Below are 56,461 nucleotides of genomic sequence, written 5' to 3' on the forward strand. Positions count from 1 at the left end.
TAAAACGCGCACAACGCCACGTGGTTAACTCCATCGCCACCCTGCGATGGGAGCTAAATCAGGCGATCATGATAGCGTTGGGTAGTCGATCACGATGTTTATGACACAGTAGTATTAGGAAGCAGCTAAAAAAGAAGTAGCCAAATAGGAAGGAGCAGGAGCGCTTTAGCTATAGTTGACTTTTTGCAATATAAAACTGCGTAACGAAGATGACAAGTATCAGCTATAGAGAGGAGGTAATTGAGCCAGAGGGAGCGTTATCCATGCCTGAAAAGGCGTACAGAGGTCTATTGACAGATATCTAGATTGCTCCTATAAACACCTATACTCACCACCTCAGGTTCTCATGTTCCTTCTCATCACGATTGCCACGCTTTCCATCGCACTGTCTTTTTTGTGTTCTATTCTTGAAGCGGCTTTACTCTCTATTACGCCCAGCTATATTGCCAGGCTAAAAGAAGAGAAACCCAAGCTGCATGCCTCGCTTAATCAGCTTAAGACCAGCATTGACCGGCCCTTGGCGGCGATACTGACGCTTAATACAATTGCGCATACCGTTGGTGCAACGGCAGTGGGCGCGCAAGCGGCAGTGGTATTCGGCGAAGCCTCCATTGCCATTGTGTCTGCTGTCATGACAATGCTGATTCTGGTGCTGTCTGAAATTATTCCCAAGACGATTGGCGCCACTTATTGGCGCGGGCTGGCACCACTTTTGCCGCGTTTACTAAAGCCGATGATAGTGGGGTTACTGCCCTTTATCTGGATGTCGGAGCAGATTACGCGTCGGCTGGGCACGTCAGAGCATGATGTTGATCTACGTGATGAGATCAAAGTGCTGGCGCGCGTAGGGCTTGAGGAAAAGGTGTTGGATGCCGACGAGTCGCGCACCATCATCAATATGCTTAACTTGCATGATATTGCCGTAAGCCAGGCCATGACGCCAAGAACGGTATGCGTGACAGTGCCCCCTAACATGGACGTCAAAACATTTGATCAGCAGTACGGTAAGACATCCTTTACGCGCTTTCCCGTTATGGATAACGGTGAAATGGCCTTTGGCTATGTGCATAAATCCGATACATATCACGCCGATGACGCCAAAACCATGCGCGAGCTTATGCACCCCATTGGGAGTGTCGATATTGCGCACAATGTAGAGCAGGTTTTTGCTTCAATGCTCAAGGACCATCTGCATATGCGCGTTGTGTATGACGAGCATGGCACCTTTGTAGGCCTTATTACGCTTGAAGATATTATTGAAACCATCCTGGGTCAGGACATCATTGATGAGACTGACAGCGTGGCTAATTTAAGGCATCACGCCAAGCAGCGCTGGCTGACACGTGTAAAGCATAAAGACCCCAATGCTAGCGCTTAGGCTAGTCGTGCGAAGGGGGCTTCAAAAGTGACGGGAGCTGTCCTTTGAACGTCAGCCAATAGCACGGGCGAATATTCGCTTTCTTAGCACTAAATGTTCTATAGTGGATTGCTTAAAGGTGGTTTAAGGTATTAAAAGCAGTAATCACCCGCGAAGGAGGCACAATGTCATTACGTATTAATGCGGTCGTTCCCGATTTTGAAGCACAAACTAGCCAAGGGCCTATCCAGTTCCACGAGTGGATTGGTGATAGCTGGGCTATTTTATTTTCACACCCCAAGGACTTTACGCCGGTTTGCACCACGGAGTTTGGTGCTGTAGCCACGCTAAGCGCCGAGTGGAGAAAGCGCGGCACTAAGGTGATTGGTGTGTCGGTTGATGGCGTTGAGGATCACAAACGCTGGGCCGACGATATCACCCGGTATAGCGGCAGCGACGTTGATTTTCCGATCATCGCCGATGAAGGCCTTAAGGTTTCCAAACTGTTTGATATGTTGCCCGAAGATGCCTATCTGCCGGATGGCCGTACGCCAGCCGACAGCGCCACGGTACGCTCGGTGTTTATCATTGGGCCGGATAAGCAGCTAAAGCTATCCATGACCTATCCCATGACGGTAGGGCGTAATTTCGCTGAAATTCTACGTGCTCTGGATGCCCTGCAGGCAACCGTTAAGCACGGTGTGGCAACGCCCGCTGATTGGACAGTTGGCCAGGATGTTATTATTCCGCCAAGCGTTTCAGATGACGATGCCAAGCAAAAATTTGGTGAGTTTGACGCGGTGCTGCCTTACCTGCGTAAAACATCGCTAAAATAAGCGCGCAGTCATAGCGTTCTTACTAAAGCCCCAGGGTTATTAACGCCTTGGGGCTTTTTTGATGGCGCCTGATAACCCATTACGATGTTGCTAACACACGTTGTTTAAGCGTCGTTGATACGCTTGGTCTGTTAGTTTAAGACTTTGGTTAGCCGCTGAGCTTCCGCGATGGTTTGCTAGCAGTGAGCAAGCAGGGCTCGTAACCAAAAGCGCCCTTGATGAAAGGGCGCAGATAGCTATTAAAGAAACGTATTCAAGCTGAATAGTTAGGCGTGGATGTACTCAACCAGCGCTTGCGCAAAGGTATCGGTGTTGCCCGTGCCGCCCATATCGGGTGTGACCATGTCACGGCGGGTCTCTAACACCGAGTGAATGCCGTGACGGATAGTTTCGCCTTTGTCTGCCATGCCCAGGTGATCAAGCAGCTGTGCGGCAGCCAACAATAGAGCGCAGGGATTGGCGAGCTTTTTACCCGCAATGTCAGGGGCTGAGCCGTGTACCGCTTCAAAAATCGCCGCTCTTTCACCAATATTAGCGCCAGGTGCCAAGCCCAGCCCGCCCACCAGGCCTGCACACAGGTCTGAGAGAATATCGCCAAACAGGTTCGTGGTAACCACCACATCAAACTGATGCGGGTTCATCACTAACTGCATACAGGCGTTATCGACAATCATCTCTTGAAACTCAATGTCGGGATATTCGCTTGCGATCTCACGCGCTACATCCAAAAACAGCCCTGAGCTGGTCTTGATAATATTGGCTTTATGCACTGCAGTGACCTTTTTCCGGCCACTGCTTTTGGCCAGCTCAAACGCATAACGCACAATACGCTCGGAGCCTTTACGGGTTACCTTGATCACCGAAATGCCGGTGTTACCGTCGTCGATCATCTCCTGGCCGTCAGACAAATACGCACCTTCGGTATTTTCGCGTACGGTGATCATGTCGATGTCTTCAAAGCGCGAGCGAGTGCCAGGAAAACTGATTGCCGGGCGTACGTTGGCATAAAGGTCAAAGTGACGGCGTAGCTGTACGTTAATGGAGGAGAAGCCCTTGCCAATGGGCGTGGTCAGCGGGCCTTTCAATGCAATGCCGTGTTTCTCTATAGCATCAAGCGATGCCTGGGGGATCAACGTTCCATGATTTTCCAGCGCTGACAGGCCTGCATCCACAAACTCGTATTCAAAGCCGCACTCCAGCGCATCGAGCACGCGCAGGGTGGCATCCATAATTTCAGGCCCAATGCCATCGCCTTTAATCACCGCAATTGAATGGCTCATGTGCTACTCCTCTGGAAGATGGGAACGCGTTGGTCGAAATGTTGACCAGGTTCAATGATGGCGCCTTATGCGCTTGATGCCCATGGTAGCGATGGTGACGCCGAAGCGCATCCTGCGCTGACTATTTAAGTATACAGCCAGACCTCAAGTGCGCCGGGGTGCAGAAGAGGTAGGTTGCTGGTAAACTCTGCGCCGGTTCTGCCGCTTAACCTTCAGTGGCAGGGTAACTTCGTAAAATATCTCGGCAAGGCATCTGCGCAGTGAAACGTTCATTGGCAACATCTGTAGTACTTACCACTGGGTTGATGACTCCACCCTAGGTATTCCCTCTTTCGAAAACGCCATGGCGCGAAAGCGCTTCCACGGCGTTACGGCATTCTATTGCCGTTATTTGGCTACTGACGCTCCTGGCGTCTTCATCCTGCAGCCTGACTCATACAATCTGGTTTTGAATGACGTGACATCTGGCCCTGTGGGGCGGAGTTAGCGCGTCTTGTTTAATCAATAACGATGGACTCCCTGAATGGCACTTTTCAGCAAGCATGAGTGGTTTTCCAATATTAAAGGCGACACTCTTTCGGGCCTGGTCGTCGCGCTGGCGCTGATTCCCGAAGCGATCGCGTTCTCGATTATCGCAGGCGTCGACCCGAAAGTAGGTCTTTATGCCTCGTTCTGTATTGCGGTGATTATCGCCTTTACCGGTGGGCGGCCGGGGATGATCTCTGCGGCCACTGGCGCCATGGCGCTATTGATGGTCACGCTGGTGCGCGAGCATGGCCTTGAGTACTTGCTGGCGGCAACACTTCTAACCGGGGTGTTTCAGATTATTGCCGGGTATTTAAAACTCGCTGAGCTAATGCGCTTTGTGTCGCGCTCGGTCGTTACTGGCTTTGTGAATGCGTTGGCCATTTTGATCTTTATGGCCCAGTTACCTGAGCTAACCAATGTCACTTGGCATGTGTATGTCATGACCCTGGCCGGTTTAGGCATTATCTATTTATTCCCTTATCTGCCGGTGATCGGTAAAACGCTACCCTCGCCACTGGTGTGCATCGTGGTGTTAACCATTGTGTATATGGTGAGCGGTATGGATATTCGCACGGTGGGTGATATGGGCGAACTTCCCGATACGCTGCCGATTTTCCTGTGGCCGAATGTCCCGCTTAACCTTGAAACCTTGATGATTATTCTGCCTTACGCCTTGATGCTGTGTGTGGTGGGTCTGCTGGAATCGATGATGACAGCGACCATTGTGGACGATCTAACTGACACCTCGAGTGATAAAAACCGCGAGTGCAAAGGCCAGGGTGTTGCCAATATTGGTGCCGGGTTGCTGGGTGGTATGGCAGGTTGTGCCATGATTGGTCAGTCGGTGATCAATATTAAATCCGGTGGCCGTACGCGGCTATCCACATTGATTGCGGGCGTTGTACTGCTGCTGTTGGTCGTGTTTCTCGCCGACTGGGTCTCACAAATCCCCATGGCCGCGCTGGTAGCTGTCATGATCATGGTGTCGATAGGCACCTTTAGCTGGGCGTCGATTCGGGATATTAAAAAGCATCCTCTCAGTACCAATATTGTCATGTTGGCGACGGTCGCTGTGACCGTAAGTACCCATAACCTGGCGATCGGGGTCTTTGTTGGCGTGCTGCTGGCGGCGCTGTTTTTTGCCAATAAAGTTGGCAATATCATGTACATCGGCTCTACTGAGATAGAGGCGGGCCGGGAGCGTGAGTATCAGGTCGTTGGGCAGGTCTTCTTCGCCTCTTCCGAGCGCTTTATGGCGGCGTTTGATTTCAAGGAGAGCCTGGACAAGGTAACGATCAATGTATCCAACGCGCACTTCTGGGATGTTACCGCTGTACAGGCACTTGATCGGGTCGTTATCAAGTTCCGCCGTGAAGGCACTGACGTCGTGTTGGTTGGGATGAGCGAAGCCAGCGCCACGGTGGTTGACCGCTACGCGATGCACAACGATCAAAAGGCGGTCGAAAAACTGATGGATGGCCACTAAGCATCTAATAAAGGAGAGCAGCATGCCGGAACATGTAGTTGCCGCAATTGATGGTTCCCGGTTTTCGCAAGGCGTTTGCGATTACGCTTCTTGGGCAAGCCTTGCGCTGGGCGCGCCGCTAACCTTTGTGCATGTGGCCGATAACCATTCAGAAGTGCCAGGCGAGCCGGATCTTTCGGGCCAGCTGTTTTTTGGCGCCCGCGAGCGCTTGCTGGAGGAGTTGATGGGCCTTGATGAGAAGCGTGCCAAGGTCAACCGCGAACAGGGCAGGTTGATGCTGGAAGCAGCCCAAGCGCGCGCCGTTGAAGAGGGCGTTAGCAACGCCGTTACTCGCCAACTGAACGGTACTTTGGTGGAAACACTGGTCGGGCTTGAAAATGAAATGCGCCTGCTGGTGATGGGTAAGCGCGGCGAGACGGCTCATCAAGCCAGCGAGCATCTTGGCTCCAACCTTGAGCGGGTGGTGCGTGAAATGCATCGCCCTATTTTGATGGTGCCCGCCACGTTCAAGCAGCCTGAAAAAGTATTGATTGCGTATGATGGCAGCAAAACGGCCCGCAAAGGCGTGGAAATGCTGGCCCGTTCGCCACTGTTTTCAGGCAGCGAGTGCCATGTACTACTGGTGGATACGGACAATGCAGAGAATCGCCTGGAGCTTGGTTGGGCGCTAGGCACCCTACGTGAAGCAGGCCACAAGGCAGAAGGCGCTATCCGCAACGGCAATGTAGATGATGTGCTGCAAACCTACGAACAAGAGCACGCGATAGACCTCTTGGTCATGGGCGCTTATGGGCACTCGCGCATCCGCCACTTGTTGGTTGGCAGCACGACGACAGCGATGCTGCGTAGCAGCCGTATCCCCGTTCTTATTTTGCGCTAAGTCTCTTTTGTGTTCCTACGGTAAGTCGCTTTGCTACGGGTTAGTAGAGCGACTTTTTAACAATGAAAAAGGGAAAAATTAAAATCTGCAAATGCTGAAATGAGCTTCTATGTTTATTTAAGAGTGTCTTGAACTATTCATCTCTTGAGTAGCATAAGGAGCCTGACGTGAATCTACCCACGCTTGAACGAACATCACAGCCGTTTAATCCCACCTCTTCCTCTCATCGCTTTGCAGCCAGCCTAATGGCCCAGGCTGATATACAGTTCAACGGCGATCGCCCTTGGGATATGCAGCTTAAAGCGCCTGGTGTGATCGAAAATGCACTAGCGCGTGGCAATCTGGGCTTAGGTGAAAGCTATATGCAGGGGGACTGGGACTGCGATCGGTTGGACGTATTTTTTACCCGCTTGCTGCGCGCGCAATTGCATCAACGTATTAAGCCCACGCAATTGATTTATCACGCGTTGCGTACTCGGTTGTTAAACCGACAAAGCGTTAAGCGGGCTTGGGAAGTGGGCGAGAAGCACTACGATCTTGGCAATGAATTTTATGCGGCCATGCTTGACCAGCGTATGACGTATACCTGCGGTTATTGGAAAGACGCGTGCACACTAGATGAAGCACAAGAGGCGAAACTGGACTTAATTTGCCGAAAGCTGCAGTTAGCACCGGGTATGCGCGTACTTGATATCGGCTGTGGGTGGGGGAGCTTTATGGCTTATGCGGCCGAGCATTATGGCGTTGAGTGTGTCGGCCTGACCATCTCCAAAGAGCAGGCGGATTTTGGTAAACGATTGATCAAAAAAGGCTTGCCGGTAGAGTTCCGTTTACAGGATTACCGCGATGAAACTGAAAGATTTGATCGTATTGTTAGTATTGGTATGTTCGAACATGTGGGCCATAAAAACTATCGCGCCTATATGGAAGTGGTCAGTCGCTGCCTAAAGGATGAAGGTCTTTTCTTGCTTCATACGATTGGCAAAAACCTTGGTACGACGATGTCCGATCCCTGGATCGATAAATACATTTTTCCGAATGGTGAGTTGCCTACCTTAAGCCATATTACCGATGCGGCTGAAACGCTTTTTGTGGTGGAAGATATACATAACTTTGGAGCTGACTACGATAAAACGCTGATGGCCTGGTATCACAATAGCGAAGCCAATTGGCCCCAGTTTAAAGGTCAGTTTAATCCAACGTTTTATCGTATGTGGCGCTACTACCTGTTGAGTTGTGCGGGAGCCTTTAGAGCACGTGAGATTCAGCTGTGGCAACTGGTGTTCAGCAAACAGGGTGTAGCGGGAGGATACGCGCGGGTTAGCTAGCTGCCTCGCTCACGGTCAGGCAGCAATTTACCGGGTACCCAGCGTAGATAGAAGATCATTCCAAAAAGCTCTACCAGTGACTGAAAAATAATCACTACGACTGCGGGTTGCCATGCGCCAGGCAGAGCCAAGGCGATGGGCAGCATGACAAACGAGTTGCGTGTGCCAAAGCTAAAAGCCAGCGTGCGGGCACTGGCGGTTGGCAAACGGAACAGCCTGCCCAGCGCACGACCCAGCCAGCCCGCAAACACTAAAAAAACCATGAAGATCAACATGACCTGAGTCATCACATGATACAGCCCGCCCAGATGGTTGACCTGTGACGCTGCAATAATAAAGACCACAAAGGCAAGCAGTGGCACGGGCAGTATGCCCAGGTGATAGATGGCGCGCTTGGTGCGCCTATGCCGAGTAGCAGCAAATTCCGTTAGCCCGGCAAGCGCCAAGGGAAACAGGATAAGGCCCGCAAAGGCAACGATTAGTGAGGTGGAGAGTGCCAGATGAAACCACTCCGATCCCAGAAAGAGCCAGAGATAAATAGGTAGAGCGACCATCTGCACCAGTAGCAGCAGCGGAGCGGCCGCGACAGCGCGGGGCGCATCTCCCTTGCCCAAGTGAGTAAAACTGATAAACCAGTCGGTGCAGGGCACCAGCAGTACCAGCAAGACGCCGGCCAATACCGCAGGTGAGAGCGGCAGCCAAGCGACCACCAGCCCCAGAAAGGCCGGAATGGCGATAAAGTTGCCCACTAGCAGCGCCGTCATAAAGCGGCCGTCGGTAAGGCCGCGCGCCACGCTAAGCAAAGGAATCTGGCTAAAGGTGGTGTACATCAAAAGGCCTAACAGCGGCCACAGTAACTGCTCCAGCACATCGGCCAGCGCCGGTGACACAACGCCCAAGGCCAGCCCTAGGCCAATGCAGACCAGGTAAATCCAGCACTGGTGTTTTTCCATCTGCTCGCGCATTGGTTTTCCCTGAGTGATTTTTCTTGAGTATTTATTGGCGGCGAAGTGCCAAGCGCTCGCCTGCCATGGCGGCCAATAGCCATAGCGGCAGGCTCACCAGCACGTACGAAAGCCCCCACCAGCCTTGGCCATGGTTAAGGAAATGCAGCGTTTCCAGGCTAAACAGTGAAAAGGTCGTAAAGCCGCCGCAAAAACCTGCCACGAGCAGCGGGTGCCAGTAGGTCAGTTTGCTATGGGGTGCACGTAGCGCGGTGGCGGCTATCCAGCCGATCAAACCCGACCCCAGTACGTTGACGATCAGCGTGCCCCACGGGAAATAGCTACCCAAGGCCGCTTGGGAGACAAGCGATACGGCGTAGCGCAGTGCGCTGCCCAGGCCGCTACCAACCCCGACGGCAAGGTAGCATTTCCAAGTCCTCATACGCGGCACCCTGCCAGCACCCAGCCCAACGCTGCCATACCAATGCCCAGCACCAGTGTGCCGCCCATGTTGAGTGCCGCACGGCCCGATTGACCGCCTTGCCAAAGTTCAAGAGTTTGCAGGCTAAACGATGAGACCGTGGTATAGCCGCCGAGTAGGCCAGTTACGCTAAACAGCCAGAACGCCGTTGGTGTGTCAGGCAGGCCTTGGCGGCCCAATAGCCAGCCTGCGGCCAGCGCGCCGGTCGCGTTAACAACGAGCGTGCCCCAGGGAAACGCCTTGCCCAGCCAGCGCGCTAACAGGTTGGAAAGAGCAAACCTGGCCATTCCCCCGAGTGCGCCGCCCAGCGCGATAAGCAGTACGCTTGCGATGCCTGGACCCATGTTTTCTCCACTGACTAACAAAAGGGGGTCTTCGATAAGCGGCCAATTCTAACATGCGTTTTCAAGGCGCAGAAAAATGCCTTGCGTGGGTAGCCGCGCAAGGCATTAGTGTATTACTTATAGATCGTTAGGCTGGCAGGACGCTGCCCTGATGGCTTGGCGCTGCCTCCGCGTGTGTAGTGGCGACGCGGTTGATGCCCGAGATCAGGGCTTTCAAAGAAGCGCTCACCGTGTCGCTATCTTCGGCAACGGCGCAAATGCGCTGGCCATCAATGCTCAACTGTACAAAGGCAATGGCGTTGGCTTCGCTACCACCGCCCAACGAGTGCTCACTGTAGTCGATAATCGTCACGTTAACACCGGAGTGCTTCTGCCAGGCAGCGGTAAAGGCCGACATGGCACCGTTGCCGGAACCAGACAGGCGCAGGGTTTCGCTACCTTGCCACAAGGTCACTTCAAGCCCTTCGTGCTGGCCCTTGGAAAGCTGATAGTCCGCTAGCGACAGTGGCGTTTCCTGGGTGAAGTTATCGAACATCACTTGGCGGATCATCTCGCTTGAGAGTTCGCTGGCGCGCTCTTCGCTCTCTTTTTGTACATAGGGGGCCAAGGCCAGCATCATCCAGCGTGGCAGGTTGATGCCGTAGTCGCGCTCAAGCAAAAAGGCCATGCCGCCCTTGCCGGACTGGCTGTTGACTCGAATCACGGCCTGGTAGTCGCGGCCAATGTCGTGGGGATCAATCGGCAGGTAAGCCACTTGCCACGGTTCGTCGGGCTTCTGGTGCTTGAGGGATTTACGAATCGCATCCTGATGGCTACCAGAGAAGGCGGTATACACCATTTCACCTACCCAAGGGTGGCGTGGGTGCATGGTAATGCCGGTGCACTCGTGAACGACCTGAATGATTTCATCCGGGTTGGAAAGATCAAGGTTAGGATCAATCCCTTGGCTGTAGAGGTTCATGGCCAGTGTGATGATGTCCATGTTGCCGGTACGCTCGCCATTACCCAGCAGCGTGCCTTCCACACGGTCGGCACCGGCAAGCAAGGCAAGTTCGGCTGAGGCTACTGCACCGCCTCGGTCGTTGTGGGTATGCACCGAGATAATCACGCTATCGCGACGACTGATGTGCTGGCAGAAGTATTCGATCTGGTCGGCATGGTGGTGAGGGCCAGCCACTTCGACGGTCGTTGGCAGGTTGAGGATGCACTTGTTCTCAGGTGTTGGCTGCCAAACGTCCATCACCGCTTCACAAATCGCCAGCGAGAAGTCGATTTCGGTGCTGGAGAAGCTCTCCGGTGAATACTGAAAACGCCAGGCAACGTCTGGATAGCGCTCGGCATACTGTTTAACCCAGGTAGCGCCCTGAACGGCAATATCGGTAATACCGTCGCGGTCCATCTCAAACACGCGCTCGCGCTGAATGGTCGAGGTCGAGTTATACAGGTGGATAATAGCGCGCTTGGCACCCACTAAAGCTTCAAAGGTTTTTTCAATCAAGTGCTCGCGACACTGCACCAGCACCGCGATAGTGACATCCTCAGGAATCTGATCTTCTTCAATTAACCAGCGCACAAAATCAAAGTCGGGTTGGCTGGCGGAAGGGAACCCCACCATGACTTCTTTAATGCCCACCTTGACGATCTGGTGCCAGAAGCGCTTTTTCTGCTCAACGGTCATCGGCTCTAGCAGCGCCTGGTTACCATCACGTAGGTCTTCACTTACCCAGATCGGCGCACGATCAAGGTCACGGTCAGGCCATTGACGGTTAAACGCAGGAACGCGCGGTGCTGGGCGATATTTACGATGATCGAAAGCAGACATGATGAGATTCCTAAGGGGGTTAATGACTTGGAAAACTGGCCGCTTGTGGGTAGGCCTTTGTTCATCGGTGCAGACTCATGATGCAGAGTATGGCACACAACCGTTAACTGCTTTTGGCAGTGTGAATAGTGTAACGGGTTTATAGCGCTAGGTTGTTGCTAAAAATGAATAAAAATGGCATTAATTGGCAGTATGTTTTAATAATTTATAATTTCTTAGCAGAGGCTGCTGTTTATGTCGGTGACGCCATTGACGCTTGACCGTTTTGACCGCCAAATTTTGACGATTCTGCAACAAGAAGGGCGGATCAGTAACCAGGAATTGGCTGATCGAATTGGCCTTTCTGCATCGCCCTGTTTACGCCGGGTGCGTGCGCTGGAAGAGCACGGCTTGATTATGCAGTATCGCGCCGAGGTAGATGCTCGCCAGTTGGGCTACCAACTGATGGTACTGCTGCATATTGCCATGGACCAGCATACCCCCGAGCGGTTTGAGAACTTTGAACGCCACATCCGAAAAATTCCCAACGTGATCGAATGTCTGATCATTACCGGGCAGGCTGCCGACTTTCAGCTAAAGATTTTAGTCCAGGATATGGATGATTATCAGCATTTACTGCTGCACGTTATTAACCGTATTGAAGGCGTCACAGGGGCGCATACCAGCTTTGTGTTACGCCGGGTTTTTGAACATCGGCCGGTACCCACACAGCGCTGAACAGGAAAGCGTAGTCAGTCACTGAGTCGCCGTTTACACTGTTTTTTTCCCATTTTTAGGAGAGTGCTCTATGACGATCGAACGTCACGATACCAAGGCCCGCATGAGTCGCGCCGTTATCCACCAAGGGGTTGCTTATTTGTGTGGCCAGGTCGCCGGGCCTGAGGCGCGTCATGGCGATATTAAGGCGCAGACAGAAAGCATGCTGGCGCGTGTCGATGCGCTGTTAAAAGAGATCGGCTCAAGCCGTGAGCAGCTATTAAGCGCCACGATTTATCTCAAGGACGGCAGCGATGTCGTCGCCATGAATGAGGTGTGGGATGCCTGGGTGCCCGAAGGCTACGCGCCAGCGCGCACCTGCGTATGTGCCCCGATGCCTGCCGACGAGTTAAAAGTAGAAATAACCGTGACCACCGCCGTATAGAACGAAAGCCTTTCTAGCTGGTTGAGCTAGTCCAGCGGAAAGCGGGTGTCGCGCAGGCTGTCCTTGATTTTTTTCAAGTGCGGTAAGAAGTCTTCGCCACGCCGTAGTGTGACGCCGGTGGCCAGGGCGTCAATCAAGGTAAGCTGAATCACCCTTGACGTCATGGGCATGTAGTGGTCGGTGTCTTCAGGGGTTGCCACGTTAAGCGTGGCGCTGCACTCGTTGGCAAGCGGTGACGCGGGGGCTGTAATACCCAGCACAACGGCGCCAGATTCGCGCGCTACACGGGCGATATCTACCAGCTCACGGGTGCGTCCGGTGTAGGAAATAATCACCACCACATCGCCCGTATGGCAGGACGCTGCCACCATGCGCTGCATCAATACATCGGCGTAGGCCATGACCGGTAGATTGAACCGAAAAAACTTATGCTGAGCATCCTGAGCGACGGCACCTGATGCGCCTAACCCAAAAAAGTGAATCTGCTTTGCCTGGGTTAGGTAGTCGACCATTCGTTCAATGGCCGCCATATCAATATCACGCTGGGCTTCATCCAGCGCGGCAATGGTGGCGCCAAAAATTTTCTGCGTGTATTGGGCCGCCGTATCGCCGGGCTCAACGGCGCGGGTCACGTAGGGTGTCCCACCCGCCAGGCTTTGCGCGAGCTTGATTTTAAAGTCGGGATATCCCTTGGCGCCAAAATTGCGGCAAAATCGGTTAACGGTCGGCTCGCTGACACTGGCGGCCTGGGCCAGGCTTGCGATGCTTAAGCTGGTAGCGGCTGTCGGATCGTCCAGGATCACGTTAGCAACTTTACGCTCGGAGCGGTTTAATTCTTCTAAGCGTTCGCGTAAGCGGTCAAGCAAGTCATGCGCCATTAAGCAGGCTCCAAAGCAGTGTGGGGCGGAAGTTGTGATGTCTAATCTTTATACCAGGCAACAAACACATTGGCTGGCAGTGGTCGAGCATAATAGTCCCCTTGCGCTGCTTCGCAACCGATAGAGTGTAAATAGGCGGCTTGTTCGGCGGTTCCAATCCCTTCTGCCACAATATCACAACCCACCGCGTAGGCTAATTGGGTAATCATAACGGCAAGTTGGCGATCAACGGCGTTTTTATTAGGGGCTGCATAGCACCACTGTTATAGCCTTTATCAGCCACTAGCGCCGCGCCAGAAGGTAACTCGGCAATCAGTGCCGGAGCCTCTACTCTGCGGGGTTGCTCTTATCCTGCCAATATCTCTGCAATGGAACGCCAATAGCCCTAATGAATAAGCTTTAACGTAAACGAAGCAGTTTCATAAGCCAGCGCCGGTAGGGCGGCTGCAAAATTCTGCTGGTAGCGTGTTTCGTTTGATAAAACACACCACGTAAATGGCTAAAGCGCTCAAAACCGTGGCGCCCATGATAAGCCCCCATGCCACTTTCACCGATGCCGCCAAACGGTAAGGTGGGGACCGCGTGATGGAGCAGTGTTTCATTAAAGACAAGCGCACCGGAACGAGTCTGTTGCAGTAACCGCGTTTGAAGCGTTTTATCATTAGTAAACGCATATACCACTAAAGCGTGCGGACGTGCATTCACAAACCCAATCGCCGCCTCCATATTTTTAACACCGATAACGGGGAGCGCGCGGCCAAAAACCTCTTCGTGCATCACAGAAAGTGTTTGGGTGGGGTCGATAACCAGCGCAGGGGCATGGTTGCCGTGATCAATGACTCGGCAGCCGTGGTTACGGGCTTCTGTCAGCAGGCCCTCTACGCGTGCGCGATGGGCATCATTGATCGGGCTGGTTGCCTCTCTGCTATCAGGGCGCTGCTGGACAATAGCACGGCTTAGTGCGCTAACCAGGGACTCAAGATGACGGCTTTCTACAAGAACGTAATCGGGTGCCAAACACGTTTGTCCACCGTTAAGTCCCTTGCCGAATATAATGGCCGTGGCCGCTTTATCTATATCGGCATCACCTGCCACCAGCGCGGGGGATTTACCGCCTAGCTCCAGGGTCACTGGCGTAAGGTTGGCTGCCGCAGCACTAGCCACGTGACGTCCAATGCTGGTCGAACCGGTAAACACCAGGTGATCAAAGGGCAGCTTGCTAAATGCCTGAGCGGTCGATGCATCTCCTTGAATGACGACGAGTTCATCCTGGGTAAAATATTGGCAAGCCAAGCGAGCGAGCAAGGTGCTGGTGTGAGGCGTTAGCTCACTGGGCTTTAGCATGACAACATTACCGGCGGCAAAGGCGTCAATAACGGGGAGTAGCGCAAGACTCCACGGGTAATTCCAGGGGGAAATAACCCCAACGATGCCCAATGGCTGCGGGGCTATGCGTGCTTGTGCCGGTAACAGGCGCCAAGGCACACCGACGCGCCAGGGGCGCATCCAGCGCCAGAGGTGACGGCGCGCATAGCTTATGGCCTGTAGCACGGCACTAATTTCCGCCAAGTGGATTTCTGTGTCGCTACGCTGGCCAAAGTCCGTTTGAATAGCCCGCACAATCTCATACTGGTGGCGCTTGGTCATTTGCGCTAAACGTGCCAATCGTGCGCGACGAATACTTAGCGTTGGAAAAGGCGTTTGATCAACAGCGTGTCGTTGGGCATTAAAGATACCTGTTAAATCGTGCTGCATAACCGCTCCTTATCTTCCGTACCTGGATGTCTTGGGGCGCAATAGTGGCTTGAAAGCGCTACGTTAATGCTCGTGTCGTAAGGCTAAGACGGTAGTTAAGACGATAGTTAAGTCGATAGTAAGGGTAACGCTGCGTTAATGATAAAGTAAGACGGGATAACAGGGCGCCAACGCTTTGCTCTTGGGAGATATCATGTCTGCGTGCTCGTTAGAACTCTCTACTCTATCCGCCATGGAAAATATTGAGGCAAACCAGTGGGATGCCTTGGTTGGCCACGATCAGCCTTTTCTGCGCCATGCATTTTTGCATGCGCTGGAGGCGAGTGGCTCGGTGAGTCGTGAGACAGGATGGGAGCCCTGCCATGCCTGCGTTTGGCGAGCAGGCCAATTAGTAGGCGCACTGCCCATGTACCGTAAACATCACTCTTACGGTGAGTATGTGTTTGATTGGGGGTGGGCGGAAGCGTTCGAGAGAGCCGGTGGCACCTATTATCCTAAAGCGCTCAGCGCTATCCCGTTTACTCCCGTTCCGGGGGTGCGCACGCTACTTGCTAGCCATCTAAATGCTGAGGCTATCCGTGCTCTGTTAGCGTCAGCCTGGCAAACGCTTTGTCACCAGGAGGCGCTCTCCAGCTGGCATTTATTGTTTGCCGATGAGCATGACGTGACGGCCTGGCAGGCGCAGTTTCCCCAATTAACGGTCCGTGAAGGGCTTCAATTCCAGTGGCAGGACGCAGGTTTTGGCGACTTTGATGGTTTCCTGGCAAGCCTGACATCCAAGCGGCGCAAAATGATCAAGCGTGAACGGCGCTTGGTGGCTGAACAGGGGCTAAATGTGGTGCGCCTGGAGGGCCAGGAGATCACCCAGGCAACAATGACGCACTTCTATCGCTGTTATTCAATGACGTATCTGGAGCGCGGTCGTTCGCCCTATTTAAATCATGCCTTTTTTGAACGGTTACGCCAGACCATGCCCGAAACATTGATGCTGGTGCAGGCGCAGTTGAATGGTCAACCGGTTGCGTCGGCGCTCTATTTTCGTGGTGAGCACACGCTGTATGGCCGCTACTGGGGGAGTGAAGTGGAGGCCGATTGTCTGCATTTTGAAGCCTGCTATTACCAAGGCATTGAGTACTGCTTGCAGAATGGGCTGACGCGCTTTGACCCAGGCACCCAGGGGGAACATAAGTTAATACGCGGTTTCGCCCCTCAACGTGTTCGTTCGCTGCACTATATGAGCCATCCTGGCTTGGCGGCGGGTGTTGCCCAATTTTGCCAGGCGGAGGGCGCCCAAGTGAGCGCGTATCGTGAGGCGGCTTTTCAAGCGCTGCCTTTTAAAGTGCCTGCGGCTCGCTGATGGTTCTGCATAGTGGCATAATGCGCGCCGTTACTGCCTTGGGAGATCGGTGATGCACAAATGGGTTGTGGTAGCGTTACTTGTCGTACTGGGTTTGCTCCAGTACACGCTTTGGTTAGGTAATGGCGGCTGGCGTGACCTGCAAATAGTCGAGCAGCGCGTTACTGCACAGGAAGAGGCCAACTTGCCCATGCGCGAGCGAAACGCACGCTTAGCGGCCGAGGTCACCGATCTTAAAACCGGGCTGGACGCTATTGAAGAGCGGGCCCGAAGTGATATGGGCATGGTGCGTAGCGATGAACAATTTTTCTGGGTACCGGGTGTTGCCATAACTACTGAGTTGATAGGTATTAACGCAGGCCTGGTGGTCCAGCCACGACTAGACCGTGAGCAATCGGCACAGTGAGTAAACGAACAGTGAATATGTCAGGTAAGCGGCTGTGAAAAAAACGCTTTGGCTGATCGTGCCTGCCGCCGGGCAAGGACGTCGCATGGGAGCCGATAAACCCAAACAGTACCTGACGTTAGGTGAACACCCGATACTGGTGCACACTCTGGCGCGACTTTACGAGGCGTTTCCCAAGGCGTCGTTAGTGCTCTGCCTGGACAGCGATGATCAGTGGTTTCAGGCTGAATGGGTTCCTTTTGCGGCCTGGCAGCGCGTAACGGGCGGCATCGAACGCATGGATAGCGTACTCAATGCGCTACATGCCATACCCGCACAGGATGACGATATTGTAATGGTGCACGATGTGGCTCGCCCGTGTATTACCACGGACGACCTGCATGCCCTGTATCAGGCGGTGACTCATCACACCGGCGGGGCGCTATTAGCGATGCCGGTGGCAGATACCATGAAACGGGCCAATGCCGAACAGCAAAGTACCTGTACAGAACCCCGGGAAGGGCTTTGGCATGCGCTGACACCCCAGGGGTTTCATTACGGGCTATTGCGCCAGGCACTTGAGAGTGCCCGGCATCAAAAACGCATGGTGACCGATGAGGCGTCAGCGGTCGAGGCGCTGGGTAGGCAGCCACAACTGGTTAGCGGGCGGCGCGATAATTTAAAAGTGACGCATCCGGATGACCTTGCCCTCGCCGCCGCCATTTTGTCAGCACAATCAGATACGTTTACTCAGGAGGCTTAATGCGAATTGGTCATGGCTTTGATGTTCATCGGTTCGGCCCCGGCGACCACTTAATGATTGGTGGCGTTAAGTTGCCTTTTTCACAGGGCTTTGTCGCACACTCCGATGGCGATGTGCTGCTTCATGCGGTCAGCGATGCGCTGTTAGGCGCCTGCGCGCTCGGTGATATTGGTCATCACTTTCCCGATACCGACCCCGAATGGAAAGGCGCTGATAGCCGTATGCTGCTGCGCCATGTGGTGAGCCTGGTTCGGGCGGAAGGTTATGAAGTTGTAAACCTGGACGCGACCCTGATGGCTCAAGCGCCCAAAATGGCGCCGCATATTGCGACAATGCGTCAAACCATTGCTGACACCTTGAATGTCTCCTTGGGCCAGGTAAACGTTAAGGCCACCACGACGGAACGGCTAGGGTTTACCGGGCGCGGTGAAGGCATTGCTGCTGAAACGGTGGTTTTACTCGGCCGGCCTGAGGCGTTGAATGAGTAAGCTGCCTCAGTGGGCACGCTCTTTGGATGCTGCGTTTGGGCCGCCCAAGCCGGGGCATTATCGGGCCCAACCTGAGGATTTTTTGGTTGACGAGCAGCTGGACTTCACGCCCGAATCGCATGGTGAGCATCTTTGGCTGCGGATTGAAAAACGCAATCAGACCACGCTGGATGTGGTGAAGAGTGTCAGCCGATTATGCGGTGTGACCCCGCGAGATATTGGCTATTCAGGTATGAAGGACCGAATAGCCGTGACGCGCCAATGGTTAAGCATTCACTTGCCAGGGCGTGACGCGCCTGCTGACCTGATATCAGCACTGGGTGGATTGGGCATCATGGTGCTTGAAAGCGTGCGTCATCCACGCAAACTAAAACGTGGCGTTCATCGCACCAACGCGTTTACGTTACGATTGAGTGGCGACGCGATCACAGCGGATGATTTCGTTCATCGCTGGCAGGCGCTTTGCCAGCTCGGGGTGCCCAACTATTTTGGCCCTCAGCGGTTCGGCCCTGACGCGCGTAATTTACAGCGTGCCGAGGCACTACTTGCACGAGGGTGGCGCAAACGTGACGACCGTCAAGGAATGCTGCTCTCTACTGCGCGAAGCTTTCTATTTAATGAGCTGCTAAGCGCTCGCTTGGCGGACGGCAACTGGCATCAGCCTATCCCAGGCGATACCGTGATGCTTGACGGCACCCAAAGCGTATTCGGCGTCGACGCGGTGGACGAGTCGTTGATAACGCGTGCCGCTGAGTTGGACGTGCATCCAACCGCGGCGCTTTGGGGCATTGGTGAAAACGCCGTTGATGACGCAGGGCGCTACGAGGCGCAGCTGGCCCGTCAGCATCCTGAGCTGTGTAAAGGTTTGGAAGCCAGCGGTGTGAAACGCTCCCATAGAGCACTGCGTATGCGATTAACGGCGCCCCAGCTCACTTGGGAATCTGATGCCGTGCTACTCTCGTTTGCGCTACCCCGAGGCAGTTTTGCTACCGCCGTTATCGGTGAGCTCATTTATCACCCGGATATGGCGTAAGCCGCCAGATTACGCTGATCAACAAGGAGGCATCAATGCGGCGACTGCTGCTCTCTAACGACGACGGTGTTTACGCCCCAGGGCTGAAAGCGCTACATGATGCGCTGGAGGCTCATGCCAAGCTGCGTGTCGTTGCCCCGGACCGTGACCGTAGCGGGGCAAGTAACTCGCTGACATTATCGCGCCCGCTCTCATTAACCGCGCTGGAAAATGGTTTCTATAGCGTGGATGGTACGCCCGCTGACTGCGTTTACTTGGGCGTAAATGGCGTGTGGGATGAGCGGCCTGATCTGGTTATTTCAGGGATTAACCACGGTGGCAATTTAGGCGATGACGTGCTCTATTCAGGCACGGTGGCCGCGGCCATGGAAGGACGCAACCTGGGCATGATCGCGATTGCCATGTCGCTATGCGGTGATCGTTACTTTGACACCGCGGCGAAAGTGGCATCCAGCCTGATTGGTGCCGCCGATCAACTCTCCTTGCCGCCCAGAACGCTGCTCAACGTTAACGTTCCAGATGTGCCGTGGGAAGCCATCAAAGGCGTTAAGGTAACCCGGCTTGGATATCGTGGCCCGGCTGAAAAACCGCTTGCGATCAAAGATCCTCGTGGGCGGACGCGCTACTGGATTGCGCCGGTTGCTGCCAATGCGGATGACGGTGAAGATACCGATTTTGCAGCGATCGAGGCAGGGTATGTATCGATTACGCCGCTGCAAACCGACTTGACGCGCCACCCTGCGTGCCGTGACGTACAGGACTGGTTGGATGCCTTTGCCTGATATTTCGCCCATTGAGCGGCGCGGGCGGGGAATGACCTCTCAGCGTACCCGGGATCGCATGATTGATCGGTTGATCGAACAGGGCATTCGACACCCGGATGTGCTTGATGTGATGGCTGGCGAGCCCAGGCATCTGTTTGTTGACGAGGCTTTGGCGCATCGTGCCTATGAAGATACAGCGCTGCCTATCGGCTTTGGGCAGACGTTATCACAGCCGCTTACCGTGGCGCGGATGACAGAACTGGTTGTGAAAGCCGAGCCACGCCGTGTGTTGGAAGTGGGCACCGGCTCTGGGTATCAAACGCTGATTTTGTCGCGCTTAGTGAAAGAGCTTTACTCCATTGAGCGTATTTACGCCTTGCATGAGCGAGCGAGTGATCGCCTTTGGCGCTTGGGCGCAGAGGTAACGCTAACCGTTGCCGATGGCGGCGAGGGCTGGTCAACGGCGGCACCGTTCGATGTTATTTTATTGACGGCTTGTGCGCAGACACTGCCTGAAATATTGCTCGAGCAGCTAAGTCGCGATGGGGTGTTGATTGCGCCGTTGGAAGCGCCTGATGGCAGCCAATGGCTTACCCAGATAAAGCGCAGTGGGAATGCGTTTGAGAAGCGGCGGCTTGAGCCCGTGCGTTTTGTACCTTTATTGCAAGGAGTAGTGGATTGAAGCGTAAATCCTTGGGGATTTTTTTTAAAGGTGCCGGAATGGGGGCCGCAGATGCCATACCCGGAGTTTCCGGGGGCACGATTGCCTTTGTTACCGGCATTTATGAAGAGCTGATCAATACCATTAAGCAGTTTGGTCCTGGCGCGCTGGTGGTTTGGCAGCGTGATGGGTGGCGTGCCCTCGTTAAGCACTTGAACCTGGCCTTTTTGATCCCTTTGCTGGCCGGTGTCGGCATCAGCCTGGTCAGCGTGGCGCACTTGGCGCTATGGCTGATGGAAGCGCACCCTCTGCTGCTTGATGGCTTCTTTTTCGGGCTGGTTGCCGCCTCTGGAATGGTGGTCGCTCAAGCGGGAGACCGCTGGAAATTTTGGTATTTATTTCCGCTGTTGGCCGGTTTACTGTTAGCCAGAATGCTGCCGAGCTTAATGCCCTTGGTGCTATTGCTCGGTAATGAAGCCACGATTGTGATGGTGGCGGGGTGTATTGCGATTAGCGCCATGTTGTTGCCAGGCGTGTCGGGCAGTTTTTTGTTGCTCACGATGGGGCTCTACGGCACGATAATGGGGGCTATTCGCAGTTTCGACATCACTATTATTATGCTGTTTGGTATGGGATGTGTGATAGGCCTTGCGCTGTTTTCGCGGCTATTATCCTGGCTGTTAAGACGTCATCATGGCTTTACGATGCAATTGCTTTTAGGGTTTATTATTGGCTCGTTGCCGGTTCTGTGGCCATGGCGCGAGCTGTTGCGTTATCAGGTTGGTCCAAGCGGGCAAATGATACCCTTGGAGTACCGTTATTTGCTGCCCAGTGATTATGCCGCGTTGACCGGCGCTTCCGCGCAGATTATCGGCGTGGTGCTGCTGATGGTCGTTGGTATATTGCTGGTCATGCTATTGAACCGTCGGGCAGGGAAGTCGACCACGTTAGATTCAACTAATACGGCTCAGCGCTGAAAAGGAGTAGGGTTTGCATGCGTAAAGTCTTCATGATGTCAGCCTTGGTGTTGGCAATTAGCGGGTGTGCCAATCAGCAGCACAATACCCCGCAAGTACGTGACTTGAGTGAAGCGAGTCGCGTGGTGGAAAACTCGCCTCAATATACCGTCAAACCAGGCGATACCCTGTATGGCATCGCTTGGCAGCATAATCTGGATTACCGCCAGCTAGCTACTATCAACAATATTGATGCGCCCTACCAAATTCACCCCGGACAGATGATTGCATTGCGTGAAGGCGCAGGGGCTGGCAATAATTCCCAGCCCGCAAATCAGGCGCAAAACACGCCGAGTGAATCGCGCGGCGTTGTCGCAACCGGGCTCAACCCGCAGGCGACAGCAGTAGCCAGTAACGACCAGGAACTTGATTGGCTACTGCCTGATGAGTCGGCGATTGAACGCGCTCAGCGTTTAAACGCTGAGCGCCCTGAACAACAAGCCGTTGAAAGTGCTCAGCAGGTAGCGTCAACTAACAGTGCGCCGCAAGAATCTCCCTCTCAACCCGAGGTGGCTGCTACCGAGCCAAGGCCTGAGCCAGAAGCGGTCCCAGCATCGGAGCCTGAGGAGCAGGTGGTTGCTCAATCCGAAACACCTGCGGCTGCTCCAGTGGAACGTTCGGACCGCTCATCGCGTACGTTCACGCCCGCAGAGACGATCAACTGGCAATGGCCGACAGATGGGCAAGTCACGGGCAACTTCGGCGAAGGTGATTCGATTACCGCCGGGATTGATATCGCCGGACAAAAGGGGCAACCTGTCAAAGCCGCAGGCCCTGGTATTGTCGTTTATGCGGGTAGTGGTGTACGTGGGTACGGTAATCTTATTCTTCTTAAACACAACGATCAGTTCCTAAGTGCCTATGCGCATAACGACAGCTTAAACGTTAGTGAAAATGACGTGGTTGAAGCAGGCGAAGTGATCGCCACCATGGGAAACAGTGATGCAGAAAGCGTTAGGCTGCACTTTGAGGTGCGCCGTGATGGTCAGCCTCAGGATCCTATGGAGTTTTTACCTGCACGCTAATCAGTGGAGTACCCGATAAGCGAGTAGCGGCAAGGTTTTGTTGAGCCAGCCCCTTACGAGCTGGCCCACATAAAAATAATAACACCAGTAACGCACACGTAAGCGTGGTTACCTTTAAATATTAAAAGGCGGGCAGGCGATACTACGGGGGTAAGGCCATGAGTATGCTGGAGAAGGACCTACAGGAGGTTGACCTGGATGCTGCCGAAGAAGCGTTGGAAAACGCTGACGATGATGTCGCAGCGGAAGAGGAAGCTTTTGAGAAAGCACTAGGACGTGAGGACCGGCAATCGACTCAAAGCCTGGATGCGACGCAAATTTACCTCAATGAAATAGGATTTTCGCCGCTCTTAACGCCAGAAGAAGAGGTCTATTATGGCCGCCTGGCGCGAAAGGGGGATCCGCTTGGTCGTTCTCGAATGATCGAGTCTAACCTGCGGTTGGTGGTTAAAATTGCCCGGCGCTATCTAAACCGTGGGCTGACGCTGCTGGATCTCATTGAAGAGGGTAATTTAGGGCTTATTCGTGCCGTTGAAAAGTTTGACCCTGAGCGTGGGTTTCGCTTTTCAACCTATGCAACATGGTGGATTCGACAGACCATTGAACGCGCGCTAATGAACCAAACGCGCACCATTCGTCTGCCGATACATGTGGTGAAAGAGCTTAATATTTATCTGCGTGCCGCGCGTGAGCTGACACAAAAACTTGACCATGAAGCGACCGCTGAAGAGATTGCTGAGCATCTCGACAAACCGGTTGATACGGTCAAGAAAATGCTTGGCCTCAATGAGCGTGTCTCCTCGGTAGACTACCCCATGGGTGGAGAGAGTGATAAACCGCTGATTGATACCTTGGCCGATGATGATGTTCAAGGCCCAGAAGGTTGCCTGGTAGATGGTGATGTGCGTGAACACGTGGATCTTTGGCTTGATGAGCTAAGTGATAAACAGCGTGAAGTGGTCGTGCGTCGTTTTGGTTTGCGCGGTCATGAGGCGGCCACCCTGGAAGAGGTCGGCGCTGAAATTGGCCTGACACGCGAGCGTGTACGACAGATTCAAGTCGAGGCATTAAAGAAGCTACGCCGTACGCTTGAAAAGCAAGGCCTGTCGCTAGAGGCGATTTTCGAAAGCTAGCCAAGACAGCGTGGCTACGTAGGCACGGCCTCAACGCACCGAGTTTATACTCGGTGCGTTGTTGTTAGAGGGGCTATTTTTGATGACTTATTATGTATAAGCGAGATACGCAATGCGCCCGCTAGCGGCCCATATCGATTTGGATGCTCTGCGTCACAACTATCAGTTGGCGTGCCGCTGCGCGCCACAAAGCCGCTCGGTGGCGGTTATCAAAGCGGATGCCTATGGTCACGGCGCTGTAGCGTGTGCTCACGCGCTGGAAAGCCACGTCCCGGCGTTTGCGGTGGCGTGTATCGAAGAAGCGATTGCGCTACGTAACAGCGGCATCAGCAAACCTATTGTGTTGTTAGAAGGTATCTTTAGCGCCGATGAGTTACCGCTGGTGGAGCGCTACGCACTGTGGACCGCCATTCATAGCGCATGGCAGGTAGACGCGCTGCTGGCATTTTCGCCAAGCCAACCCATTCCCGTTTGGTTAAAAGTCGATTCGGGTATGCATCGGCTGGGGTTTGGCCTCGCGGAGGCGGAAGCGGTCTGGCAGCGCCTGGCCAATGCACCACAGGTCACGGCGCTGCATTTAATGAGCCATTTTGCGACCGCTGATGCCAGCGACGGCCACTATTTTAATCAGCAGCTGTTGAGTTTAAAGGCCTTGGCCAAGGCGCTTGATGCGCCTTTGTGTTTAGCTAATTCACCGGCGACGCTTGCCTGGCCTGACGCCCATGGTGACTGGAACCGACCAGGCATCATGCTCTATGGCAGTGACCCATTGGAAGTGGCCACCCCAACCACGCAGCAATTACGTCCGGTCATGAGTCTGCGTTCGGAAATTATCGGTTTGCGAGAGATTAACGAAGGTGAACCCGTCGGCTACGGAGGGCGCTGGCGCGCCCCGCGCCGGTCACGTATTGCGGTGGTGGCCGCAGGTTACGGCGATGGTTATGACCGCCATGCGATGGATGGTACGCCGGTACTGGTCAATGGGCAGCGGTGTGCTATTGCCGGCAAAGTGTCGATGGATATGTTGACCGTTGATGTGACCGATATACAAGATGCTGCCATTGGCAGCGAGGTGGTGCTCTGGGGAACGGCCAGCAATGGGGCAGTGTTAGCCGTCGATGAGGTTGCACGCTACTGCGATACGATCAGCTATACCCTGCTTACCGGGGTGTTGCCACGCGTACCCAGACGTTATCAAGAGTCTTCAGTTTAGGTGGTACGTATGTCGAAAAAAGAGTATCCAGCGTCGTTTGCTCACCCACGCTACTGGGGAACCTGGCTTGCCATCGGTGCGATGTATATCGCGGCTTGGTTACCTTGGAGTATTAAGCTTTGGGTAGGCAAGGTCATTGGGCTATTGGCATGGTGCTTTGCCAAACGGCGGCGGGACATTACGGCCACCAACCTGGCGCTTTGCTTCCCGGAAAAGAGTGCCGATGAACAACGAAAGTTGGTGAGAGATACCTTTATTGCTAACGGTATTGGCTTAGTGGAAACCGCGACTGGCTGGTGTCGGGAGGCAGAAGGATTTCGTCATCGAGTGGCGTACCATGGTCAGGAGCACTTGGCGCATGCCAAAGCCCAAGGCAAGGGGGTGTTGGTCGTCGGGATCCACTTCTCAACGCTTGATTTGGGGGGCGCGCTGCATTCGCTGTTCTTTCCGGCGGATGTCGTATATCGCCCGCATAATAACCCGCTTTTCGAGCGCTTTATGACGCGTGCTCGTTCACGTATTTTCGGCCAGGCGATAGATCGACACGATCTGCGCGGCGTGGTGCGACGTATCAAGGCAGGGCATATTGTCTGGTATTCACCCGACCAGGACTTTGGGCCGGATGTCAGTGTATTTGCCCCCTTGTTTGGTCAGCAGGCGGCCACCATTCGGCTAACGTCTAAAATCGCCCGTATGACAGGCGCGCCGGTGGTGCCGCTGATGTTTCATCGCAACCCGGATAACCGCACCTATACGATTGAGTGCCTACCTGCGTTTGAAAACTTTCCCAGTAACGATGAAGTTAACGACGCAACGCGGGTTAATCAGTTTATTGAGCGTGCCATTCGCAAGCACCCCGAGCAGTACCTGTGGCTGCATCGGCGCTTTAAAACGCGCCCTGAAGGGGATGAAGGTTTCTATTAGATACGGTTTTTTAGATACAAAGAAGCCGGCGCGATGCCGGCTTCTTTGTGGCTGTTGTTAGCTACTCAGGCGTTACTCCAGGTTACGTGAGTAGAAGATTTCCAGCATCTCTTTGCGCAGGCGGCTTTCGATATCGCGGGCTTCTTCAAACGTAATGTCGCGACGCGACTTGCCGAACAGGTAATTGTCGAGCTCGAAGTCTTTCAGCAGCATCTTGGTATGGAACATGTTGTCCTGATACACGTTCACGTCCATCATCTGATACGCCTGCTTGGTATCTTCCGCTAGGTAATCCTGGATCGAGGCGATCTCGTGATCGATGAACAGCTTTTTACCGTCGACGTCCCGGGTGAAGCCGCGCACACGGTAATCCATGGTGACGATATCAGAATCAAAGCTGTGAATCAGATAGTTCAGCGCTTTCAGCGGGCTGATATGCCCACACGTTGATACGTCGATATCCAGACGGAAGGTGCTGATGCCGTTGTCAGGATGCGATTCCGGGTAGCTATGTACGGTGACATGGCTCTTATCCAGATGGGCAACCACGGTTTCAGGCAGCGGACCAGGGCCTGGTTCTGTGTTTTCAGGGTTGGCTTCATCAAGCTCATGTTCAGCAATGAGAATGGTGACGCTTGCCCCGTGAGGTTCATAATCTTGACGGGCAATATTCAACACATGCGCACCGATAATATTGGTGACATCCTTCAAAATTTGCGTCAGCCGTTCGGCGTTGTACAGCTCATCGATATAGTCGATATAAGCGGTACGTTGCTCTTCGGTCTTGGCATAGCAGATGTCGTAAATATTAAAGCTCAGCGAGCTGGTCAGGTTATTGAACCCGTGGAGTCGGAGACTATCTGTCATGTCCGAACCTCCCTATGGCTGATGAAGACACCCCGACGAGCCAGCGCCGGAACCGAGAAAAACCTAATGCCATACGTGGTGCGCATGTTCTAAAAGCACTTGCAGGGCAGTCAGGGGGAATACAAGGAGGCGTATTATGCCCGGCCGGGGCAGGGGATGCATCCGGGCAGGGCATTTTTTTTCGCTGTGCTGCATCGTAGGCCGAAGGAGCGAGCGTCGTCGCTCTGCCTCAAGCCTCTACAATTTCAAAGGAGTGCGTAATTTCAACACCGCCTTTGACAAGCATAATGGACGCACTGCAGTACTTTTCGGCGGAAAGCTCTACGGCACGTGCAACTTGCTTCTCTTTTAGCGCTCGGCCTGTGACCACGAAGTGAACATGAATTTTGGTGAATACGGCAGGCACTTCATCGGCGCGCTCAGCATCCAATTCGGCAACACAGTCGGTCACATCGGCACGGGCTTTATCGAGAATATTCAGGATATCAAACGCCGTGCAACTGCCCATGCCCATCAGCAGCATTTCCATGGGACGAGGCCCGGTATTGCGGCCGCCGTGGTCGGGTGGGCCATCGATCACAACGCTGTGCCCACTGCCCGACTCGGCGATAAATTGACGGCCATCCGTCCATTTTACCCTTGCTTTCACGTGGCTCTCCTTATCTTGGCGACGACAGGTAAGTCGCGCAGCATAACATTTCTTTGCCTGGGCGCACTGTTTGAATCCCCACTCTGGGCCTTCTTATAACGAGGGGATTTACTGGCTTAAAAAGTGCTCCAGGGCGACAAGGCGTTCGGGTGTTCCTACATCAACCCAGTGTCCTGCGAAGTGTTCCCCTGACACCTGCTGTTCATGCATCGCATTTTTTAATAGTGGCGCGAGCGCAAACGCCTCGGTGGGCTGGTCAGCCAACAGCTTGGGATGAATAATGCTGACACCGGCATAGGTATAACGCTGTGCGCCTTGATTAAGAACGCGCCCCTTATCCAGGGCAAAGTCGCCTTCAGGATGATGGTCAGGGTTATTCACCAGTATCAGGTGCGCCAGATCGCCCCTTTTTAGCTGAGTGTTGGCGGGCAGGTAGTCACACCACACATCACCATTGACCAGCAGAAAGGGTTCCTCGCCCAGCAGCGGTAGCGCCTTTTGAATGCCTCCGCCCGTTTCAAGCGGCGTGGCCTCATGGCTCCACTGAATATTGACACCGTAGGCCCGGCCATCGCCTATCGCTTGAATGATTTGCTCGGCGCGATAGCTGACATTAATAATGACGTCTTCAATACCTGCCCGCTGAAGCCGCTCCAGGTGATGAACGATCAGCGGCTTCCCCGCGACCGGGAGCAAGGGCTTGGGGCAGTGGTCGGTTAACGGGCGCATCCGCTTGCCTAAACCGGCCGCTAATATCATCGCTTTCATGGATGCTCTTCCGCCAGGCGTTGCAGAATGGCTGGGCGCAGTGTGAGCCTTACCCAGTTGGCAAAGACGGCGTGCTCGGGCAGGCCATTCAGGCTATCTTCAAGGTGATCCAGGAAGTGGGGTAAGCGTGCCAGGTAGCCCTGTTTGTGGTCACGTAGCGTTAACCGACAAAAAATGCCCAACACTTTTAACGAACGCTGAGCGGCCATGGCGTGGCACTGGATAATAAAGTCGGCCTCTGTTAGTACGCTGGACAGGCGCCCATCGCTGCGGGCCTGGCGATAGAACAGGGTGGCCAGTTCAGCGAATTGGGTCGCATTAAAGCGCCAATAGCGGCCTCGCAGCAAGGAAATAACGTCGTAGCTAATCGGCCCTGCCACGGCGTCCTGAAAGTCGATCATATATAAGCGGTCATGGTTGATCATGATGTTCATGGCATCAAAATCACGGTGAACGCTAACCGTCGGTTGTTGAAGCGCCCGGTGAATAAGGTCTGTGCGCAGTGCCTCCCAGCTGGATGGGCAAGGTAGCGTCAGCCACTTATCCATGCACCACTCAGGGAACAGGTCGAGTTCACGAGCCAATAGCGCAGCATCATAGTCGGGAAGTGCGGTTGGGCTGGCCCTGTTTTGCAGCTCGGCAATCAAGCCCAGAGCTTTTTCATGATACTGAATCGCCGCGGCACTATCGGTAAACCGGTCCTGCATGGGGGTACTGCCTAAATCGTCCAGCAGTAAAAAACCGTCGTCTAAATTCGCGGCATAAATTTTGGGAACGGGTAAGCCCGCCGCGTACCAGCGGTGGCCAATGGTAACAAAAGGGGCTGAATCCTCTTGAGCAGGCGGTGCATCCATGACTATTTGGGTGTCGCCATTAGGTAGTGTTAGACGAAAATAGCCCCGAAAGCTGGCGTCGCCGCCCGCTGGTGAGAGGGTAATCAACGCCGGATTTAGGCTATTTTGTTCTGCGGCCCATCGGGTGAGGGCATCAATCCGTAAAGAGGACATGCAAGCTCCTTGCTGGTCGGGCATCATGCGGGCTGTATAATACCTATTCTGGATGCCAAGGATAACGAACATGGGCAAGCGATTTTCGCGCATCATACCGGTTGCGCATACGCTGATGGGCAGTTTGCTCGCTAGCGCCTCGTTCTCGGTGGTGGCTCAGAATCAAGCGCTGCCCGCACAAGCGCTTGACTGGCAGGCCTGGGAAGGAGATGAAGCGTCACAACAGTTGTGCCGTGGCCGGTACGTGATGCCCAGCTACCGGTTGCCTGTAGAGCAGAACCCGGAAACGCTGTCAGTTGAAACCCAGGACGTAGATTACGCCGCCGATGGCGAGGCATTGCTGCGAGGCGATGTGGTATTGCGACGTGGTAATTCGGAATTAGAAGCCGAACGCATTTATTTACCCGCAAACCGTGAGCAGGTGGATGCTGAGGGTAATCTCGCTTTGCGTGATGGCCAAGCGTTGGTGCGTGGCGACAGCGCCACCTTAATGCTCAATGAAGATCGCGCGAGTGTGCGTAACAGCCACTATGTGCTGTATGAAGAGCGTTTGCGTGGCCAGGCAAGTCAGCTTGAGCAAACAGGCGAGTCTCAGTATCGCTTGCGAGATGCCACCTTTACGACCTGTGAGCCCGGCGCCAATACCTGGGAGCTGGTGAGCAGTGATATACGCCTAAATCAGGAATCGGGGTTTGGTACCGCGACGCATGCCCGCTTAAAAGTAAAAGACGTGCCTGTTTTTTACTGGCCGTGGTTGCGCTTCCCTATTGACGACAAGCGTCACACGGGGCTGTTGTCCCCGGCTATCGGGTTTTCGTCAGATGGATTTAATTACGCACAGCCGTTTTACTGGAATATCGCCCCTAATCACGACGCCACCATTACGCCGCGTTGGATGAGTGACCGTGGGTTGCTGCTCAACGGTGAATACCGCTACCTGTTTTCGGAAAGCGAGGGAACCATTGAGGGGGGCTACTTAAGTAGGGACGACGGAGGTAACAGTGGTAGTGACCGCTTTGCTGGCGAAACCCGTTGGTATGTCGATGCGCGCCATGCGGGCCGAGTCAACAGCCGCAGCAATTATCGGTTGCGCTATGGCGCTTCCAGTGACGGCCGCTATTTCGACGACTTCGGTGATGAGTTTGGAGGGAGCGACCGCGTAAGCCTTGAGCGGCTTGCCCAGATAGATTATCAGGGTGACCAGTGGTATCTCGATGCCAGGGCGCAAGGCTTTCAGCGCCTTGAAGACCCGCTTAGCGACTCTGATAAGCCGTTCTACCGCTTGCCCAGTTTGACCGCGAATTCCAGTTGGCAGCTAGGCAGTGGCTTCTTCAGCGAATGGCGCTCCAACGCGACCTATTTTTGGCGTGACGTGGATGAGCGGCTGGTGCCGGAACGCGAGGCGGCAACCGGCACGCGTCTACACTTAACGCCGGCCGTCGGCTGGCGCGAAGAAAAGCCCTGGGGATATATCGAACCACGGGCTGAGCTTTGGTATACCGCCTACGAGTTGGACTACGGTGACCGTGAAACGGAGCGCAATACCTCACCAAGTCGAACTGTGCCGGTGACGTCGGTGGATGGCGGCTTGGTATTTGAGCGTGAATTGGAGCTTGGAAATCGCGGCTATCGGCAAACGCTGGAGCCGCGGTTTAACTATGCCTATGTGCCCCGCAAGAACCAGACCCAGCTACCCGATTTCGATAGTCGTGAGCGGGCTTTCTCATGGGACCAGCTGTGGTCGCCCCACCGCTTCTCCGGTGGAGATCGGGTCGGCGATCTTAACCGTGTGTCAGTGGGTGTGCAGACGCGCTTTATCGAAGATGACAGTGGCCGTGATCGGCTAACATTCGGTATCGGGCAAAGTCTCTATTTTTCGGACCGCCGTATTGATAGTGACGGAGATCCGGATACCCTGCCAGCGCGGCCAGAAGAAGACCCTTACGTTAACCCGCAGCGTTACTATCAGGCCACGCGTGATCGTTCGCCTCTGGTAACCCGGCTGGACTGGCAGATCAATGATCGCTGGAGTACCGGCTACGAATGGCTTTACGATGATCACCGTGAAAAGACGGAACGCACTCGCTTTGACCTGCGTTATCGGCACCCTGAAGGCCATGTAGTGAACCTGGGTTACCGTTGGGAGATCGAAGGCTTCGACCCTGATACGTTACCAGGCGATGATGGCTTTCGTGATTACAACCGCGAAGAGTGGGACGTGTCATTTGCCTGGAAAACCAGCCCAAGGGTGGATCTGATAGGCCGGTATCTTCACGACCAAACCAATGATCGTGCGCTTGAAAAATTGGCAGGGGTACAATGGAACGACTGCTGCTACGGCGTGCAGCTTGTTTGGCGCGAGTGGGTGGATGACAACGACACTGCGCGTGTTGCAGATGACTTCAACGATCGCGGGCTATTTTTACGCTTTGTATTCCGTGGCTTGGGCGGCGTTGGCCAAGAGGCTGACAGCTATTTTGAACGGACCATTCCGGGTTACCGTCCTACTCCCTTGTAACGACGTTCTTGAATGGCGACTGAAAGAGACTTTTTATGAAAACCAGAAATATGCTGCTAGCTCATGCAAAAACGATGTCGGCCGCGAGCGTTATCGCGCTGTGCATGGGCGCAGGCACGCTTGCCGCTCCACTGGTAACGCAAGCGCAGAATTTTGAGTCCACCCAGCGCCAGCCGATCGATAGCATCGTTGCCGTGGTTAACGATGGCGTTATTATGCGCAGTGAACTCGACGATCGTGTTGCTCAGATAGAGCAGCAAGCGCAAGCTCAGGGAGGCTCGCTTCCGCCAGGCTCTGCGCTTCAGGCGCAAGTGCTTGAACGGATGATACTGGATGAAATCCAGTTACAGCTGGCAAATCGCAGCAATCTAAGCATCGATGATACCGAGCTGAACCGTCAGCTGCGTACGATTGCTGAATCCAACAACATGACGTTGGATCAGTTCGCAAACGCGGTAGAAGCCGATGGCATGACGCTAGCTGAGGTGCGTGAAGACATTCGTCGTGAAATGTTGATGCGCCAAGTGCAGCAGCGCCAGGTTGGCCAGCGCGTATCGGTCAGCGACCGTGATGTTCAGCGCGTGCTTGATCAACAGGGCAATCAAAATAGCGATCAGGCGTTTGTCGAAGAGATCCGCGCACGTCACGTACTGGTTGAGCTAACGCCAACGCGCAGTGAAGAGCAGGCGCGTGCCCGGGCTCAGGAGGTGCGTCAGCGTTTACAGCAAGGTGCTGACTTTGCCTCCGTAGCACGTGAGTTTAGTGACGACAGCGGTAGTGCGCTTAACGGTGGCGAGCTGGGTTGGGTGCGTCCTGGCCAAACCGTACCGGCGTTTGAGGAAGCATTGCAGACGCTGAACGTTAACCAAATCTCCGAGCCAGTGCGCTCACAGTTCGGCTACCACGTAATTGAAGTTGAAGAGCGTCGTCGTCAGAACGTGACCAATGAGAGCCGCCAGGAGCAAGTGCGTCAGGCCATTTTCCAGCGCCGCGCCAATGAAGAGCTGCAAGTCTGGCAGCAGGAAATTCGCGCGGAAGCCTTTGTGGATGTTCGCCTTTAAATGAGCCAAATCGCTGACCTTCCGCTGCTGATTACCACGGGAGAGCCTGCGGGTATTGGGCCTGAGCTAGTGCTTATGCTGGCCGTACAGGGCCACCTACCGGCGCAGGCCGTCGCCATTGGTGATGCCGATATGTTGCGCCAGCGGGCCGCTGCGCTAGAGCTTGATGTGGCACTGGTGGAAACAAGCCCAGGCCAGGAAGTAGCCGCTTGCGCGGGGCAGTTACCCGTTTGGCCCGTAGCGTTGAATGAGCCCGCAACGCCTGGCGTGCTTAACCCGGCCAATGCAGGGTATGTGCTTGCCACGCTTGAGCTGGCCGTGGCTGCCTGTCAGGCAGGCCAGGCGGCCGCCATTGTCACCGCACCGCTGCATAAAGGCGTCATCATTGAAGGCGGCTACCCAGGGTTCACAGGGCATACAGAGTGGTTGCGTGATGCCTGCGGTGTTGATGAGGTCGTGATGATGCTGGCAACCGATGCCGCGTTACACGCCAACGCACCGGACTGGCAAGGCAGTGGTGATCTTCGCGTTGCATTGGTCACCACACACTTGCCGCTGCGCCAGGTTGCCGATGCGATTACCGTCGCGCGGGTAACCCGGATTAGCCGCTTGCTGGCCGATGATCTGGTGCATCAGTTTGGTATTGCCTCGCCGCGTATTGCCGTGTGCGGGCTAAATCCTCACGCGGGCGAAGATGGCCATTTGGGCCATGAAGAGCAAGAGACGATTATCCCCGTACTTGAATCCCTGCGTGCGCAAGGGCTGGATATTCAAGGCCCTTTTCCTGCCGATACGCTGTTTACGCCTCGCCACTTGGCGGGTGTTGATGCCGTGCTGGCGATGTACCATGACCAGGGCTTGGCCGTACTTAAGTATGCTGGCTTTGGTCAAGCTGCTAATATCACGCTGGGCTTGCCGCTAGTGCGTACGTCGGTAGACCACGGCACCGCGCTTGACCTCGCGGGTAAAGGCGTGGCTGACCCTGGTAGCCTGCGCGTTGCACTATCGCTTGCTCGGCGTCTTGCCGAACAGCGCGCCCAAACGGCCCGCCAGGCGTAACGCCTCCACGATTGAAAAATACCTCCAAGGAATTCTGTTAGATGTCTCAAGTGCCCCAGCAGCACCGTGCTCGCAAACGCTTCGGTCAAAACTTTCTACGTGACCTGGGTATCATCTCGCGTATTGTGCGCTCTATTGGGCCGCGGGAAGGCGACCGTCTTGTTGAAATTGGGCCGGGCCAAGGCGCGCTGACCGCGCCACTGCTTGAGGCGGCAGGGAAGCTTGAGGTGATTGAGCTGGACCGCGATTTGATTCCTGGTCTACGCGTGCAGTTCTTCAACTACCCCGACTTTATTATCCATGAAGGTGATGCGCTGAAGTTTGACTTCGCGGCGCTGAAAGGCGATGGCCCCGCCCTGCGTGTCGTCGGCAATCTGCCCTATAACATCTCAACACCTCTGATCGTGCATCTACTTACGGCCGGTAATGCGGTTGCCGACATGCACTTCATGCTCCAAAAAGAGGTCGTTGAGCGGCTGGCTGCCCAGCCAGGCGGTACGGATTGGGGGCGGCTTTCTGTGATGGCGCAGTACTACTGCCACGTTGACCAGCTGTTTATCGTACCGCCCGAGGCCTTTGTGCCCCGGCCTAACGTTGACTCTGCCATTGTGCGCCTCACGCCGCACGCAAGTTTGCCGCACGTAGCCGACGACCCGGCACTCCTGTTTGAGCTGGTAAAGCTAGCTTTTGGCCAACGCCGTAAAACCTTACGTAATAACTTTAAAGGACGCGTCAGTCCTGAAACGTTAGAAGCGCTGGGTATTGACCCCACGCGCCGCCCGCAAACGCTAACGGTTGCTGAGTATGTAACCATTGCTAACCGTGTGGCTGCTGATGAAAGGCCAGGTAGTGATGGGAGTGAAAACGGGTGAGTGGTTTAGCCATCGACGTCAGTGTAACGCCTGAATATTGTGCCGAAGAATCCAGCGACGTGGAATCACGCTACGTATTTAGCTATACCGTGACGGTACATAATCAAAGCCCGCATAGCGTACAGCTGATGGCACGTTACTGGAAAATCACTCAGGGCAGCGGCGATAGTCAGGAAGTGCGTGGCAAGGGCGTGGTCGGGCAGCAGCCATTGATCGGCCCCGGTCAGCGCTTTCGCTATACCAGCCGGGCGATTCTGCAAACACCGGTGGGCGTGATGGAAGGTGCCTATACGTTGTTGAACACCTATACCCAGCGTGCCTTTGAAGTGCCCGTAGCGCCTTTTCGCTTGGCTGTGCCGCGTCAGCTGCACTAACGTTAGTGATCGCCATCGCGAATACTGCATTAAAGCATTGTTGATTTCAGTCTGACGGCCAGACAGTGCTGGTTTGGTATGGGGCTCTTGCCAAGGCGCTCAGAGCGCAATCGTACACCGCGCAGCATGTGTAATGTGCGCGTTTTAATATGCATGTTTAATGCTCTCGTTTATATAAGGCCCGCGCATGAGTACCTACGCGATTGGCGATTTGCATGGCTGCTACGCCGAGTTTATGACGCTACTTGAAGCCCTGAACTTTAATCCCTCGCACGACACTTTGTGGCTGGTGGGCGATGTGATCAACCGTGGGCCAGGCTCCCTTGAGTGTTTACGCGAAGCGCACGCACTGGGCGGCTCGGTACGCTGTGTGCTGGGCAACCACGACTTTCATCTGTTGGTGGTCGCGCGTGGCGGCGGTAGGCAAAAAAAGCACGATACCCTCAACGATATTCTTAATGCGCCAGATCGCGAGCAACTGCTGGATTGGCTGCAGTGCCAGCCGCTTGCAGTGCAGCAAGGCAATACCCTAATGACGCATGCCGGTTTGCTGCCTCAGTGGCGCATAGAGCAGGCTGTCGCTTATAGCCGTGAGGTCGAGCAAGCGCTTGCCAGCGAGCAGTCAGGGCATTTCTTGACTGAGCTTTTTGGTAATCAGCCTGATCGTTGGCGAGAGGACCTGGAGGGAATGGACCGGCTGCGCTTTATTGTTAACGCTATGGCACGTATGCGCTTTATTGACAGCCAAGGGCGGCTGGAGTTTGCTGCTAAAGAGGGCCTCGCTAGCACCCCGCCTGGCTTTGCTCCGTGGTTTCAGTATGCCCGTGACGACGACCCACATCTCCTGTTTGGGCACTGGGCCGCGTTAGAAGGAAAGACGCGGGGCGCCAGGGTTCGGGTAGACGCGTTGGATACGGGCTGCGTGTGGGGTGGGGCGTTAACCGCGCTTAATATAGATACCGGTGAGCGGATGAGCGTACCCAGCCAGCAACGAGGAGGGCGGTAGTGATGGCGCACTCAAATGATCCGCGCATTGCCGGGCTGGACGTATACCGCGTGGGAGGCGCTGTTCGCGATGCGCTGCTGGGCTGGCCAGTGTATGACAACGACTGGGTGGTGGTGGGCGCTACCCCAGAGGCTATGCGCCAGCGCGGCTTTAAGCCCGTGGGGCGAGATTTTCCGGTGTTTTTGCACCCTGATACAGCGGAGGAGTATGCGCTGGCGCGTACGGAGCGAAAAACCGGGCACGGATATTCCGGGTTTGAAGTGCATGCCAGCCCCGAAGTAACGCTGGAAGAGGACCTGCTGCGTCGCGACCTGACCGTGAATGCCATTGCACAACGGGTCGATGGGCCGCTGATTGACCCCTTTGATGGCCAGAAGGATATCGAACAACGCGTGCTGCGGCATATTTCTTCTGCGTTTGGTGAAGACCCGCTGCGGGTGCTGCGTACGGCACGTTTTTTAGCCCGCTATGCGTCGCTGGGGTTCTCTATCGCCTCTGAAACCCTGGCACTGATGACCGAGGTTAGTCGCAGTGGTGAGCTTGAGCATTTAGCCGCTGAACGGGTATGGGTCGAAACCGAAAAAGCCTTGGGTGAACCCAGCCCCGAAGCTTACTTCACGACGTTGGCGCAGTGTGAAGCGCTGGCAATATGGTGGCCGTTCTCAGCAGAAAAACTGCAGGGCGGCTTGGCCGCACTGCAGTACGTGCCTGACGATAGCTCAACGCCTCTGGCACATTGGCGCTATGCATTACTGGTGAGCGTGCTGGACGACGCGGGTCGCGAGGCATTGGCGTCAACGCTACGTTTACCCAATGCCGTAGCGCAGTTGGCACGCTATGTCGCGTTGACCCTGTCGTTGCTAAAAGAGCCTTTAGAGGCGATAGCCGTGCTGCATTGGCTGGAACGCCTGGATGGTTTTCGTAAGCCTGACCAGGTCGCCACACAGCTCACGTTAGTCAGTGTGGTTGAAAGTGTCGGTGTGATTGAAAGTGCCGGTGTTATTGAAAAAAATTATGCCCAGCCGCTACAGGCTGCTTGGCTGGCGGCACGCAGCGTTAGCCCGCAGGGGCTCATCGCTCAAGGATTCAAGGGGGCTGAATTAGGCCAGGCGCTACGTAAACAGCGCCAGCAAGCAGTCAGTGATGCGTTAAGCGAATGATTAGCCAATCAAAAGAGGTTTAGCGAGCCAGGGACGTACAGAGCGCAGGCTCCGCGTGCGATATCCAGGCGCTACCCCAGGTAAAATCTACCGCCCAAAGCCGCTGATTTCCCAGCGAAAAATTATTCCAAAGTGTGGCGTAAGGCGTGTTGCAAGCCGGGTGCCGTTCGTTAGGTAGCAGCTCCGCCAAGGGCTGTAACACGAATGCGCTTTCGGTCATTTCGGCGCGGGGCAGTGCAACACCTTCAACGACGCCCTGCAGGTTGCCCACCGTTAGCAGGTCGATATCCAGCGCTTTAGGGTTGTATTTGTCCAAGCCCTGCTTACGGCCATGAATAATTTCCAAAGCCTTGGCCCATGCCTGTAATTCACTCGGCGACCAGTTACTTTCGAAGGCCACTACCAGGTTATAAAAATTACGGGTATCGCTAAAACCAACCGGCTCGCTTTCAAAAACGCGCGAGACATTTAAAGGCCCGAAGGTATCGAAAAGTGCATCGAGACACAGGCGGATATGACGCACAGGATCAATATTGCTGCCTAAACTGACGGTAACCAGGCTCATGAGATTATGTCCTTGTGGCCTCCGGTAGCTCGCCACGTGTAATTTCAAGGCCTACGCTCGCCGCTTGCGGCACCGCGCCGGGTTTACGCACCCGCAAGCGTAACCAGGTAATGGAAAACTCGCTGCGCAGGCAGTCAGCCAAGCGTTCCGCGAAGGTCTCCACCAGCGCGAATTGATGCGTGTCAGCGAATCGTTGGATACGCTGGCAGATAGCCGCATAGTCTAGCGTTAAGCTTAAATCGTCAGTAGCGGCAGCCGGGCGAATATCGGTCGCCAGGGTTAAGTCCAGGCTAAGCGACTGTTGAATGGTGCGCTCCCAATCGTAAACACCAATCACGGTGTCTACCTTGAGTGCTTCGATCAAAATGCGGTCCACAAGCTCTTCCTCGGCGACAACAAGCGGGCGATTGTACGTTAGGATGAAACGAAACGACAGTAGGATGGAAAAGGCGCCATGGCGTGGTTAGTGTTCGGCTATTTAAGCGGCAGTTGGCTGGCAGCGATTAGTGTTTGCCGGATAGCGGGAGTGGGCGATCCTCGTCGCTGTGGCTCCGGTAATCCTGGTTTTTCTAACGTGTTACGCCTTTATGGGCCGCGCCTGGCGGGCGCCACGCTTTTGCTGGATGCGTTAAAAGGCGTACCCATAGTGCTTGCCAGTAAATTAATGGCGTTACCGGTCAGTTGGCAGGGGCTGATTGGGCTGGCGGTATTACTGGGGCATAGCTACCCGGTATGGTATGGCTTTCGTGGTGGAAAGGCCGTCGCCAGCGCGCTGGGCGTGCTACTGGTGCTGACCCCGGGTGTTGCACTGGTGAGCGTGGGGGTGTGGACCTTGCTGGCGTGGCGCTTAAAAACCGCGGCAATGGCTTCCTTGTTAAGCGCGCTGGTGGCGCCGCTTGCCTGTATCTGGCTGGCGCCTGCTTATGTGGGCGTAGTGGGCGGTTTGAGCCTGCTGGTGCTGCTGCGTCATGGGCTTAATATTCGCAGATTAAGACGCGGCGATGAGCCGCGCCTGGGGCGTCGCTAATTATTCGGCGTTGGGAGGCGTCAACTGATCAAGCGGCCAGCGCGGCGTAGCCTGCATAACGCCATCCTTGTCCTGTTCGCCAGCGGCCAGGCGCTGCGCGCCCACGTACGCGATCATGGCGCCGTTATCCGTGCAGAGCCGGCCGCGAGGATAGTAGGCCTTTGCCTGACGTTTTTGACACTCAAGGGCCAGACGCTCACGCAACCGGTGATTGGCACTCACCCCGCCAGCCACTACCAGCCGTTTTAACCCCGTTTGGTCCAGCGCCCGGCGGCATTTGATGACCAGTGTATCGACCACGGCTTCTTCAAAGGCGCGGGCCACATCAGCGCGCGCCTGCTCGTCAAGCTCGCCAGCCGCTTCCAACTGGCGTATGGCCGTTAAGGTATGCGTTTTTAACCCTGAGAAACTGAAATTAAGCCCCGGCCGGTCAGTCATCGGGCGTGGAAAACGAAACCGTTTGGGGTCGCCCTGTTCGGCAAGCTTGGCCACCAACGGGCCGCCGGGATAAGCAAGGCCGAGCATTTTAGCGGCTTTATCAAACGCTTCACCGGCCGCATCATCAACGGATTCACCCAATAGCTGATAGCTTCCAAGTCCTTGGACTTCCACCAACTGGGTATGGCCGCCAGATACCAGTAGGGCCACAAAAGGAAACGCTGGCGCATCGTCTTCCAGCATGGGAGCGAGTAGATGACCTTCCATGTGGTGCACGCCCAATACCGGAATGCCTAGTGCACGGGCCATGCCGTGGGCCGTACTGGCACCCACCATGAGCGCGCCTACCAACCCCGGGCCTGCGGTATAGGCAATACCCTCTAAATCGTCTCTTGTTAGCTTGGCATCACTTAACACTTGCTCAATCAAAGGGAGCAGCTTGCGCGTGTGGTCCCGTGAGGCAAGCTCGGGCACCACGCCGCCATACTCGGCGTGCATGGCAATTTGGCTATACAGCGCATCGGCCAGCAGGCCGTCGCCCCCTGAGCGGGAGGTGTCATAAAGAGCAACGCCGGTTTCGTCGCAGGAAGTTTCGATGCCAAGCACACGCATAGGAAGTCTCTATAGAGGGCTAACAGATTGCATAAGGCAAAATTTTAACATGTCTAACGCCCATAAAGGTGGCATTGATTACACAATGTCAGGGGTGCAGTTTGCAATCATTGCCAACCACGACTAAACTATCGTGCGCTGTAAAAACTGGGTCGTACGCTATGTTCCTCGCAATAATGCGATGATGGTGTACGTACTTTCGAACTCAAGACTCCTTAAGGTAGGTGAGTGCTTAATGCCTTCTGTAAAAGTACGTGATAACGAGCCGTTTGACGTCGCCCTGCGTCGCTTCAAGCGTTCTTGCGAAAAAGCTGGTGTTCTTTCTGAAGTACGCCGTCGCGAGCACTATGAGAAGCCGACTGCTGAGCGTAAACGCAAAGCGGCAGCTGCCGTAAAACGCCACGCCAAGAAAGTTCAGCGTGAGCAAAAGCGTTTCGAACGGCTCTATTGATCCGTACCCGAGAGAGCCAGAGCGGTTAGCTGGTTGTCTCAAGAGGGATGCCAAGCGGCCGCCACTAGGTGGCCGTTTGTTTTTTCAGTTTTCTACGTTGTTTAAGGTGATTGGGCAGTCCGCCAGATGACGTTAAGCAAGCGTTTAGCGCACATGCGCGAGGGTGCCGTTGTAAATGGCAGGCCAGATTCCCCAGCGTTTTATTGACGACTTGCTCAGCCGCGTTGACGTGGTGGAAGTGGTTGGTGAGCGTGTGCAGCTTAAAAAGGCTGGCCGGAACTACTCGGGTCTTTGCCCTTTTCATCAGGAAAAAACGCCTTCGTTTACGGTAAGTGCTGATAAACAGTTTTATCACTGCTTTGGCTGTGGCGTGCATGGGAATGCACTACGCTTCTTGATGGAATACGACAAACTGCCGTTTCCTGAAGCGGTGGAGCAGTTGGCCGGGCGGTTGGGTCTTGACGTGCCGCGCGAAGGCGCTGACGACCCGCGTGCACATCAGCGAGAAAAAAAGCGCAAAGAGGGCGTTAACCTGCTCGAGCTTGCGGCAAGCTTTTATCGCGAGCGCCTTAAAATGCGCGAAGGGCAAAGCGCCCAGCAATATCTGGAAAACCGAGGGCTTTCTGCTGAGGTGATCAATGCCTACGGCATAGGCTACGCGCCTGGCGGTTGGGAAGCGCTCAAGCAGCACCTTGGTGAGCGGGAGATATCAGAACCTGTCCAGATTGAGTATGGCCTGTTGATCCATCGTGAAGATACGGGGCGTACTTACGATCGTTTTCGGGATCGGGTGATGTTTCCGATCCGCGATTTACGAGGGCGGACGATTGCATTTGGTGGGCGAGTGATGGGCGACGAGCAGCCCAAATACCTCAACTCACCAGAAACCCCTGTGTTTCATAAAGGGCGCGAGCTTTATGGGCTTTATGAAGCGCGCCAGGCATCCAGTAAGCTTGAGCAGCTGGTGATGGTAGAAGGCTATATGGACGTTGTGGCGCTTGCGCAGTACGGCATCCATAACGCGGTGGCTACGCTGGGAACCGCGACGACCGAAGATCACCTAAGCCGTCTGTTTCGTTTGGTCAGCCGAGTGGTGTTCTGTTTTGATGGCGACCGCGCTGGCCGCCAGGCCGCCAGTCGAGCACTGGAAACCGCGCTGCCGTTGATGATTGACGGCCGTGAGGCGCGTTTTCTATTTCTGGCAGAAGGTGATGACCCGGATACGCTGGTGCGTCGTGAAGGCGCCGAAGCGTTTAAGGATCGTGTTACCTGTGCGATGCCGCTGTCGGAGTTTTTGTTTGAGCAGGCGGCTCAGGGTCGTGATTTAAACACGGTGGAGGGGCGCGAGCGATTTGCAAGCCAGGTACTTGAAGCGTTGAACAAAGTACCTGATGGCATGCTCAAATCGTTACTGCTTGAAGCGCTTGCCAAGCGCAGTGGCTTGGCACAACAGCAGTTGCAAGCGCTGTTGGATAAGCGCGCAGCGGCACCCAAGGGGCAAGCGTATTGGGAAGCGGCTGAACCTATTGTCGAAGATAGCGCGGAGCAGGCGGGTTCTGTAAAGGCGGGCTCTACTGGAGCTACGTCACGTGCACGTAGCCGGGTGCTTACGCCCGTTGGGCGCATCGTGCAGCTTCTGCTGCACGAGCCGAGCGTAGTGTCAGCCTTGCCGGATAATCTGGAGTGGCTGCCTGATGATGAGGATACGCCGCTCTGTCGCGATTTGATCGTGCTCTTGCAGGCCGGACGCTATCGCAGTCCGCAGGTTGTGCTGGCGCATTTTCAGGGTACGCCACAGGGCGCGGTGCTGGCAGGGTTTGCCGCGCGGGAGTTATTGATTCCCAAAGCAGCACGAGAAGCAGAGTTAAGGGGGTTGGTTGAGCACTTGCAGCAGAAGCAACGTAAGCGCTCGCCCCAGGAAGAGTACGAAGCGTTGTTGGCTCAGGAACGCGCTGGGCAGAAATTGGATAAACAGCAGCGTCAGCGCTTGGCCGGCTTGGTAGTCGAGTTGGCCCAGCGGTTTTGACCGGTGTTCGGAGAGAGGGGGGTTGAATTTTTCCCTCACCAACACCAGATATAGGGTCAGTCACCAAGTGCTGGCCTAACCGAACAACCTAACACACCTGAATGACCGCGCAAATACGTTTCGCTGGAAAAAATACAGCTATTTACGCTATACTGTTCGGCTTGTTGAGTTTAATCGATTCAGCGCTCCAGGTGTTTCATTCTTCTTCGTCGAGATAGGGTTTCTATGGCTGGAAATGCGCAGCAGCAGTCACGTCTGAAGGAGTTGATCGCGCGCGGCAAAGAGCAGGGTTACCTGACGTATGCCGAGGTCAACGACCATCTACCCGAGGATATCGCCGACCCGGATCAAGTGGAAGACATCATTGGCATGATCAACGACATGGGTATCCGTGTCGCTGAAGAAGCGCCTGATGAAGACACTTTGATGATGTCGGATCACTCCACGGACGAGTCCGCTGCGGAAGAGGCCGTTGCGGCACTCGCTGCCGTGGAAAGCGACGTGGGTCGCACCACAGACCCAGTCCGCATGTACATGCGTGAAATGGGCACAGTAGAACTCTTGACCCGTGAAGGCGAAATCGAAATTGCCAAGCGGATTGAAGAGGGTACACGTGAAGTCATGTCGGCACTGGCCTACTTGCCAGGGGCTGTCGCCTCCATTCTGGATGCTTACGACGCTACTCAGGATGAAGAAGCGCCTGGCCGTCTGTCGGATCTTTTCTCAGGGTTTATCGACCCCGATGAAGGTATCCCCGGTGTTGCCGAAGCGGATGTGCCTGAACCTGAGGTAGCCACCGACTTAAGCGACGACGAAGACGGCGACAGCGATGGCGAGGAGGATGACGAAGATTCCAACGCCAGCGAAGGCGGTCCGGACCCTGAAGAGGCGCGGGCGCGTTTTGAGCAAATTCGCGAGCAAAATGCGTTAGCCGGAGCGGCGCTTACCAAGCACGGTCGCGGCAGCGCCGAGCTGAAAGCCGAGCAGGCTCGTCTTGCCGAATTGTTCTCGCCGATCAAACTGGTGCCGAAACACTTTGAACGCCTGGTAGGCCAGGTACGTATTAGTGTTGAGCAAGTGCGTGCCCAGGAAAAAGCGGTCATGCAGCTTTGTGTTAAAAAAGCCAAAGTGCCGCGCAAGACGTTTATCAAATCGTTCCCGGGTAGCGAATCTAACCCCAAGTGGTTGGATGCGTTCCAGGAAGCGCAGCCCAAATACGCTGACCGTCTTGAGCCGTTACGTTCTGATATCGCCCGTTCGCAGCGTAAAATTGCTTTCGAAGAAGACATGGTGCAGCTCACCGTGGCGGATTTGAAAGAGGTGAACCGCAAGCTGTCGATTGGTGAGGCAAAAGCACGCCGCGCCAAGAAAGAGATGGTTGAGGCCAACCTGCGTCTGGTTATCTCGATTGCCAAGAAGTACACCAACCGTGGTCTTCAATTCCTTGATTTGATTCAGGAAGGCAATATCGGTTTGATGAAGGCAGTGGATAAGTTCGAATACCGTCGGGGTTATAAGTTCTCTACTTATGCGACCTGGTGGATTCGTCAGGCGATTACCCGCTCAATTGCCGACCAGGCACGGACGATCCGTATTCCGGTTCACATGATCGAGACGATCAACAAGCTTAACCGCGTGTCGCGCCAAATGCTGCAGGAAATGGGCCGCGAACCGACCCCGGAAGAGCTCGGCGAACGTCTTGAAATGCCCGAAGACAAGGTACGTAAGGTGCTCAAAATTGCCAAAGAGCCTATCTCCATGGAGACGCCGATTGGTGATGATGATGACTCGCATCTGGGCGACTTTATCGAGGACGGCACCATGCTGCTGCCTATCGATATGGCCACCGGAGAAGGCTTGATTGAAGCGACGCGTAACGTACTGGGCGGCCTCACCGCACGTGAAGCCAAGGTACTGCGCATGCGGTTCGGTATTGATATGAATACTGACCACACGCTTGAAGAAGTGGGCAAGCAGTTTGACGTAACCCGTGAGCGGATTCGTCAGATTGAGGCCAAGGCGCTGCGCAAGCTTCGCCACCCTAGCCGCTCTGAGCCGCTTCGCTCGTTCCTGGACGAGTAAGCCAGTCCAGGTTAGTGCTTAGGCGCTAGTGTCTAGCGTAAAAAAAGCCCGCCGTTTTTTAAACGGCGGGCTTTTTGCTATCTAGTGTCAAGCACTCCACGAATCCTGATGCCGTTGAGCCTTTGTTATAGCGTGTAGTGAGTTGCAGAGCCAGGACCAACAGGCAGGCCCAGCAAAAACACCCACACAAAGAACAGTAAGCTCCAGCCGATCAACATGAATAGCGTATAGGGCAACATTAAGGCGACCAGTGTGCCTATGCCCATATCGTTGCGATAACGGGTAGCAACCGCCAGTATCAGCCCAAAATAGCTCATCATCGGAGTGATCAGGTTGGTGACAGAATCACCGATCCGGTAGGCCGCCTGAATCACCTCTGGCGCGTAGCCCATCAGCATCAGCATGGGAACGAAAATCGGAGCGGTCACCGCCCATTGCGCCGATGCGCTGCCCAGCGACAGGTTGACGAACGCACACAATAAAATAAAGGGTATCCGGAATTTCTGGTTGATAAAATGCCAAAGATGTAAAGAAGAAAATCTTTCTCAGCGGATTATCTGATTGATCCTCTTCAGCCTACTCTACTGCCAATTTTCTGTTTCCACCTTCGCCTGAGTCTTCATAGCGATGCTGACTAGGGAGGACAGCGAGAGCTGGGCAAGCGTCAAAGCGGTTCTGGTTCATGCGCAATCCGGACACCTGCACAACATTCCTCTTGTAAGAAACCGATCAAATTCTCTAGGTGCCCATACTCGGGTATACAGACAATCGTGCGGCTATGTTTCTCCTGCCGGATCAGCCCTACCTTGGCCATGCGCGCAAGGTGATGTGATAGCGTCGAAGCAGGAATACCCAGCCCCTTCTGGATATCTCCGACCGAAGCCCCATCATGGCCAGCTTTGACCAGAAAGCGGAACACGGACAGTCGGTGACTATTCCCTAGCTCAGCTAAGCTGGCTGCAACCTTTTCGTGATCCATAGCACGCCCCAATAATTCGATGTTTCTAGAATTATAGTTGACAGGTCGGATAAACGCAAGTAGGCTGCGTACATCATTTCGATAAAACTAGAAATATAGGAGTAATATTGAATGTCACCTCAACTCCAAGACGCTCTAGGCATGTTCGCCTTTCTCGCTATCGAGCTATCGGTTTTATTCATTGGCATTAGCTTGCTGGTCGGAGTTCTTCAACGTCACATCCCACCATCCAAGGTGGAAGCGTTACTGACTTCCAGTGGGAAGCGAGGCTATTTTCTTGCTGCTGGTTTAGGAGCTATAACGCCCTTCTGTAGTTGCTCGACTATCCCCATGTTGAAAGGGTTGATTCGGGCACGGGCCGGTTTTGGGCCGATGATGGTGTTTCTTTTCTCATCTCCGTTGCTGAATCCTATCGTCGTCGGCCTGCTGGTTGCCACGTTTGGATGGACACTTACTGCTATCTATGTGCTCGCCGCTTTGGTGGTCGCGGTAGGTGCCGGATGGCTGCTTCACACGCTTGGCTTCGAGCGTTATGTGCGCCGGACGGCGACACAAGAGAGCAGTGGATGTAGTTCATCAGCAAGCCCGTGCAGTGCTACATCGACCGCATCGAGTTGCGGCACCAACAGCTGCGACACCACTCCGAAGACGGCTTCTTGCGGGGCTGATAGGAAGACAACAGTCTCTACGTCTAGCGAATGCTGTGACAGTCAACCCACTGTCACGGTTAAGAAAGAAGGGAAGTACAGTGGTGTGTGGCGGGAAGCTTGGTCGGACTTTATCGATGTGTTGCCTTACCTGCTCATCGGTATTGCGATTGGCAGCGTGATCTATGGTTTCATGCCCACTGACTTATTGGAGCAGTATGCAGGCCCAGATAATCCCTTTGCCATTCCAGTTGCCGCTGTCATCGGCGTGCCGTTGTATATTCGCGCTGAAGCCGTCATACCTCTGGCAGCGGCTCTGATGGCCAAAGGCGTGGGTGCCGGGACGGTGCTAGCGTTGATCATCGGCAGTGCCGGAGCCAGCCTGACTGAGCTCATTCTGTTGCGCTCTTTGTTCACGCTGAAGCTTTTAGCGGCGTTTTTAGCAGTCATTTTTGCTATGGCGATGATTGCCGGTTACGCCACCTACCTGTTTTTCTGATCAAGGCGGGAGATGATTAATTCGTTAAGCCTTCCTGGGTACCAGTTGGTGGATTCTGATGAGCAGAATGAAGACATACATTTTCGGCTTGAAGCACCTACACCAGTAGCCTGCGAGGGGTGCGGCGTGCAGGGTGAGTTCGTGCGGTTCGGCAAGCGTGATGTTCCCTATCATGACCTGCCCATCCACGGCAAGCGGGTCACCCTCTGGGTAATTCGTCGCCGGTACACCTGCCGGGCCTGCAAGACCACCTTCAGGCCCCAGCTACCGGAGATGGTGGACGGCTTCCGCATGACGCTGCGGTTGCATGAGTACGTGGAGAAGGAAGCCTTCAATCACCCCTACGCCTACGTGGCTGATACCACGGGCCTGGACGAGAAGACGGTACGCGACATTTTCAACGCCCGCGCCGAATTCCTGGGGCGCTGGCACCGCTTCGAGACGCCCCGCATTCTCGGCATTGACGAGTTGTACCTGAACAAGCGCTACCGCTGCATCCTGACCAACATCGAGGAGAGGACCCTGCTCGACCTGCTGGCCACCCGCCGTCAGGACGTGGTGACCAACTACCTGATGAAGATGAAAGACCGGCAGAAGGTCAAGATCGTCAGCATGGACATGTGGAATCCCTACCGAGCAGCGGTCAAGGCGGTGCTGCCACAGGCCCGCATCGTGGTCGATAAGTTCCATGTGGTGCGCATGGCCAACGATGCCCTGGAGAAGGTGCGCAAGGGCCTCAGGAAGGAGCTGATGCCCTCCCAGAGCCGAACCCTCAAGGGTGACCGGAAAATCCTGCTGAAACGCGCTCACGAAGTCTCAAACCGGGAACGCCTCATCATGGAGACCTGGACCGGCGCATTCCCACAACTGCTGGCCGCCTACGAGCACAAGGAACGTTTCTACGGCATCTGGGACGCTACCACACGGCCCCAGGCAGAAGCCGCCCTGGACGAGTGGATAGCCACCATCCCGAAGGGCCAGAAGGAAGTCTGGAGCGATCTGGTCAGGGCTGTAGGCAACTGGCGCGAAGAGATCATGACCTACTTCGAGACGGACATGCCCGTCACCAACGCTTACACGGAGTCCATCAACCGACTGGCCAAGGACAAGAACCGTGAAGGACGTGGTTACTCCTTCGAGGTGATGCGGGCACGAATGCTCTACACCACGAAGCACAAGAAGAAGGCCCCGACCGCGAAGGTCTCTCCGTTCTACAAGAAAACCATCGGTTACGGACTGCCGGACTTCGCAGAGGAACCCAACTACGGGGTCGATCTATCAACCATCTGATAATGGTATCAGGTTGGTGGGGTAAAGGTGCCCCATCAACCATTAAATCCGTATACCCAAAATAAACAGCGCAAACAGACCCGGGCCACGTAGCCCAAGAGACTCCAGCAGATCAGCGCCCGCCACGGCCGTCACGGTACCAAAATTGCTCCAGTTAAACAGCGCCACAAACTGAGCGGCAAAGAAGACCAGCACAATATACAGCCCAAGGCTGCTCATGCTTTTGGCCATGGCATTTACCACATCACGATCATTGTGCATCGTGCCTGCCAGGCGCCCATAGATGAAGCCCAGTAGTGAGAAGGAGACCGCTACAATGACCACAATGCCGCTCAGGAAGGGCGAGCCGCTGATTAGCCCTGTTTCTGGATTACGCAATATGCCATTTTCAGGTACCACGGTCATGGCAATTAAGCCAATAAGCACCAGTGTGGCTAACCCCGTGCCTTTTAGCGCCCGCTTCTCCTCAGCGGAAAGCCCTTGCATGGACTGCTGGCCAATGTCGCTATCGGCATCAGCGGCATCGTATTTGCCAAGCTTCGGTTCCACGATACGCTCGGTAACCAGGCCGCCGATCAAGGTCACAAAGAAGGTGCTGACAAACATGAAGAACCAGTTTGCTTCAGCGCCTACCACATAAGCCGGGTCCAGTAGGCGAGCGGCCTCTTGGGTAATACCAGAAAGTAGCGGGTCGACGGTTCCAATGAGCAGGTTGGCGCTGTAGCCGCCGGAAACACCACAGAAAGCTGCAGCGAGACCCGCCAAAGGGTGGCGCCCAAGCGAATGGAAGATCATGGCGGCCAGAGGAATAAGTACAACGTAGCCAAGTTCGGACGCCATGTTGGACATAATGCCCGCAAACACAATGGCGTAGGTAACGATGCGGGGTGAGCGGTTAAGCACCAACGCTCTCATACTGGCAGAAAGTAGCCCTGAGTGTTCGGCTACGCCAACGCCCAGCATGGCAACCAGCACAGTGCCTAAAGGCGCAAAGCCTGTGAAGTTTGTCACCATCTCGGTGACCAGCCGGCGTAAGCCTTCGGCATTAAGGAGGGAATTAACCGCAATCCATTCGCCCTCGTTAGCGGGGCGTGGGTCGGCAACTGACACGCCTAAGGCACCGGCAATACCGCTGGCTATCACCACAAGGACACATAAAATGGCAAATAGCGTGACCGGATGAGGGAGCAAGTTGCCAAGCCACTCAACGCTATCGAGAAAGCGGGTAAACGCGCCACGCTTTAGGTTTTTTTCATGGTTTTTAGGGGGTGTCATAAGTTTTATGTCGTTAGAGTGGAGGTTTGTAGCAAAAAAAAGCCCATTGGGGCTAAAAGATGACACTACTTTGAAGTGTATAAGGGCGCAAACGGCTTTACGTATAGCGGGATTTAAAAAATGAAATGCCGTAAGCGCAGGAGGGGCTATGGCAAGCGAAAGGCCGGCTCTGGCGTTAAAGTGATGGCGTGTTCGGCAGTACTCGCGACATATTGGCCACCAGATAATCGACCAATTGACGAATCTTGGGGGATAAGTGGCGGTGGCGGGGGTAAACCGCCCAGACAGCCGTATCATGATGCTGAAAGGGCTCCAGTACGGCGATGAGTTCGCCACTTGCAAGGTGAGGTGCTACGTAATAGTCAGGCAGTTGGGCAAGGCCCAGGCCCTTAAGCGCGGCATCCAGCAGGGCGGGACCGGAGTTACCCGTCCAGCAGCTTTCTACGCGTACTTCGCGGCGTTGGCCGTTGCTATCAAACAGCCAATTAGGCCGTGAACCGACCAAACAACGATGTTGGCCAAGTTCCGCCAACGTGTGAGGAGGCGGTGTCTGGCGAAAGTAATCCTGAGAGCCGACAACGTATTCACGTCGGTCGCACAGGCGCCTGGCGATCAGGCTTGAATCCTTTAGTACGCCCATGCGAATGGCGATATCAAAGCCTTCCTCAATGAGTTCAACGGGCCGGTTGGTAAAATGCATGTACACTTCAAGATCAGGATGTAGGCATTGAAATTCATTCACCAGTGGTGCGATATAACGTTCGCCAAAGGTAGTGGCTGAGGTCAGCTTAAGCAGGCCTCGAGGCTTGGCCTGCAGTTCGCTCAGCGCCTGTTCGGCATCTTTCAATCCATCAAACAGATGTTGACAATGCTCCATATACAGAGCGCCTGCATCCGTTAAGCGTATTTGACGCGTTGTACGGTAGAGAAGCTGAATGCCGAGCTGGTTTTCAAGTTGGCTCACCAAGCGGCTAATATGCGAGGTTGATACTTTTAGATGGTTTGCGGCCGCAGAAAATGTGCCCAGTCTGACCACTTCAATAAAGGCTTCGACACGATCCCAGCGCTGCATGGAGGCTCATCCGTTGTAGGTGATTGTTGCTCAGTGGCAATAATATTATGAGTATATCCCGCTTTTTCTAGTACCTCTAGCTACCTTACACTGTCGCTATTGGAGCAATACGTTATCTGTTCAGGCGACTTACTGCGCCACTGTCTTAAGGAGTGACACTATGAAATCACGTGCTGCCGTTGCGTTAGAGGCGGGTAAACCGCTTGAGCTGGTTGAAATTGATGTGGAAGGTCCGAAAGCGGGCGAAGTGTTGGTAAAAATGGCGGCTACTAGCGTTTGTCATACCGATGCTTATACGTTGTCGGGCGCTGACCCGGAAGGACTCTTCCCTTCAGTGCTGGGTCATGAAGGCGCTGGTGTCGTTCAGGAAGTAGGTGAAGGGGTGACCAGCCTCAAGCCAGGCGACCATGTTATTCCGCTATATACCGCTGAGTGTGGCAAGTGCAAATTCTGTCTGTCAGGTAAAACCAACCTGTGCGGCAGCGTGCGTGCCACCCAGGGTAAAGGCGTAATGCCCGACGGCACCTCGCGCTTCTCGCTGGATGGCAAGATGCTGCACCACTACATGGGAACGTCCACGTTCAGCGAATACACCGTACTTCCTGAAGTCTCGTTAGCGGCGGTTTCCAAAGAAGCCCCGATGGATAAAATCTGCTTGCTGGGCTGTGGCGTAACTACCGGTATTGGCGCGGTACTCAATACTGCAAAAGTAGAGCCAGGCGCTACCGTCGCAGTCTTTGGTTTGGGGGCGATTGGTCTGGCGGTAATCCAGGGCGCGGTCATGGCGAAAGCGGGTCGAATTATCGCCATTGATGTTAATGCGGATAAGTTTGAGCTGGCCAAGCAGTTTGGCGCGACTGACTTTGTAAACCCCAAGGATTACAGCGACTCCATTCAGCAGGTTATTGTTGATTTGACCGATGGTGGCGTGGACTATTCGTTTGAGTGTATCGGTAACGTCAATGTGATGCGCTCAGCGCTTGAGTGCTGCCACAAAGGCTGGGGCGAATCGATCGTGATTGGCGTCGCCGGTGCGGGGGAAGAGATTTCCACACGTCCGTTCCAACTGGTGACCGGGCGCGTTTGGAAAGGCTCCGCGTTTGGTGGTGTGAAAGGCCGCAGTGAACTGCCAGGCTACGTTGAGCGTTACATGAACGGTGAAATTAATATTGATGATTTTATTACTCACGATATGCCGTTTGAGAAAATCAACGAAGCGTTTGAACTGCTGCATGCGGGCAAGAGCATCCGCACCGTTCTGCATTACTAGGTCGTTATTAACAGGTCTGTATTGTTAATTTACTGATAAAGCGCGGCAGGCAGCACTGCCGCGCTTCTCTTTTCGCAAGGAGCCTGCCCCATGAGCATGAGTGAAACCCTGGAACTGGTGTCTGCCAATCGTAGTTTTGGTGGCTGGCACAAACGCTACCGCCATTACTCTCGGGCGCTGGATTGCGATATGGAATTTGCGGTGTACTTACCGCCACAAGCCGAAAGCGAGCGTGTACCGCTTTTATGGTGGTTATCCGGGCTTACCTGCAACGATGAAAACTTCATGCAGAAAGCGGGCGCCCAGCGGATAGCGGCAGAGCTTGGGATTGCTATCGTTTGTCCGGATACCAGCCCGCGTGGCACAGACTTACCGGGCGAGCACGATAGTTATGACCTTGGCTCGGGGGCAGGTTTTTATGTCAACGCTACCCAAGCGCCGTGGAAGCCACACTATCGAATGTACGACTATATCGTTGAAGAGTTGCCTTCCGTTGTACGCCAGCACTTCCCGGTAAACGGGCGTGAGTCGATTAGTGGTCACTCGATGGGCGGCCACGGGGCATTAATTTTAGCGTTGCGTCATCCAGGTCGTTTTAGCTCGGTGTCAGCATTCTCGCCAATTGTGAACCCGATGAACTGCCCTTGGGGGCAAAAGGCGTTTACCAGCTATTTGGGTGAGGATCAGTCAACCTGGCGTCAGTACGATGCCTGTGAACTGGTCGCTAATGGTGCCTCGCGTCAACGGCTGTTTATTGACCAGGGCGAGGCGGACCAGTTTTTAGAAGAGCAGCTCAAGCCCGAGCGGCTTGAAGCCGTATGTGAAGCGCATGATCACCCGCTGACGCTGCGTCGTCAGCCGGGTTACGACCATAGTTACTTCTTTATTGCCTCGTTCATTGAGGAGCATCTACGTTATCATGCGGAACATCTTATGAAATCTTAAGGATAACGATGCTTAAACGTACGCTGAGCCGCTTTCTTCGTCAGCTATGGCGTCTTGTGTGGCGCGGCGTGCTGGTTTTTGTGCTTCTTTCTGTGGCACTGGTCATCCTGTTTCGTTTTGTGCCCTTGCCAGGCTCCATGATCATGGTGGAGCGCAAAATACAGAGCTGGGTAAACAGCGAGCCTATACGCATTCAGCATCAGTGGCGAAGCTGGGACAATTTATCCAGCAACGCCAAGTTGGCGGTGATTGCTGCTGAAGATCAGCGCTTCCCTCTACATCGTGGCTTTGACCTTGTTGAGTTACGTCGTGCTTGGGAGACCAGTCGTGATGGTGGCCGTTTGCGCGGCGCCAGCACGCTGAGTCAGCAAACAGCCAAAAATATTTTTTTGTGGAGTGGGCGCAGCTGGACGCGCAAAGCGTTAGAGGCCTGGTTCACGCTGTTGATTGAAATTTTCTGGAGCAAACAGCGTATTCTTGAGGTGTATCTGAATATCGCTGAATGGGATAGCGGCGTGTTTGGCCTGGAAGCCGCCGCGCAACACTATTTCGGCGCCTCCGGCGGAGCGATGACGGAGCGCCAGGCAAGCCTGCTCGCGGCAATCCTTCCCAGCCCACGTACCCGCAGCGCCTCTCGACCTGACGCCCAAGTGGAAAGGCGTAGCCAATGGGTACGCCAGCAGATGCATAACCTGGGCGGAGTAGGGTACTTGGAACGGCTATAGAAGGCTGTTCGCAGCGATTAAAGAGCTAAAGCCATCTTCTTCCCTTGATGCTCTTCTTTACATAAATAAAAGTTCGCTAATATTGTTCAAAATACTAGCGGCATATTTTTATATAAGTAATTGAATATAAGCTTTTTTAATATTTCTGTGCGCATGTTGTTATTATCATCACTTCATTTTGTTACGTTCTCTTACTTAAAAAATTGAACCTGTGCTGAATCCTTGCGTCACACCTACCACATTCATACCGCGTCAATGAGGTTTCTTACTATGCAACGTATAACTGCTCTATTCTCTGCTGCCCTGCTCGCCACTGGCTTAATGGCATCTACTGCCAACGCCCAGCAAGCGCAGGACCCGGCTCAGGATCCCATGGCTACTCAGCAAGCAGCACCCGCCCAGGATTTTTCTGACCAGCAGCTACAGCAGTTCGCCGATGCTTCTCAAGAAATCGCCGTGATCTCGCAAGAGTACACACAGCGTCTGCAGGAAGCAGGAGATGAGTCAGCCCAACAGGAAGTTCGCGCCGAAGCTAACGATCGTATGATCGAAGTAGTTGAAGACAGTGGCTTGGATGTCGATACCTTCAATGCTATCGGTCAGTCTATCCAGCAAGATCCGGAAATGATGCAGCGTGTTCAAGAGATGGCAAGCCAGTCCTAAGCCATCACTAGCTGATACACCAGCAAAGCCCGACACCTTGGTGTCGGGCTTTTTTTGCGTCCAGGGTTTACGGTAGTGATGAACCGAGCCAAACTCGGCTTATCTATTAGACACGTCTTGGGAGATCACATGGACGTAGAACTACTTGAAATACGCCAGTTTATGGGCCAGTTTCCTCCTTTTGATGGTCTCTCGGATGAGCTGCTTGATGCGATTGCCGAGCGCGTTGAGGTCAGCTATTTCAAAACGGGCAGCGATATCCTGGAGTTAAATGACACCGTTAGTGAGCTGTGCTTTATAAGAAGTGGCGCTGTTGAGGTGTATCGCCGCCAGGGCGAGCTTTATAACCGGTTGGGCGAAGGGGATATTTTTGGCCACTTTAGCTTATTGCGAAATCACAAAGTACGCTTTCCGGCTCAGGCGATTGAAGACACACTGATCTATTTTATTCCCAACGATGTCTTTCAGCGCTTATGTGAAGAGGATGATGACTTTGCTGACTTTGTAGAGCTTGAACGGCCCCGGCTTGAAACGGTTGCCGAGCAACAAAAAAAGTCGAACGATATGATGGTCACGCGTATTCGTAAACTGGTGACCCGTTATCCTGTGATGGTGGCATCCACCACCAGTCTTCAACAGGCCGCCCAGCAAATTAATGATTCTCAGGCATCGGCGGCCATAGTGATCACCCAATGTACTGGCAGCCCGCGCTACAGTTTTCAAGACAGCGAGGGTGTCAAATGGAAAATGGTGGGTATTTTTACCGATAGTGACTTTAGAACCCGGGTCGTGGCAGAGGGGCTTTCACCGCAAACCGCGATTGGCGATGTCGCGTCTTCTCATTTGATTACCATACAGTCGGATGCGTCGATATATGAGGCCATGCTGACCATGCTGCGCAACAATGTTCATCACTTGCCGGTGCTGTATCGGCAGCGGCCTGTTGGCGTGGTGCACCTTTCCGATATTATTCGCTATGAAACGCATAGCGGACTCTATCTGGTCAGCAATATTTTTAATCAGTCCAGCACACAAGGGCTTGCCAAACTGGCACCCGATGTTCGAGCGTCCTTTGTCCGAATGGTTCAGGAGGGCGCTAACTCGCAAATGGTGGGCAGCGCGCTTTCAACGGTGGGGCGTAGCTTCTTCCGGCGCCTGCTGGAATTGGCCGAAGCTGAGCTTGGGCCACCGCCGGTGCCTTACTGTTTTATGGTTAATGGCTCAATGGCACGCAATGAACAAAGCATTGTGACTGACCAGGATAACGCGCTCATTTTGTCTGATGACTTTATCCCTGAAGAGCATGATGCTTATTTTTATGCGCTGGCCAAGTTTGTTAGCGATGGGCTGGATGCCTGCGGTTACACCTACTGCAAAGGCGATATCATGGCCACCAATCAAGAGTGGCGTCAGCCGCTGAGCGTTTGGAAAGGCTATTTTGAAGACTGGATTTCCAATCCGACGCCTAAAAAGCTGCTGCAGAGTTCGATCTTCTTTGACCTTGATAGCATCTATGGCGAAGAACATTTTGTTGAAACGCTACAGGATCTAATTGCGCGTAGAGCTGCTGAATCGCCGTTGTTTTTAGCGGCAATGGCGCGTAACGCGTTGAACCGTACGCCGCCGCTTGGTTTCTTCCGTACCTTTGTCATGGAAAAGGATGGCAAGCATAACAATTCAATTAACCTGAAACGCCGTGGCACAGCGCCGATGGTTGATCTAATCCGTATCCATGCGCTGGCGTGTGGTTCCAAAGCGCAAAATACGTTTCAGCGACTAAAAGATATAAGCGATACCCAGCTTTTAGCCCCAGGTGTTAGCGATAAGCTGAGCTATGCGTTTGAGTTTTTATGTATGACGCGGTTGCGCCACCAGATGATCGATATTCAGGAAGACCGAGAGCCAGATAACAATATTGAGCCTGAAAATGTAGAGGACAGCGAGCGGCATACGCTGAAAGATGCTTTCCATGTGCTTAGCAATGCTCAGAAATTTTTAAAGTTCCGTTACCCGGTGCCCGCTCAACGGCAGAGGCACTAACATGCTAGGCATTCGCCCGCGTCACCGCATCACCCAGCCCGACTGGATTGACTATATGGCGCAGCGTGAGCGCCAGGCGAAAGACCCTGCTATCCAGCGGTTTTTTGCCACATCACTGCCTTCTGGTGATACCCCCATTGCTGACGTGCCGATGGTTGCGCTGGATTTGGAAACCACCGGTTTGGATGAGCGGCGCCATGCCATTGTCAGTATGGGCGTCGTGCCGTTTACACTGGACCGTATCAAGCTCGCGGAGCGCCGTTATTGGGTCGTCAAGCCCACTAGAACGCTGTCTGAATCCTCGATAGCTTTCCACCATATTACCCATTCCGAGGTGGCAGATGCCCCGGATTTGGACGTGGTGCTGGATGAGCTGTTGGACGCGCTCGCGGGCCATTTGGTCGTGGTGCACTTTCGCAATATTGAGCGGCCCTTCCTGGATACGGCGATTAAAGCACGGCGGGGCGAGGGGGTGATGTTCCCAATGATCGATACGATGTCGCTTGAGGCGAGGATACATCGACAAACGTTATGGGCACGTTTTCGCCGCTGGTTGGGACGCCCCCCGGTTTCAATACGTTTAAACGCTAGCCGTGCCCGCTATGGTTTGCCTGCCTATCAGGGGCATCATGCGCTGGTCGATGCATTGGCCACGGCAGAACTTCTCCAGGCGCAAATCGCCACCCATTATC

54 protein-coding genes and 3 pseudogenes (1 of these 57 cut by a window edge) are annotated in these 56,461 nt (G+C 54.4%); 38 read left to right on the plus strand and 19 right to left on the minus strand.

Translation table 11 applies throughout. The features are described from left to right. The first annotated feature begins 346 nt into the window (after window positions 1-346). Together INT20_RS12405 and INT20_RS12410 are read left to right on the plus strand one after the other, a co-directional pair. The gene (locus INT20_RS12405; protein WP_193056998.1) at window positions 347-1,378 is read left to right on the plus strand and encodes a CNNM domain-containing protein; all 1,032 of its coding nucleotides are present in this window, start codon (window positions 347-349) and stop codon (window positions 1,376-1,378) included. A gap of 164 nt (window positions 1,379-1,542) precedes the next feature. Then, window positions 1,543-2,193 (plus strand): peroxiredoxin, encoded by a 651-nt coding sequence (locus INT20_RS12410; RefSeq protein ID WP_193056999.1) that lies wholly within the window; start codon window positions 1,543-1,545, stop codon window positions 2,191-2,193. Window positions 2,194-2,459: 266 nt separating this feature from the next. Here INT20_RS12410 and INT20_RS12415 read toward each other — a convergent pair whose 3' ends face one another. Then, window positions 2,460-3,473, minus strand: coding sequence for an isocitrate dehydrogenase (locus INT20_RS12415; RefSeq protein WP_193057000.1), 1,014 nt, complete (start codon window positions 3,471-3,473; stop codon window positions 2,460-2,462). A 523-nt stretch (window positions 3,474-3,996) separates the two neighbouring features. On the opposite strand from INT20_RS12415, the gene INT20_RS12420 reads away from it, so the two are divergent. The 3 genes from INT20_RS12420 to cfa all read left to right on the plus strand — a co-directional run bounded on the left by INT20_RS12420 (window position 3,997) and on the right by cfa (window position 7,695). Next, complete coding sequence (locus INT20_RS12420; protein ID WP_193057001.1) at window positions 3,997-5,487, plus strand: SulP family inorganic anion transporter; 1,491 nt, start codon at window positions 3,997-3,999, stop codon at window positions 5,485-5,487. A 22-nt stretch (window positions 5,488-5,509) separates the two neighbouring features. After that, window positions 5,510-6,367 carry a universal stress protein gene (locus tag INT20_RS12425; RefSeq protein WP_172117482.1) on the plus strand — a complete coding sequence of 286 codons (858 nt, stop codon included), beginning with the start codon at window positions 5,510-5,512 and terminating at the stop codon, window positions 6,365-6,367. Window positions 6,368-6,534: 167 nt separating this feature from the next. Next, window positions 6,535-7,695, plus strand: coding sequence for a cyclopropane fatty acyl phospholipid synthase (gene cfa, locus INT20_RS12430; protein ID WP_193054452.1), 1,161 nt, complete (start codon window positions 6,535-6,537; stop codon window positions 7,693-7,695). Here cfa and INT20_RS12435 read toward each other — a convergent pair. From INT20_RS12435 to INT20_RS12450, 4 genes are all read right to left on the minus strand, one after another. Then, window positions 7,692-8,660 carry an arsenic resistance protein gene (locus INT20_RS12435; RefSeq protein ID WP_172117484.1) on the minus strand — a complete coding sequence of 323 codons (969 nt, stop codon included), beginning with the start codon at window positions 8,658-8,660 and terminating at the stop codon, window positions 7,692-7,694. The two genes, cfa and INT20_RS12435, sit on opposite strands and share 4 nt — an antisense overlap. 31 nt (window positions 8,661-8,691) lie before the next feature. Then, window positions 8,692-9,081: a fluoride efflux transporter CrcB gene (gene crcB / locus INT20_RS12440; RefSeq protein WP_193054453.1), complete on the minus strand. Its 390-nt coding sequence runs from the start codon at window positions 9,079-9,081 to the stop codon at window positions 8,692-8,694. Continuing rightward, the gene (gene crcB / locus INT20_RS12445) at window positions 9,078-9,464 is read right to left on the minus strand and encodes a fluoride efflux transporter CrcB (protein ID WP_193054454.1); all 387 of its coding nucleotides are present in this window, start codon (window positions 9,462-9,464) and stop codon (window positions 9,078-9,080) included. The genes crcB (INT20_RS12440) and crcB (INT20_RS12445) overlap by 4 nt, the downstream gene beginning before the upstream one ends. A 127-nt stretch (window positions 9,465-9,591) precedes the next feature. Beyond that, a complete protein-coding gene (locus tag INT20_RS12450) occupies window positions 9,592-11,286 on the minus strand; it encodes a 2-isopropylmalate synthase (RefSeq protein ID WP_193054455.1) in 1,695 nt (564 codons plus the stop codon). A gap of 234 nt (window positions 11,287-11,520) precedes the next feature. On the opposite strand from INT20_RS12450, the gene INT20_RS12455 reads away from it, so the two are divergent. Both INT20_RS12455 and INT20_RS12460 read left to right on the plus strand, forming a co-directional pair. After that, a complete protein-coding gene (locus INT20_RS12455) occupies window positions 11,521-12,003 on the plus strand; it encodes an Lrp/AsnC family transcriptional regulator (protein WP_193054456.1) in 483 nt (160 codons plus the stop codon). Window positions 12,004-12,073: 70 nt separating this feature from the next. After that, window positions 12,074-12,427 carry a RidA family protein gene (locus INT20_RS12460; protein WP_193054457.1) on the plus strand — a complete coding sequence of 118 codons (354 nt, stop codon included), beginning with the start codon at window positions 12,074-12,076 and terminating at the stop codon, window positions 12,425-12,427. A gap of 26 nt (window positions 12,428-12,453) precedes the next feature. Here the strand turns inward: INT20_RS12460 and INT20_RS12465 are convergent, their stop codons facing one another. From INT20_RS12465 to INT20_RS12475, 3 genes and pseudogenes are all read right to left on the minus strand, one after another. Next, entirely contained in the window at window positions 12,454-13,305 is an 852-nt protein-coding gene (locus INT20_RS12465) for a MurR/RpiR family transcriptional regulator (RefSeq protein ID WP_193054458.1), read from the minus strand. A 41-nt stretch (window positions 13,306-13,346) separates the two neighbouring features. Further along, window positions 13,347-13,529 (minus strand): annotated as a pseudogene (locus INT20_RS12470) (EAL domain-containing protein); the annotation flags it as partial. Window positions 13,530-13,704: 175 nt separating this feature from the next. After that, entirely contained in the window at window positions 13,705-15,060 is a 1,356-nt protein-coding gene (locus INT20_RS12475) for an aldehyde dehydrogenase family protein (protein ID WP_193054459.1), read from the minus strand. A gap of 193 nt (window positions 15,061-15,253) precedes the next feature. On the opposite strand from INT20_RS12475, the gene INT20_RS12480 reads away from it, so the two are divergent. From INT20_RS12480 to lpxL, 12 genes are all read left to right on the plus strand, one after another. Then, window positions 15,254-16,417 carry a GNAT family N-acetyltransferase gene (locus INT20_RS12480; protein ID WP_193054460.1) on the plus strand — a complete coding sequence of 388 codons (1,164 nt, stop codon included), beginning with the start codon at window positions 15,254-15,256 and terminating at the stop codon, window positions 16,415-16,417. A 52-nt stretch (window positions 16,418-16,469) separates the two neighbouring features. Further along, the gene (gene ftsB / locus INT20_RS12485; protein ID WP_193054461.1) at window positions 16,470-16,823 is read left to right on the plus strand and encodes a cell division protein FtsB; all 354 of its coding nucleotides are present in this window, start codon (window positions 16,470-16,472) and stop codon (window positions 16,821-16,823) included. 34 nt (window positions 16,824-16,857) lie between these two features. Further along, the gene (ispD, locus tag INT20_RS12490) at window positions 16,858-17,565 is read left to right on the plus strand and encodes a 2-C-methyl-D-erythritol 4-phosphate cytidylyltransferase (RefSeq protein WP_193054462.1); all 708 of its coding nucleotides are present in this window, start codon (window positions 16,858-16,860) and stop codon (window positions 17,563-17,565) included. Beyond that, window positions 17,565-18,053, plus strand: coding sequence for a 2-C-methyl-D-erythritol 2,4-cyclodiphosphate synthase (ispF, locus tag INT20_RS12495; protein ID WP_193054463.1), 489 nt, complete (start codon window positions 17,565-17,567; stop codon window positions 18,051-18,053). Before ispD ends, ispF begins: the two co-directional genes overlap by 1 nt. After that, complete coding sequence (truD, locus tag INT20_RS12500) at window positions 18,046-19,086, plus strand: tRNA pseudouridine(13) synthase TruD (protein WP_193054464.1); 1,041 nt, start codon at window positions 18,046-18,048, stop codon at window positions 19,084-19,086. The genes ispF and truD overlap by 8 nt, the downstream gene beginning before the upstream one ends. Window positions 19,087-19,121: 35 nt before the next feature. After that, window positions 19,122-19,868, plus strand: a complete 747-nt coding sequence (surE, locus tag INT20_RS12505) for a 5'/3'-nucleotidase SurE (RefSeq protein WP_193054465.1) — start codon at window positions 19,122-19,124, stop codon at window positions 19,866-19,868. Further along, a complete protein-coding gene (locus tag INT20_RS12510) occupies window positions 19,855-20,532 on the plus strand; it encodes a protein-L-isoaspartate(D-aspartate) O-methyltransferase (protein ID WP_172117498.1) in 678 nt (225 codons plus the stop codon). Before surE ends, INT20_RS12510 begins: the two co-directional genes overlap by 14 nt. After that, entirely contained in the window at window positions 20,529-21,488 is a 960-nt protein-coding gene (locus INT20_RS12515; protein WP_172117499.1) for a DUF368 domain-containing protein, read from the plus strand. The genes INT20_RS12510 and INT20_RS12515 overlap by 4 nt, the downstream gene beginning before the upstream one ends. Window positions 21,489-21,505: 17 nt before the next feature. Next, complete coding sequence (locus tag INT20_RS12520; protein WP_172117500.1) at window positions 21,506-22,552, plus strand: peptidoglycan DD-metalloendopeptidase family protein; 1,047 nt, start codon at window positions 21,506-21,508, stop codon at window positions 22,550-22,552. A gap of 158 nt (window positions 22,553-22,710) precedes the next feature. Beyond that, entirely contained in the window at window positions 22,711-23,685 is a 975-nt protein-coding gene (gene rpoS, locus INT20_RS12525; protein WP_087112035.1) for an RNA polymerase sigma factor RpoS, read from the plus strand. 112 nt (window positions 23,686-23,797) lie between these two features. After that, window positions 23,798-24,898 carry an alanine racemase gene (alr, locus tag INT20_RS12530; RefSeq protein ID WP_193054466.1) on the plus strand — a complete coding sequence of 367 codons (1,101 nt, stop codon included), beginning with the start codon at window positions 23,798-23,800 and terminating at the stop codon, window positions 24,896-24,898. Window positions 24,899-24,907: 9 nt separating this feature from the next. Further along, window positions 24,908-25,822 (plus strand): LpxL/LpxP family Kdo(2)-lipid IV(A) lauroyl/palmitoleoyl acyltransferase, encoded by a 915-nt coding sequence (gene lpxL / locus INT20_RS12535; RefSeq protein WP_193054467.1) that lies wholly within the window; start codon window positions 24,908-24,910, stop codon window positions 25,820-25,822. Window positions 25,823-25,894: 72 nt separating this feature from the next. Here the strand turns inward: lpxL and speD are convergent, their stop codons facing one another. The 4 genes from speD to INT20_RS12555 all read right to left on the minus strand — a co-directional run bounded on the left by speD (window position 25,895) and on the right by INT20_RS12555 (window position 29,113). Further along, on the minus strand, window positions 25,895-26,689 hold the full coding sequence (speD, locus tag INT20_RS12540) for an adenosylmethionine decarboxylase (RefSeq protein WP_193054468.1): 795 nt from the start codon (window positions 26,687-26,689) through the stop codon (window positions 25,895-25,897). A 229-nt stretch (window positions 26,690-26,918) separates the two neighbouring features. Next, a complete protein-coding gene (locus tag INT20_RS12545) occupies window positions 26,919-27,338 on the minus strand; it encodes an OsmC family protein (protein WP_087112043.1) in 420 nt (139 codons plus the stop codon). 108 nt (window positions 27,339-27,446) lie between these two features. Further along, a complete protein-coding gene (gene murU / locus INT20_RS12550; RefSeq protein WP_193054469.1) occupies window positions 27,447-28,106 on the minus strand; it encodes an N-acetylmuramate alpha-1-phosphate uridylyltransferase MurU in 660 nt (219 codons plus the stop codon). Further along, on the minus strand, window positions 28,103-29,113 hold the full coding sequence (locus tag INT20_RS12555; RefSeq protein WP_193057002.1) for an aminoglycoside phosphotransferase family protein: 1,011 nt from the start codon (window positions 29,111-29,113) through the stop codon (window positions 28,103-28,105). Before INT20_RS12555 ends, murU begins: the two co-directional genes overlap by 4 nt. A 70-nt stretch (window positions 29,114-29,183) precedes the next feature. Between INT20_RS12555 and INT20_RS12560 the strand changes: the two genes are divergently transcribed. The 7 genes from INT20_RS12560 to INT20_RS12590 all read left to right on the plus strand — a co-directional run bounded on the left by INT20_RS12560 (window position 29,184) and on the right by INT20_RS12590 (window position 37,163). After that, complete coding sequence (locus tag INT20_RS12560; protein ID WP_172117506.1) at window positions 29,184-31,631, plus strand: LPS-assembly protein LptD; 2,448 nt, start codon at window positions 29,184-29,186, stop codon at window positions 31,629-31,631. A gap of 35 nt (window positions 31,632-31,666) precedes the next feature. Beyond that, window positions 31,667-32,692: a peptidylprolyl isomerase gene (locus INT20_RS12565; protein WP_172117507.1), complete on the plus strand. Its 1,026-nt coding sequence runs from the start codon at window positions 31,667-31,669 to the stop codon at window positions 32,690-32,692. Next, entirely contained in the window at window positions 32,693-33,751 is a 1,059-nt protein-coding gene (pdxA, locus tag INT20_RS12570; RefSeq protein WP_193057003.1) for a 4-hydroxythreonine-4-phosphate dehydrogenase PdxA, read from the plus strand. A 41-nt stretch (window positions 33,752-33,792) separates the two neighbouring features. Then, entirely contained in the window at window positions 33,793-34,623 is an 831-nt protein-coding gene (rsmA, locus tag INT20_RS12575) for a 16S rRNA (adenine(1518)-N(6)/adenine(1519)-N(6))-dimethyltransferase RsmA (RefSeq protein WP_193057004.1), read from the plus strand. After that, window positions 34,620-34,997: a Co2+/Mg2+ efflux protein ApaG gene (gene apaG, locus INT20_RS12580; protein ID WP_193057005.1), complete on the plus strand. Its 378-nt coding sequence runs from the start codon at window positions 34,620-34,622 to the stop codon at window positions 34,995-34,997. Before rsmA ends, apaG begins: the two co-directional genes overlap by 4 nt. A 187-nt stretch (window positions 34,998-35,184) precedes the next feature. After that, window positions 35,185-36,003 (plus strand): symmetrical bis(5'-nucleosyl)-tetraphosphatase, encoded by an 819-nt coding sequence (locus INT20_RS12585; protein ID WP_193057006.1) that lies wholly within the window; start codon window positions 35,185-35,187, stop codon window positions 36,001-36,003. Between the two features lie 2 nt (window positions 36,004-36,005). Next, entirely contained in the window at window positions 36,006-37,163 is a 1,158-nt protein-coding gene (locus INT20_RS12590; protein WP_319643855.1) for a polynucleotide adenylyltransferase, read from the plus strand. A 19-nt stretch (window positions 37,164-37,182) separates the two neighbouring features. On the opposite strand, the gene folK is transcribed toward INT20_RS12590, so the two are convergent. Together folK and folB are read right to left on the minus strand one after the other, a co-directional pair. Next, complete coding sequence (gene folK, locus INT20_RS12595) at window positions 37,183-37,728, minus strand: 2-amino-4-hydroxy-6-hydroxymethyldihydropteridine diphosphokinase (RefSeq protein WP_193057007.1); 546 nt, start codon at window positions 37,726-37,728, stop codon at window positions 37,183-37,185. 4 nt (window positions 37,729-37,732) lie between these two features. After that, window positions 37,733-38,104, minus strand: coding sequence for a dihydroneopterin aldolase (gene folB / locus INT20_RS12600; protein WP_192527421.1), 372 nt, complete (start codon window positions 38,102-38,104; stop codon window positions 37,733-37,735). A 78-nt stretch (window positions 38,105-38,182) separates the two neighbouring features. Here folB and plsY point away from each other — a divergent pair, with 78 nt between their 5' ends. Continuing rightward, window positions 38,183-38,755 carry a glycerol-3-phosphate 1-O-acyltransferase PlsY gene (gene plsY, locus INT20_RS12605; protein ID WP_172117515.1) on the plus strand — a complete coding sequence of 191 codons (573 nt, stop codon included), beginning with the start codon at window positions 38,183-38,185 and terminating at the stop codon, window positions 38,753-38,755. On the opposite strand, the gene tsaD is transcribed toward plsY, so the two are convergent. Further along, entirely contained in the window at window positions 38,756-39,805 is a 1,050-nt protein-coding gene (gene tsaD / locus INT20_RS12610; RefSeq protein ID WP_193057008.1) for a tRNA (adenosine(37)-N6)-threonylcarbamoyltransferase complex transferase subunit TsaD, read from the minus strand. A 235-nt stretch (window positions 39,806-40,040) separates the two neighbouring features. On the opposite strand from tsaD, the gene rpsU reads away from it, so the two are divergent. From rpsU to rpoD, 3 genes are all read left to right on the plus strand, one after another. Then, a complete protein-coding gene (gene rpsU / locus INT20_RS12615) occupies window positions 40,041-40,256 on the plus strand; it encodes a 30S ribosomal protein S21 (RefSeq protein WP_008956349.1) in 216 nt (71 codons plus the stop codon). Between the two features lie 175 nt (window positions 40,257-40,431). Further along, complete coding sequence (dnaG, locus tag INT20_RS12620) at window positions 40,432-42,282, plus strand: DNA primase (RefSeq protein ID WP_193057009.1); 1,851 nt, start codon at window positions 40,432-40,434, stop codon at window positions 42,280-42,282. A 225-nt stretch (window positions 42,283-42,507) separates the two neighbouring features. Next, a complete protein-coding gene (rpoD, locus tag INT20_RS12625; protein WP_172117518.1) occupies window positions 42,508-44,364 on the plus strand; it encodes an RNA polymerase sigma factor RpoD in 1,857 nt (618 codons plus the stop codon). Window positions 44,365-44,489: 125 nt separating this feature from the next. Here the strand turns inward: rpoD and INT20_RS12630 are convergent. Then, window positions 44,490-44,852 (minus strand): annotated as a pseudogene (locus tag INT20_RS12630) (AbgT family transporter); the annotation flags it as partial. 176 nt (window positions 44,853-45,028) lie between these two features. Continuing rightward, window positions 45,029-45,343: an ArsR/SmtB family transcription factor gene (locus tag INT20_RS12635; protein WP_000349485.1), complete on the minus strand. Its 315-nt coding sequence runs from the start codon at window positions 45,341-45,343 to the stop codon at window positions 45,029-45,031. 111 nt (window positions 45,344-45,454) lie between these two features. Here INT20_RS12635 and INT20_RS12640 point away from each other — a divergent pair, with 111 nt between their 5' ends. Both INT20_RS12640 and INT20_RS12645 read left to right on the plus strand, forming a co-directional pair. After that, entirely contained in the window at window positions 45,455-46,489 is a 1,035-nt protein-coding gene (locus INT20_RS12640) for a permease (RefSeq protein WP_023660029.1), read from the plus strand. 12 nt (window positions 46,490-46,501) lie between these two features. After that, a complete protein-coding gene (locus INT20_RS12645) occupies window positions 46,502-47,779 on the plus strand; it encodes an ISL3 family transposase (RefSeq protein ID WP_193057010.1) in 1,278 nt (425 codons plus the stop codon). A 57-nt stretch (window positions 47,780-47,836) separates the two neighbouring features. Here INT20_RS12645 and INT20_RS12650 read toward each other — a convergent pair. Further along, window positions 47,837-49,054: pseudogene (locus INT20_RS12650) on the minus strand (AbgT family transporter); the annotation flags it as partial. A 175-nt stretch (window positions 49,055-49,229) separates the two neighbouring features. Next, on the minus strand, window positions 49,230-50,126 hold the full coding sequence (locus INT20_RS12655) for a LysR family transcriptional regulator (RefSeq protein WP_172117520.1): 897 nt from the start codon (window positions 50,124-50,126) through the stop codon (window positions 49,230-49,232). A gap of 160 nt (window positions 50,127-50,286) precedes the next feature. Between INT20_RS12655 and INT20_RS12660 the strand changes: the two genes are divergently transcribed. The 6 genes from INT20_RS12660 to INT20_RS12685 all read left to right on the plus strand — a co-directional run. Continuing rightward, entirely contained in the window at window positions 50,287-51,396 is a 1,110-nt protein-coding gene (locus tag INT20_RS12660) for an S-(hydroxymethyl)glutathione dehydrogenase/class III alcohol dehydrogenase (RefSeq protein WP_193054474.1), read from the plus strand. Between the two features lie 90 nt (window positions 51,397-51,486). Then, window positions 51,487-52,341, plus strand: coding sequence for an S-formylglutathione hydrolase (gene fghA, locus INT20_RS12665; protein WP_087105329.1), 855 nt, complete (start codon window positions 51,487-51,489; stop codon window positions 52,339-52,341). Between the two features lie 8 nt (window positions 52,342-52,349). Further along, complete coding sequence (gene mtgA, locus INT20_RS12670; protein WP_193057011.1) at window positions 52,350-53,066, plus strand: monofunctional biosynthetic peptidoglycan transglycosylase; 717 nt, start codon at window positions 52,350-52,352, stop codon at window positions 53,064-53,066. Window positions 53,067-53,336: 270 nt separating this feature from the next. Next, window positions 53,337-53,729 (plus strand): DUF4168 domain-containing protein, encoded by a 393-nt coding sequence (locus tag INT20_RS12675; RefSeq protein ID WP_087105327.1) that lies wholly within the window; start codon window positions 53,337-53,339, stop codon window positions 53,727-53,729. Window positions 53,730-53,858: 129 nt separating this feature from the next. Beyond that, window positions 53,859-55,769, plus strand: a complete 1,911-nt coding sequence (locus tag INT20_RS12680; protein ID WP_193057012.1) for a putative nucleotidyltransferase substrate binding domain-containing protein — start codon at window positions 53,859-53,861, stop codon at window positions 55,767-55,769. A gap of 1 nt (window position 55,770) precedes the next feature. Beyond that, on the plus strand, window positions 55,771-56,461 hold the 5' portion of the coding sequence (locus INT20_RS12685) for a 3'-5' exonuclease (RefSeq protein WP_172117526.1). Its footprint extends 35 nt past the window's final position; only the first 691 of its 726 coding nucleotides appear in the window; the start codon lies at window positions 55,771-55,773; the stop codon falls past the right edge of the window.

Source organism: Halomonas citrativorans (genome assembly GCF_014898005.1).
Taxonomy (GTDB): Bacteria; Pseudomonadota; Gammaproteobacteria; order Pseudomonadales; family Halomonadaceae; genus Vreelandella; species Vreelandella citrativorans.

Coding starts and splice junctions, on each gene's coding strand:
- INT20_RS12405 (WP_193056998.1), top strand. CDS start 347: ATGTTCCTTCTCATCACGATTGCCACGCTTTCCATCGCACTGTCTTTT.
- INT20_RS12410 (WP_193056999.1), top strand. CDS start 1,543: ATGTCATTACGTATTAATGCGGTCGTTCCCGATTTTGAAGCACAAACT.
- INT20_RS12415 (WP_193057000.1), bottom strand. CDS start 3,473: ATGAGCCATTCAATTGCGGTGATTAAAGGCGATGGCATTGGGCCTGAA.
- INT20_RS12420 (WP_193057001.1), top strand. CDS start 3,997: ATGGCACTTTTCAGCAAGCATGAGTGGTTTTCCAATATTAAAGGCGAC.
- INT20_RS12425 (WP_172117482.1), top strand. CDS start 5,510: ATGCCGGAACATGTAGTTGCCGCAATTGATGGTTCCCGGTTTTCGCAA.
- INT20_RS12435 (WP_172117484.1), bottom strand. CDS start 8,660: ATGCGCGAGCAGATGGAAAAACACCAGTGCTGGATTTACCTGGTCTGC.
- crcB (WP_193054453.1), bottom strand. CDS start 9,081: ATGAGGACTTGGAAATGCTACCTTGCCGTCGGGGTTGGTAGCGGCCTG.
- crcB (WP_193054454.1), bottom strand. CDS start 9,464: ATGGGTCCAGGCATCGCAAGCGTACTGCTTATCGCGCTGGGCGGCGCA.
- INT20_RS12450 (WP_193054455.1), bottom strand. CDS start 11,286: ATGTCTGCTTTCGATCATCGTAAATATCGCCCAGCACCGCGCGTTCCT.
- INT20_RS12455 (WP_193054456.1), top strand. CDS start 11,521: ATGTCGGTGACGCCATTGACGCTTGACCGTTTTGACCGCCAAATTTTG.
- INT20_RS12460 (WP_193054457.1), top strand. CDS start 12,074: ATGACGATCGAACGTCACGATACCAAGGCCCGCATGAGTCGCGCCGTT.
- INT20_RS12465 (WP_193054458.1), bottom strand. CDS start 13,305: ATGGCGCATGACTTGCTTGACCGCTTACGCGAACGCTTAGAAGAATTA.
- INT20_RS12475 (WP_193054459.1), bottom strand. CDS start 15,060: ATGCAGCACGATTTAACAGGTATCTTTAATGCCCAACGACACGCTGTT.
- INT20_RS12480 (WP_193054460.1), top strand. CDS start 15,254: ATGTCTGCGTGCTCGTTAGAACTCTCTACTCTATCCGCCATGGAAAAT.
- ftsB (WP_193054461.1), top strand. CDS start 16,470: ATGCACAAATGGGTTGTGGTAGCGTTACTTGTCGTACTGGGTTTGCTC.
- ispF (WP_193054463.1), top strand. CDS start 17,565: ATGCGAATTGGTCATGGCTTTGATGTTCATCGGTTCGGCCCCGGCGAC.
- truD (WP_193054464.1), top strand. CDS start 18,046: ATGAGTAAGCTGCCTCAGTGGGCACGCTCTTTGGATGCTGCGTTTGGG.
- surE (WP_193054465.1), top strand. CDS start 19,122: ATGCGGCGACTGCTGCTCTCTAACGACGACGGTGTTTACGCCCCAGGG.
- INT20_RS12510 (WP_172117498.1), top strand. CDS start 19,855: ATGCCTTTGCCTGATATTTCGCCCATTGAGCGGCGCGGGCGGGGAATG.
- INT20_RS12520 (WP_172117500.1), top strand. CDS start 21,506: ATGCGTAAAGTCTTCATGATGTCAGCCTTGGTGTTGGCAATTAGCGGG.
- rpoS (WP_087112035.1), top strand. CDS start 22,711: ATGAGTATGCTGGAGAAGGACCTACAGGAGGTTGACCTGGATGCTGCC.
- alr (WP_193054466.1), top strand. CDS start 23,798: ATGCGCCCGCTAGCGGCCCATATCGATTTGGATGCTCTGCGTCACAAC.
- lpxL (WP_193054467.1), top strand. CDS start 24,908: ATGTCGAAAAAAGAGTATCCAGCGTCGTTTGCTCACCCACGCTACTGG.
- speD (WP_193054468.1), bottom strand. CDS start 26,689: ATGACAGATAGTCTCCGACTCCACGGGTTCAATAACCTGACCAGCTCG.
- murU (WP_193054469.1), bottom strand. CDS start 28,106: ATGAAAGCGATGATATTAGCGGCCGGTTTAGGCAAGCGGATGCGCCCG.
- INT20_RS12555 (WP_193057002.1), bottom strand. CDS start 29,113: ATGTCCTCTTTACGGATTGATGCCCTCACCCGATGGGCCGCAGAACAA.
- INT20_RS12560 (WP_172117506.1), top strand. CDS start 29,184: ATGGGCAAGCGATTTTCGCGCATCATACCGGTTGCGCATACGCTGATG.
- INT20_RS12565 (WP_172117507.1), top strand. CDS start 31,667: ATGAAAACCAGAAATATGCTGCTAGCTCATGCAAAAACGATGTCGGCC.
- pdxA (WP_193057003.1), top strand. CDS start 32,693: ATGAGCCAAATCGCTGACCTTCCGCTGCTGATTACCACGGGAGAGCCT.
- rsmA (WP_193057004.1), top strand. CDS start 33,793: ATGTCTCAAGTGCCCCAGCAGCACCGTGCTCGCAAACGCTTCGGTCAA.
- INT20_RS12585 (WP_193057006.1), top strand. CDS start 35,185: ATGAGTACCTACGCGATTGGCGATTTGCATGGCTGCTACGCCGAGTTT.
- INT20_RS12590 (WP_319643855.1), top strand. CDS start 36,006: ATGGCGCACTCAAATGATCCGCGCATTGCCGGGCTGGACGTATACCGC.
- folK (WP_193057007.1), bottom strand. CDS start 37,728: ATGAGCCTGGTTACCGTCAGTTTAGGCAGCAATATTGATCCTGTGCGT.
- plsY (WP_172117515.1), top strand. CDS start 38,183: ATGGCGTGGTTAGTGTTCGGCTATTTAAGCGGCAGTTGGCTGGCAGCG.
- tsaD (WP_193057008.1), bottom strand. CDS start 39,805: ATGCGTGTGCTTGGCATCGAAACTTCCTGCGACGAAACCGGCGTTGCT.
- rpsU (WP_008956349.1), top strand. CDS start 40,041: ATGCCTTCTGTAAAAGTACGTGATAACGAGCCGTTTGACGTCGCCCTG.
- dnaG (WP_193057009.1), top strand. CDS start 40,432: ATGGCAGGCCAGATTCCCCAGCGTTTTATTGACGACTTGCTCAGCCGC.
- rpoD (WP_172117518.1), top strand. CDS start 42,508: ATGGCTGGAAATGCGCAGCAGCAGTCACGTCTGAAGGAGTTGATCGCG.
- INT20_RS12635 (WP_000349485.1), bottom strand. CDS start 45,343: ATGGATCACGAAAAGGTTGCAGCCAGCTTAGCTGAGCTAGGGAATAGT.
- INT20_RS12640 (WP_023660029.1), top strand. CDS start 45,455: ATGTCACCTCAACTCCAAGACGCTCTAGGCATGTTCGCCTTTCTCGCT.
- INT20_RS12645 (WP_193057010.1), top strand. CDS start 46,502: ATGATTAATTCGTTAAGCCTTCCTGGGTACCAGTTGGTGGATTCTGAT.
- INT20_RS12655 (WP_172117520.1), bottom strand. CDS start 50,126: ATGCAGCGCTGGGATCGTGTCGAAGCCTTTATTGAAGTGGTCAGACTG.
- INT20_RS12660 (WP_193054474.1), top strand. CDS start 50,287: ATGAAATCACGTGCTGCCGTTGCGTTAGAGGCGGGTAAACCGCTTGAG.
- fghA (WP_087105329.1), top strand. CDS start 51,487: ATGAGCATGAGTGAAACCCTGGAACTGGTGTCTGCCAATCGTAGTTTT.
- mtgA (WP_193057011.1), top strand. CDS start 52,350: ATGCTTAAACGTACGCTGAGCCGCTTTCTTCGTCAGCTATGGCGTCTT.
- INT20_RS12675 (WP_087105327.1), top strand. CDS start 53,337: ATGCAACGTATAACTGCTCTATTCTCTGCTGCCCTGCTCGCCACTGGC.
- INT20_RS12680 (WP_193057012.1), top strand. CDS start 53,859: ATGGACGTAGAACTACTTGAAATACGCCAGTTTATGGGCCAGTTTCCT.